The organism is Nocardioides zeae (assembly GCF_010686755.1).
Lineage (GTDB): Bacteria > Actinomycetota > Actinomycetes > Propionibacteriales > Nocardioidaceae > Nocardioides > Nocardioides zeae.
The window spans coordinates 1-55,140 of the sequence record NZ_JAAGXA010000007.1; the positions used below are offsets into that span (position 1 = coordinate 1).

At 72.8% G+C, this 55,140-nt stretch carries 61 protein-coding genes (1 of these 61 only partly in view); 48 read left to right on the plus strand and 13 right to left on the minus strand.

The annotated features are described in order from the left end of the window. On the plus strand, positions 1–827 hold an 827-nt coding region (locus tag G3T38_RS10990; protein ID WP_174267887.1), incomplete at its 5' end, for a S8 family peptidase. Between the two features lie 258 nt (positions 828–1,085). Next, positions 1,086–2,744, plus strand: a complete 1,659-nt coding sequence (locus tag G3T38_RS10995) for a S8 family serine peptidase (RefSeq protein WP_163772363.1) — start codon at positions 1,086–1,088, stop codon at positions 2,742–2,744. A 21-nt stretch (positions 2,745–2,765) separates the two neighbouring features. Here the strand turns inward: G3T38_RS10995 and G3T38_RS11000 are convergent, their stop codons facing one another. Continuing rightward, entirely contained in the window at positions 2,766–3,659 is an 894-nt protein-coding gene (locus G3T38_RS11000) for an RDD family protein (protein WP_163772364.1), read from the minus strand. A gap of 25 nt (positions 3,660–3,684) precedes the next feature. Between G3T38_RS11000 and G3T38_RS11005 the strand changes: the two genes are divergently transcribed. Next, entirely contained in the window at positions 3,685–4,680 is a 996-nt protein-coding gene (locus G3T38_RS11005) for a stage II sporulation protein M (protein ID WP_163772365.1), read from the plus strand. A 4-nt stretch (positions 4,681–4,684) separates the two neighbouring features. Here the strand turns inward: G3T38_RS11005 and G3T38_RS11010 are convergent, their stop codons facing one another. Genes G3T38_RS11010 through G3T38_RS11030 form a run of 5 tightly spaced genes read right to left on the minus strand, consistent with a single transcriptional unit; the run spans position 4,685 to position 9,845 of the window. After that, on the minus strand, positions 4,685–5,977 hold the full coding sequence (locus tag G3T38_RS11010; RefSeq protein ID WP_163772366.1) for a DUF58 domain-containing protein: 1,293 nt from the start codon (positions 5,975–5,977) through the stop codon (positions 4,685–4,687). A 7-nt stretch (positions 5,978–5,984) separates the two neighbouring features. Continuing rightward, complete coding sequence (locus tag G3T38_RS11015) at positions 5,985–6,980, minus strand: AAA family ATPase (RefSeq protein WP_163772367.1); 996 nt, start codon at positions 6,978–6,980, stop codon at positions 5,985–5,987. Further along, complete coding sequence (locus G3T38_RS11020) at positions 6,977–8,161, minus strand: DUF4350 domain-containing protein (RefSeq protein ID WP_163772368.1); 1,185 nt, start codon at positions 8,159–8,161, stop codon at positions 6,977–6,979. The genes G3T38_RS11015 and G3T38_RS11020 overlap by 4 nt, the downstream gene beginning before the upstream one ends. Next, positions 8,158–8,781 carry a DUF4129 domain-containing protein gene (locus tag G3T38_RS11025; protein WP_163772369.1) on the minus strand — a complete coding sequence of 208 codons (624 nt, stop codon included), beginning with the start codon at positions 8,779–8,781 and terminating at the stop codon, positions 8,158–8,160. Before G3T38_RS11025 ends, G3T38_RS11020 begins: the two co-directional genes overlap by 4 nt. Further along, complete coding sequence (locus tag G3T38_RS11030) at positions 8,778–9,845, minus strand: hypothetical protein (RefSeq protein ID WP_163772370.1); 1,068 nt, start codon at positions 9,843–9,845, stop codon at positions 8,778–8,780. Before G3T38_RS11030 ends, G3T38_RS11025 begins: the two co-directional genes overlap by 4 nt. Before the next feature lie 494 nt (positions 9,846–10,339). Between G3T38_RS11030 and rpsJ the strand changes: the two genes are divergently transcribed. From rpsJ to G3T38_RS11165, 27 genes are all read left to right on the plus strand, one after another. Continuing rightward, entirely contained in the window at positions 10,340–10,648 is a 309-nt protein-coding gene (gene rpsJ / locus G3T38_RS11035; protein WP_008360994.1) for a 30S ribosomal protein S10, read from the plus strand. A gap of 28 nt (positions 10,649–10,676) precedes the next feature. Next, positions 10,677–11,342 (plus strand): 50S ribosomal protein L3, encoded by a 666-nt coding sequence (gene rplC / locus G3T38_RS11040; protein ID WP_163772371.1) that lies wholly within the window; start codon positions 10,677–10,679, stop codon positions 11,340–11,342. Then, the gene (gene rplD, locus G3T38_RS11045) at positions 11,339–11,962 is read left to right on the plus strand and encodes a 50S ribosomal protein L4 (RefSeq protein ID WP_163772372.1); all 624 of its coding nucleotides are present in this window, start codon (positions 11,339–11,341) and stop codon (positions 11,960–11,962) included. Before rplC ends, rplD begins: the two co-directional genes overlap by 4 nt. After that, positions 11,959–12,264 (plus strand): 50S ribosomal protein L23, encoded by a 306-nt coding sequence (gene rplW, locus G3T38_RS11050; RefSeq protein WP_163772373.1) that lies wholly within the window; start codon positions 11,959–11,961, stop codon positions 12,262–12,264. The genes rplD and rplW overlap by 4 nt, the downstream gene beginning before the upstream one ends. Positions 12,265–12,294: 30 nt before the next feature. Further along, positions 12,295–13,128, plus strand: coding sequence for a 50S ribosomal protein L2 (gene rplB, locus G3T38_RS11055; RefSeq protein ID WP_163772374.1), 834 nt, complete (start codon positions 12,295–12,297; stop codon positions 13,126–13,128). Between the two features lie 15 nt (positions 13,129–13,143). Beyond that, entirely contained in the window at positions 13,144–13,425 is a 282-nt protein-coding gene (gene rpsS, locus G3T38_RS11060) for a 30S ribosomal protein S19 (RefSeq protein ID WP_028472775.1), read from the plus strand. Further along, positions 13,422–13,853 carry a 50S ribosomal protein L22 gene (rplV, locus tag G3T38_RS11065; RefSeq protein WP_163772375.1) on the plus strand — a complete coding sequence of 144 codons (432 nt, stop codon included), beginning with the start codon at positions 13,422–13,424 and terminating at the stop codon, positions 13,851–13,853. Before rpsS ends, rplV begins: the two co-directional genes overlap by 4 nt. Further along, positions 13,853–14,695 (plus strand): 30S ribosomal protein S3, encoded by an 843-nt coding sequence (gene rpsC / locus G3T38_RS11070; RefSeq protein WP_163772376.1) that lies wholly within the window; start codon positions 13,853–13,855, stop codon positions 14,693–14,695. The genes rplV and rpsC overlap by 1 nt, the downstream gene beginning before the upstream one ends. 5 nt (positions 14,696–14,700) lie before the next feature. Continuing rightward, the gene (rplP, locus tag G3T38_RS11075; RefSeq protein ID WP_163772377.1) at positions 14,701–15,120 is read left to right on the plus strand and encodes a 50S ribosomal protein L16; all 420 of its coding nucleotides are present in this window, start codon (positions 14,701–14,703) and stop codon (positions 15,118–15,120) included. Next, on the plus strand, positions 15,120–15,374 hold the full coding sequence (rpmC, locus tag G3T38_RS11080; protein ID WP_163772378.1) for a 50S ribosomal protein L29: 255 nt from the start codon (positions 15,120–15,122) through the stop codon (positions 15,372–15,374). The genes rplP and rpmC overlap by 1 nt, the downstream gene beginning before the upstream one ends. Continuing rightward, a complete protein-coding gene (rpsQ, locus tag G3T38_RS11085) occupies positions 15,371–15,652 on the plus strand; it encodes a 30S ribosomal protein S17 (RefSeq protein ID WP_163772379.1) in 282 nt (93 codons plus the stop codon). Before rpmC ends, rpsQ begins: the two co-directional genes overlap by 4 nt. A 94-nt stretch (positions 15,653–15,746) precedes the next feature. Continuing rightward, positions 15,747–16,115, plus strand: coding sequence for a 50S ribosomal protein L14 (gene rplN / locus G3T38_RS11090; RefSeq protein ID WP_011757324.1), 369 nt, complete (start codon positions 15,747–15,749; stop codon positions 16,113–16,115). A 1-nt stretch (position 16,116) separates the two neighbouring features. Next, the gene (gene rplX / locus G3T38_RS11095) at positions 16,117–16,470 is read left to right on the plus strand and encodes a 50S ribosomal protein L24 (protein WP_163772380.1); all 354 of its coding nucleotides are present in this window, start codon (positions 16,117–16,119) and stop codon (positions 16,468–16,470) included. Between the two features lies 1 nt (position 16,471). Further along, positions 16,472–17,041: a 50S ribosomal protein L5 gene (gene rplE, locus G3T38_RS11100; RefSeq protein ID WP_163772381.1), complete on the plus strand. Its 570-nt coding sequence runs from the start codon at positions 16,472–16,474 to the stop codon at positions 17,039–17,041. Position 17,042: 1 nt separating this feature from the next. Continuing rightward, the gene (locus tag G3T38_RS11105; protein WP_010831721.1) at positions 17,043–17,228 is read left to right on the plus strand and encodes a type Z 30S ribosomal protein S14; all 186 of its coding nucleotides are present in this window, start codon (positions 17,043–17,045) and stop codon (positions 17,226–17,228) included. Between the two features lie 104 nt (positions 17,229–17,332). Further along, positions 17,333–17,755, plus strand: a complete 423-nt coding sequence (gene rpsH, locus G3T38_RS11110) for a 30S ribosomal protein S8 (protein ID WP_163772382.1) — start codon at positions 17,333–17,335, stop codon at positions 17,753–17,755. 28 nt (positions 17,756–17,783) lie between these two features. Next, on the plus strand, positions 17,784–18,323 hold the full coding sequence (rplF, locus tag G3T38_RS11115; protein WP_163772383.1) for a 50S ribosomal protein L6: 540 nt from the start codon (positions 17,784–17,786) through the stop codon (positions 18,321–18,323). A gap of 2 nt (positions 18,324–18,325) precedes the next feature. Next, on the plus strand, positions 18,326–18,709 hold the full coding sequence (gene rplR / locus G3T38_RS11120) for a 50S ribosomal protein L18 (RefSeq protein ID WP_163772384.1): 384 nt from the start codon (positions 18,326–18,328) through the stop codon (positions 18,707–18,709). Between the two features lie 37 nt (positions 18,710–18,746). Then, complete coding sequence (gene rpsE, locus G3T38_RS11125) at positions 18,747–19,370, plus strand: 30S ribosomal protein S5 (RefSeq protein WP_163772385.1); 624 nt, start codon at positions 18,747–18,749, stop codon at positions 19,368–19,370. Next, complete coding sequence (gene rpmD, locus G3T38_RS11130) at positions 19,370–19,552, plus strand: 50S ribosomal protein L30 (protein ID WP_163772386.1); 183 nt, start codon at positions 19,370–19,372, stop codon at positions 19,550–19,552. Before rpsE ends, rpmD begins: the two co-directional genes overlap by 1 nt. 1 nt (position 19,553) lies before the next feature. Next, the gene (gene rplO / locus G3T38_RS11135) at positions 19,554–20,000 is read left to right on the plus strand and encodes a 50S ribosomal protein L15 (RefSeq protein WP_163772387.1); all 447 of its coding nucleotides are present in this window, start codon (positions 19,554–19,556) and stop codon (positions 19,998–20,000) included. 169 nt (positions 20,001–20,169) lie between these two features. Then, positions 20,170–21,468, plus strand: coding sequence for a preprotein translocase subunit SecY (secY, locus tag G3T38_RS11140; protein ID WP_163772388.1), 1,299 nt, complete (start codon positions 20,170–20,172; stop codon positions 21,466–21,468). Beyond that, positions 21,468–22,040: an adenylate kinase gene (locus G3T38_RS11145; protein ID WP_163772389.1), complete on the plus strand. Its 573-nt coding sequence runs from the start codon at positions 21,468–21,470 to the stop codon at positions 22,038–22,040. The genes secY and G3T38_RS11145 overlap by 1 nt, the downstream gene beginning before the upstream one ends. Before the next feature lie 18 nt (positions 22,041–22,058). Further along, positions 22,059–22,877, plus strand: a complete 819-nt coding sequence (gene map / locus G3T38_RS11150) for a type I methionyl aminopeptidase (protein ID WP_163772390.1) — start codon at positions 22,059–22,061, stop codon at positions 22,875–22,877. Positions 22,878–22,940: 63 nt separating this feature from the next. Then, positions 22,941–24,080, plus strand: coding sequence for a DUF475 domain-containing protein (locus G3T38_RS11155; RefSeq protein WP_163772391.1), 1,140 nt, complete (start codon positions 22,941–22,943; stop codon positions 24,078–24,080). A 65-nt stretch (positions 24,081–24,145) separates the two neighbouring features. After that, positions 24,146–24,727, plus strand: a complete 582-nt coding sequence (locus G3T38_RS11160) for a TerD family protein (RefSeq protein WP_163772392.1) — start codon at positions 24,146–24,148, stop codon at positions 24,725–24,727. Between the two features lie 43 nt (positions 24,728–24,770). Continuing rightward, the gene (locus tag G3T38_RS11165) at positions 24,771–26,015 is read left to right on the plus strand and encodes a coiled-coil domain-containing protein (RefSeq protein WP_163772393.1); all 1,245 of its coding nucleotides are present in this window, start codon (positions 24,771–24,773) and stop codon (positions 26,013–26,015) included. Positions 26,016–26,036: 21 nt separating this feature from the next. Here the strand turns inward: G3T38_RS11165 and G3T38_RS11170 are convergent, their stop codons facing one another. After that, positions 26,037–26,612, minus strand: coding sequence for a TerD family protein (locus tag G3T38_RS11170; RefSeq protein WP_163772394.1), 576 nt, complete (start codon positions 26,610–26,612; stop codon positions 26,037–26,039). 133 nt (positions 26,613–26,745) lie between these two features. On the opposite strand from G3T38_RS11170, the gene G3T38_RS11175 reads away from it, so the two are divergent. The 5 genes from G3T38_RS11175 (at position 26,746) to G3T38_RS11195 (ending at position 34,919) form a co-directional block, all read left to right on the plus strand. After that, positions 26,746–27,903 carry an HpcH/HpaI aldolase/citrate lyase family protein gene (locus G3T38_RS11175; protein ID WP_163772395.1) on the plus strand — a complete coding sequence of 386 codons (1,158 nt, stop codon included), beginning with the start codon at positions 26,746–26,748 and terminating at the stop codon, positions 27,901–27,903. Then, entirely contained in the window at positions 27,900–30,443 is a 2,544-nt protein-coding gene (locus G3T38_RS11180; protein ID WP_163772396.1) for a phosphoribosyltransferase domain-containing protein, read from the plus strand. The genes G3T38_RS11175 and G3T38_RS11180 overlap by 4 nt, the downstream gene beginning before the upstream one ends. Next, positions 30,440–31,291, plus strand: coding sequence for an HAD family hydrolase (locus tag G3T38_RS11185; RefSeq protein ID WP_163772397.1), 852 nt, complete (start codon positions 30,440–30,442; stop codon positions 31,289–31,291). The genes G3T38_RS11180 and G3T38_RS11185 overlap by 4 nt, the downstream gene beginning before the upstream one ends. Positions 31,292–31,364: 73 nt before the next feature. Next, entirely contained in the window at positions 31,365–33,971 is a 2,607-nt protein-coding gene (locus G3T38_RS11190) for an FHA domain-containing protein (RefSeq protein WP_163772398.1), read from the plus strand. A gap of 87 nt (positions 33,972–34,058) precedes the next feature. Then, positions 34,059–34,919: a Bax inhibitor-1/YccA family protein gene (locus G3T38_RS11195; protein ID WP_163772399.1), complete on the plus strand. Its 861-nt coding sequence runs from the start codon at positions 34,059–34,061 to the stop codon at positions 34,917–34,919. A gap of 567 nt (positions 34,920–35,486) precedes the next feature. Here the strand turns inward: G3T38_RS11195 and G3T38_RS11200 are convergent. Next, positions 35,487–36,530, minus strand: coding sequence for a GDSL-type esterase/lipase family protein (locus G3T38_RS11200; RefSeq protein ID WP_163772400.1), 1,044 nt, complete (start codon positions 36,528–36,530; stop codon positions 35,487–35,489). A 39-nt stretch (positions 36,531–36,569) separates the two neighbouring features. Here G3T38_RS11200 and G3T38_RS11205 point away from each other — a divergent pair, with 39 nt between their 5' ends. From G3T38_RS11205 to G3T38_RS22660, 5 genes are read left to right on the plus strand one after another with little or no spacing between them, the layout of a single operon-like run. Then, the gene (locus tag G3T38_RS11205; RefSeq protein WP_163772401.1) at positions 36,570–37,964 is read left to right on the plus strand and encodes a cystathionine beta-synthase; all 1,395 of its coding nucleotides are present in this window, start codon (positions 36,570–36,572) and stop codon (positions 37,962–37,964) included. Next, positions 37,964–38,623, plus strand: a complete 660-nt coding sequence (locus G3T38_RS11210; protein ID WP_241728775.1) for a response regulator transcription factor — start codon at positions 37,964–37,966, stop codon at positions 38,621–38,623. The genes G3T38_RS11205 and G3T38_RS11210 overlap by 1 nt, the downstream gene beginning before the upstream one ends. Then, entirely contained in the window at positions 38,620–39,408 is a 789-nt protein-coding gene (locus G3T38_RS11215; RefSeq protein ID WP_163772402.1) for a TSUP family transporter, read from the plus strand. The genes G3T38_RS11210 and G3T38_RS11215 overlap by 4 nt, the downstream gene beginning before the upstream one ends. A gap of 29 nt (positions 39,409–39,437) precedes the next feature. Next, positions 39,438–40,472, plus strand: a complete 1,035-nt coding sequence (locus G3T38_RS21025) for a YihY/virulence factor BrkB family protein (RefSeq protein WP_338037596.1) — start codon at positions 39,438–39,440, stop codon at positions 40,470–40,472. Continuing rightward, positions 40,469–41,101 carry a YigZ family protein gene (locus G3T38_RS22660; RefSeq protein ID WP_163772403.1) on the plus strand — a complete coding sequence of 211 codons (633 nt, stop codon included), beginning with the start codon at positions 40,469–40,471 and terminating at the stop codon, positions 41,099–41,101. Before G3T38_RS21025 ends, G3T38_RS22660 begins: the two co-directional genes overlap by 4 nt. Before the next feature lie 48 nt (positions 41,102–41,149). On the opposite strand, the gene G3T38_RS11230 is transcribed toward G3T38_RS22660, so the two are convergent. Further along, positions 41,150–41,551 (minus strand): YchJ family metal-binding protein, encoded by a 402-nt coding sequence (locus G3T38_RS11230; RefSeq protein WP_163772404.1) that lies wholly within the window; start codon positions 41,549–41,551, stop codon positions 41,150–41,152. 62 nt (positions 41,552–41,613) lie between these two features. Between G3T38_RS11230 and G3T38_RS11235 the strand changes: the two genes are divergently transcribed. From G3T38_RS11235 to G3T38_RS11245, 3 genes are read left to right on the plus strand one after another with little or no spacing between them, the layout of a single operon-like run. Further along, positions 41,614–43,179 (plus strand): MFS transporter, encoded by a 1,566-nt coding sequence (locus G3T38_RS11235; protein WP_163772405.1) that lies wholly within the window; start codon positions 41,614–41,616, stop codon positions 43,177–43,179. A gap of 2 nt (positions 43,180–43,181) precedes the next feature. Continuing rightward, on the plus strand, positions 43,182–44,603 hold the full coding sequence (locus tag G3T38_RS11240) for a sigma 54-interacting transcriptional regulator (RefSeq protein WP_163772406.1): 1,422 nt from the start codon (positions 43,182–43,184) through the stop codon (positions 44,601–44,603). Further along, complete coding sequence (locus G3T38_RS11245) at positions 44,603–46,660, plus strand: vWA domain-containing protein (RefSeq protein ID WP_163772407.1); 2,058 nt, start codon at positions 44,603–44,605, stop codon at positions 46,658–46,660. Before G3T38_RS11240 ends, G3T38_RS11245 begins: the two co-directional genes overlap by 1 nt. Before the next feature lie 47 nt (positions 46,661–46,707). Here the strand turns inward: G3T38_RS11245 and G3T38_RS11250 are convergent, their stop codons facing one another. Then, on the minus strand, positions 46,708–47,616 hold the full coding sequence (locus tag G3T38_RS11250) for an ABC transporter substrate-binding protein (protein WP_163772408.1): 909 nt from the start codon (positions 47,614–47,616) through the stop codon (positions 46,708–46,710). Positions 47,617–47,639: 23 nt separating this feature from the next. Here G3T38_RS11250 and G3T38_RS11255 point away from each other — a divergent pair, with 23 nt between their 5' ends. Next, complete coding sequence (locus tag G3T38_RS11255; protein ID WP_163772409.1) at positions 47,640–49,724, plus strand: prolyl oligopeptidase family serine peptidase; 2,085 nt, start codon at positions 47,640–47,642, stop codon at positions 49,722–49,724. A gap of 12 nt (positions 49,725–49,736) precedes the next feature. On the opposite strand, the gene G3T38_RS11260 is transcribed toward G3T38_RS11255, so the two are convergent. Together G3T38_RS11260 and G3T38_RS11265 are read right to left on the minus strand one after the other, a co-directional pair. Beyond that, the gene (locus tag G3T38_RS11260) at positions 49,737–50,138 is read right to left on the minus strand and encodes a DUF4259 domain-containing protein (protein ID WP_163772410.1); all 402 of its coding nucleotides are present in this window, start codon (positions 50,136–50,138) and stop codon (positions 49,737–49,739) included. A 38-nt stretch (positions 50,139–50,176) separates the two neighbouring features. Further along, positions 50,177–51,562, minus strand: coding sequence for an AarF/UbiB family protein (locus G3T38_RS11265; protein ID WP_163772411.1), 1,386 nt, complete (start codon positions 51,560–51,562; stop codon positions 50,177–50,179). 152 nt (positions 51,563–51,714) lie between these two features. Here G3T38_RS11265 and G3T38_RS11270 point away from each other — a divergent pair, with 152 nt between their 5' ends. Beyond that, entirely contained in the window at positions 51,715–52,503 is a 789-nt protein-coding gene (locus G3T38_RS11270; RefSeq protein WP_163772412.1) for a CDP-alcohol phosphatidyltransferase family protein, read from the plus strand. A gap of 26 nt (positions 52,504–52,529) precedes the next feature. Then, positions 52,530–53,114, plus strand: coding sequence for a phosphatidylserine decarboxylase (locus tag G3T38_RS11275; protein ID WP_163772413.1), 585 nt, complete (start codon positions 52,530–52,532; stop codon positions 53,112–53,114). Between the two features lie 30 nt (positions 53,115–53,144). Here G3T38_RS11275 and msrA read toward each other — a convergent pair whose 3' ends face one another. Further along, a complete protein-coding gene (msrA, locus tag G3T38_RS11280) occupies positions 53,145–53,786 on the minus strand; it encodes a peptide-methionine (S)-S-oxide reductase MsrA (RefSeq protein ID WP_420846798.1) in 642 nt (213 codons plus the stop codon). An 88-nt stretch (positions 53,787–53,874) separates the two neighbouring features. Between msrA and G3T38_RS11285 the strand changes: the two genes are divergently transcribed. Together G3T38_RS11285 and G3T38_RS11290 are read left to right on the plus strand one after the other, a co-directional pair. Next, the gene (locus tag G3T38_RS11285) at positions 53,875–55,047 is read left to right on the plus strand and encodes a cystathionine gamma-synthase (protein WP_163772415.1); all 1,173 of its coding nucleotides are present in this window, start codon (positions 53,875–53,877) and stop codon (positions 55,045–55,047) included. Next, a protein-coding gene (locus G3T38_RS11290; RefSeq protein ID WP_338037597.1) for a glutamate mutase L crosses the window boundary here: on the plus strand, positions 55,044–55,140 show its 5' end (the start). 1,316 nt of this gene lie beyond the right edge of the window; 97 of the gene's 1,413 nt are visible here — the first part of the coding sequence; its start codon is at positions 55,044–55,046; its stop codon lies beyond the right edge, outside the window. The genes G3T38_RS11285 and G3T38_RS11290 overlap by 4 nt, the downstream gene beginning before the upstream one ends.

Here is a 55,140-nt window from a genome sequence, read left to right on the forward strand (position 1 = left end):
CGGCGACGCAGACCGGTGCGACCTGGGGTCTGGACCGGATCGACCAGCCGGACCTGCCGTTGGACGGGAGCTACACCTACGACGCGACGGGTGCCGGGGTGACGGCGTACGTCATCGACACCGGTATCGACTCCGACCACCCGGAGCTCGGTGGTCGGGTGACGTCGGGCTTCACCTCGATCAACGACGGTCGGGGCACGGAGGACTGCCAGGGTCACGGCACGCACGTGGCGGGCACCGTGGGTGGCACGACGTACGGCGTGGCGAAGGACGTCGACCTCGTGGCCGTGCGGGTGCTGAACTGCCAGGGCTCGGGCTCCAACAGCGGCGTCATCGCCGGCATGGACTGGGTCGCGGAGAACGCTCCGGCGGGCAGCGTCGCCAACATGAGCCTCGGCGGTCCGGCCGACTCCGCGACCGACGAGGCCGTGACCCGGCTCGTCGACGCCGGCGTCACGACCGTCGTGGCGGCGGGCAACGAGTCCACCGATGCCTGCAGCAGCTCCCCGGCCGCCGCCCCCGAGGCCATCACGGTCGCCGCGAGCACGATCGACGACGAGCTGGCCTACTTCTCCAACTTCGGCAGCTGCGTCGACATCATCGCCCCGGGCGAGGACATCACCTCGGCCTGGACCGGTGGCGGCACCCGCACCATCAGCGGCACCTCGATGGCCTCCCCGCACGTGGCGGGCGCCGCGGCGCTCTACCTCGAGGGCAACCCGGGCGCGAGCCCGGCGAGCGTGACCAGCGGCCTGCTCGGCTCGGCCGCCTCCGGCAAGATCGCCGACCCGGCCGGCTCCCCGAACCTGCTCCTGCAGGTGCCGTGACCCGGTGACCGCCTGACGGCGCTCGCGAGCGCCGACGCACCTCCGGCGCCGTCGCCCGTCCGGTCCTCGTGACCGGGCGGGTGACGGCGCCGTTTCGCTGCGTCAAATGTCAACGCCACGACGGCGTTCCCGCGGCGACATCGCCTGGCTAGCCTCCTCGCACCGCGGTCCGAGCAGTGACCGGCGGTGGCTGTCCGTTCTCGGGACGGTCTGGCTCGCGCGCCCCACGGGCGCGTCGCAGAGGATCGAGGAACCTTCATGCGCTCCATCACGCGCACGGGTCTCGCGGGTGCCGTCGTGGCCTCCGTCGGGCTCAGCACCGCGGCGCTCGCCGCCACACCGTCGGCCAGCGCGGCCGCGGACGACACCGCCCCGCTCTACACCGCGCAGGACGCGGTGGGGGGCCGCTACATCGTGTTCCTCGACGACGGTGCCACCGCCGCGTCGGCGGGCAGCCGTGCGCAGGCGGCCGGCGGCGACCTGGTGGCACGGTACGACGCCCTCGGCGGGTACGTCGCGGACCTGACCGCGACGGAGCTGGCGGCCGTGCGCAGCGACCCGTCGGTGGCGTTCGTGCAGCAGGACTCCGTGGTCACGACCGCGGAGGTCGAGGCCACGGCGACGCAGACCGGTGCGACCTGGGGTCTGGACCGGATCGACCAGCCGGACCTGCCGTTGGACGGGAGCTACACCTACGACGCGACGGGTGCCGGGGTGACGGCGTACGTCATCGACACCGGTATCGACTCCGACCACCCGGAGCTCGGTGGTCGGGTGACGTCGGGCTTCACCTCGATCAACGACGGTCGGGGCACGGAGGACTGCCAGGGTCACGGCACGCACGTGGCGGGCACCGTGGGTGGCACGACGTACGGCGTGGCGAAGGACGTCGACCTCGTGGCCGTGCGGGTGCTGAACTGCCAGGGCTCGGGCTCCAACAGCGGCGTCATCGCCGGCATGGACTGGGTGGCGCAGAACGCTCCGGCGGGCAGCGTGGCCAACATGAGCCTCGGCGGCGGCGCGGACTCCGCGTCCGACGCCGCCGTGAACCGGATGGTCGCCGCGGGCGTGACGACGGTCGTGGCGGCGGGCAACGAGACCCAGGACGCCTGCAACGTCTCGCCGGCGCGGGCGGCCTCGGCGATCACCGTCGCGGCGAGCGACCGCTCCGACCGCATCGCGTCGTTCTCCAACTTCGGCAGCTGCGTCGACGTCTTCGCCCCGGGCGTCGACATCACCTCGGCCTGGACCGGTGGCGGCACCCGCACCATCAGCGGCACCTCGATGGCGTCCCCGCACGTGGCCGGCGCCGCGGCGCTGTACCTGGAGGACCACCCGGGAGCGACCCCGGCCACCGTGACCAGCGGCCTCCTCGGTGCGGCGGTGCCGGGCAAGATCGCCGACCCGAAGGGCTCGCCCAACCTGCTCCTGCAGACCGGCGCCAGCGGTGGCGGCACCGACCCCGAGCCGGAGCCCGAGCCGGAGCCGGGCGGCGAGCTCGTCACCAACGGAGGCTTCGAGTCGGGCCCGTCCGGCTGGTCCGGTGACACCGACGTCGTCACGACCTCGGGCTCCGCTGCCGCGACCGGCAGCTGGAAGGCCTGGTTCGGCGGGTACGGCGCGACCTCGACGGAGGCGCTGACCCAGTCCGTCACGATCCCGTCGGGGCGCACCGCGACGCTGACCTTCAAGCTGCGGGTCACGACGCAGGAGGGCCGCACGCCGTACGACTACCTGCGCGTCTCCGTGGGCGGGACCCGGGTGGCCAGCTTCAGCAACGCCGACGCCTCCTCGGGCTACGTCACGCGGACGGTGACGCTGAGCGGGGTGTCCGGCACCGTGCCGCTGACGTTCACCGCGACGGAGGACTCGTCGCTGGCGACGTCGTTCCTCGTGGACGACGTCTCGGTCCGCTGAACCACGCGCTCCTCGGAGACGTCAGGCCCGCCTGCGCTGCAGCAACCGCAGCCGCAGGCGGGTCTCGCGCTGCAGGCGCTCGAGGTCCCGCTCGCGTCGTGCGGCCAGCACGCCGCAGAGGAACGCCTCGGCCGGGGTGCCCGGCGGGGGCGGGGGAGCGACGTACGCGTGGAGCTGGTCGGCGAGCTGCAGCGCCAGGACGTGGCGCGAGCGCGGCTCGAGGGTGTGGGCCCGTGCGAGGAACTGCCGCGTGGCCAGCGTGAGGTGCGCGGGGGGCGGGGCGATGTCCGCGGTCGCGGCCCACGGGGCGAGCGGCGGCGGCATGGGCGCGGGCAGGGCCAGGCGCAGGCTCGCCCGGTCGGAGATGACGTAGGTGCCGGCGGCCAGGTCGCCGAGGCGCTTGCCGCGGGGGTGCAGGAGCGCGGTCAGGAAGGCCGGCGCCGCCAGCGTCCCGTAGAGCTCGACGACACCGATGAGCGACCGGGTGAACGCATGGTGGAAGACGATGGGGCCACCGTCGTCCCGCACGACGCGCAGGCCGAGGGCGACCTTGCCGACGGACAGGCCCCGGGTGAGCGTCTCGACGACCGCCGGCAGCACGATGAACGACAGGATCAACGAGAGGATCGTCGCGGCCTCGAAGAGCGCCGGGTCGGTGGTGATCGTCGCCAGCGCGAGGACCGTCGAGATCGCCACGTAGGCGACCGCCACGCAGGCCACGTCGATGAAGCCCGCGAGCACGCGGGAGCCGATGGTCGCGGGACGCAGCTGCAGGGCGACCGCCTCGCCGGTGACGAGGTCGTCGTCGCCGAGGGCGGAGAGCGCCCCGGCGTCCCCGATCCGCCCCGATCGGGGCCACGGGCGCACAGCCGCCCGGCGGGGGGAGGTCGAGGGGCTCGTGGTGGGTGCGCTCATCGCGTCCCAGCATAGGGTGGGCGCCGTGGACCTGGACGCCTATGCCGTGATGCATGCGGGGGAGTGGCACCGCCTCGACCAGCTGTCGCGGGCCGGGCGGCTCTCGGGTGCCGAGGTCGACGAGCTCATGGAGCTCTACGACCGGGTCAGCACCCAGCTGAGCGTCGTGCGCGCGGCCGCTCCGGACGCCGAGGTCGTCGGGTTCCTCTCCACGCTCCTCGCCCGCTCGCGCAACCGCGCCGTCGGCACGCGCACCACCACGTGGCAGGCGCTCGCCGGGTTCTTCACCCACCGCTTCCCGGCCGCGCTCTACCGCCTGCGCTGGTGGTGGGGCGGCACGATCGCCGCCAACGTCGTCCTCTTCCTCGTCTGCTTCCTGTGGCTGCTCGCCAACCCCGAGGTGGAGCGCTCCCTGCTCGGCCCCGACGAGATCCAGCAGTACGTGGACGAGGACTTCGCCGGCTACTACAGCGAGCACGCCCCCACGAGCTTCGGCAGCCTGGTGTGGATCAACAACTCCTGGGTGGCGGGCCTGTGCCTCGCGCTCGGCGTGCTGGGCGTGCCCGTGGTGCTCCTGCTGTTCCTCAACGTCGCCAACGTGGCGCTCGCCGCGGCGCTGATGACCCGGTACGACGCGGGCACGGAGTTCTGGGGACTCATCCTGCCGCACGGGCTCCTCGAGCTGACCGCGATCTTCGTCGCCGGGGGCGTGGGCCTGCGGCTCTTCTGGTCGTGGGTCGAGCCGGGGCCGCGCACGCGGGGCCAGTCGATGGCGCGGGAGGGGCGCACGGCGATGACGGTGGCCCTCGGGCTCGTCGTCGTCCTGCTGGTCTCGGGCGTGCTCGAGGCGGCCGTGACGCCGTCGCCGCTGCCGACGCCGGTCCGCGTGGGCATCGGTGTGCTCGCGGAGCTGACGTTCCTGGCGTACGTCTTCGTGCTCGGCCGCCGCGCGGCCGCCCAGGGCCACGACGGGGACGTCGCGGCGAGCATGGCGGGCGACCGCGTGGCCACGGCGGCCTGACGGCTCAGAGCTGGCCGCGGGCCTTGAGCGCGAGGTAGTGGTCGGCCAGCACCGGGGGGAGACGCTCCGCGTCGGTGTCGAGCACGTCCGCGCCGAGCGCGCGGAGCAGGTCGGCGGTGGCCTGGCGGCGCGCAGCAGCCTGCTCGGCCGCCACCGCGGCGTACACGGCGTCGACGTCGGAGCGGTCCGCGGCGAGCGCGTCGAGCGCGGGGTCGCGCACCGAGGCGACGACGACCCGGTGGTGGCGGGTCAGCGTCGGCAGCACGGGCAGCAGCCCCTCCTCGATGGAGGCGGGCTCGAGCGGCGTGAGCAGCACGACCAGCGCGCGGCGGCGGCCGAGCTCCTGCACCCCGCCGGCGAGCGTGCGCCAGTCCGCCTCGGCGATGACGGGGGAGAGGTCGGCCATGGCCTCGGAGAGCGGGTGCACGACGCTGGTGCCGCCGCCCGTGCGCAGGCGGCGCCGCACGACGCGGTCACCCGCCACGAAGTCGATGCGGTCACCCGCGCGCGAGGCGAGGGCGGCGAGCAGCAGCGCGGCGTCCATGGCCGAGTCGAGGCGCGGCACGTCCGCGACGCGCCCGGCCGAGGTGCGCGAGGTGTCGAGCACGAGGACGACCCGCCGGTCCCGCTCGGGTTGCCAGGTGCGGACCACGACGTTGCGGGTGCGCGCGCTGGCCCGCCAGTCGATGGAGCGCACGTCGTCTCCCCGCACGTACTCCCGCAGCGAGTCGAACTCCGTCCCCTGGCCGCGCACGCGCAGCGCGGAGCGGCCGTCCAGCTCGCGCAGCCGCGCCAGCCGGCTGGGCAGGTGCTTGCGGGAGTCGAAGGCCGGCAGGGCGCGGACGGAGCCGGGCACGTCGAGCGTGCGCTGGCGGACGCCCAGGCCGAGGGGACCGCGGACGCGCAGCGTCACACCGGCGGCCCGGAGGTCGCCGCGGCGGTGGGGGAGCAGGGGCGTCGCGGCGCGCGCGCCACCTCCGGCGGCCAGCCGCAGGTGGTGGCGGTTCTCGGTCGCGCCCGCGGTGGGCTGCCACGCGTCCCGCAGCACGAGCCGCACGGCGCGGCTCCCCCGGTTGCGGACGAGCAGGCGGCTCGTCGCCCCGGTGCCGAGACGGATGCTGCCGACGGGGGAGCGCGTGACCTCGAGGTCCCGCAGGGACGGGGCGAGCGCCACGTCCACGGCCACCACGACCGCGACCACCAGCGCCCAGGCCCACGGCGTCAGGGCGTCCGGCTGCAGCACCACGGGCACGATGCCCAGGGCGAGCAGGACGAGGACGCGGCCGGTGATCGTCACGGGAGCCTCAGCGGGGGACGGGCACGCTGGCGAGTGCCGTCGCCAGCACCTGACCGACCTGCACGCCCTCGAGCTCCGCCTCGGGACGCAGGGTGAGCCGGTGGGCGAGGGTCGCGTGGGCCAGCGCCTTGACGTCGTCGGGCGTCACGTAGTCGCGGCCCTGGAGCCACGCCCACGCCCGCGAGGTGCGCAGCAGCGCGGTGGCGCCGCGCGGGCTCACGCCGAGGTCGAGCGACGGGGACTCGCGGGTGGCGCGCGCGATGTCGACGACGTACCCGAGCACCTCGTCCCGCACCTGCACCGAGCGCACGGCCGCCTGGCCGGCGACGATGTCGGCCGGGCCGGCGACCGCGGTCACGCCCGCGCCGGCGACGTCGCGCGGGTCGAACCCGCCCGCGTGGCGCCGCAGCACCTCGATCTCGGCGCCGCGGTCCGGCACCGGGAGCACCACCTTGAGGAGGAAGCGGTCGAGCTGCGCCTCGGGCAAGGGGTAGGTGCCCTCGTACTCCACCGGGTTCTGCGTGGCCGCGACGAGGAACGGGGCGGGCAGCCGGCGTGACACGCCGTCGACGGAGACCTGCCCCTCCTCCATCGCCTCGAGGAGCGCCGACTGCGTCTTCGGGGGCGTGCGGTTGATCTCGTCGGCGAGCAGGAGGTTGGTGAAGACCGGGCCCTCGCGGAAGACCAGCTCCCCGCCGCCCGACTCGATGACCATGGAGCCGGTGATGTCGCCCGGCATGAGGTCCGGCGTGAACTGCACGCGACGGGTGTCCACCTCGAGCGAGGCGGCCAGGGTGCGCACCAGCAGGGTCTTCGCCACGCCGGGCACGCCCTCCATGAGGACGTGGCCCCCGCACAGCAGGGCGACCAGGAGGCCGGAGACGGCCGCGTCCTGTCCGACCACGGTCTTGGCGACCTCGCGCCGCACGGCGGCGAGCCGCTCGCGGGCGTCGCCGCCGGGCTTGCCGAGGGTGAAGGGCGGGGGCGGGGGCGTCTCGCTCATGCGCGACGTACCTCTCTCTCCAGGTCTCTGAGCTGGTGGGCGAACTGCAGGAGCTGCTGGTCGTCGGTGGGCACGGGGGCCGCGGGGTCGAGCAGGAGGCCGACGAGCCCGACGGGCCAGCCGGAACGGCGGGCCACCTCGTGCACGACGGCGGCGGCCGGGGCTCCACGGGTGGTGCCGACCTGCTGCGCGAGCCGCTCGCGGGTCGCGTCGCGCAGGGCGCGGGCGGCGTGCTGGCGGTCCCCGCTGCGGCGGTAGAGCCGACCGCGGCTCTCGGTGGTCTCGATGGCGCGCACGACCACCGGCAGCGGCTCGGTGGCGAGGGGGCCGAAGCGGCGCCCGCGCCACAGCATGGCGGCCACGACGGTCAGGGCCGCGAGCCACACGGCGGGCACGACCCAGTCGGGCACGAAGGAACCGAGGGAGGCTCCCTCCTCGCCGGAGATGTCGGCGGGGTCGGGGACGTACCAGACCAGCCGGTCCTCCGCGCCGAGCAGCCGGAGGGCGAGGGCCGCGTTGTCGCCCTCGAGCACCTGGCCGTTGGTCAGGACCTCGTCGACGCCGAGCAGCGCGACGTCGCCGTCGACGGCGAGGAGCACCCCGTCCTCGGTGGGGAAGCAGCCGGACGCGCCGTCGAAGGCGACGGGCGCGTCGACGGCGACCTCGAGCCCGTCGAGGTCGACCCCGGCGGCGTCGTCGCAGCCCGCCGCGACGCCGTCCACGGCGCCGAGGCGGCGACCGTCCTCGAACCCGAACAGCTCCGGTACGCCGCGGCGGGGGTCGGCGACGACGAGCCGCGCCGCGCCGTGATCGGTCGCGAGGTCCTCGGCGGCGTCGCGTCCCAGGGCCGCCGGGTCGCTCACGAGGAGGGTGGTGTCCTCGTCGACCCGGGCGTCCTCCAGCGCGTCGGCGTCGCGCACCACCTCGACGTCCACGCCCTGGTCGGCGAGCACCCGGGCCACGGCCCGCGCCCCGTCGGCGCCGGTCTCGTCCGGGTCCAGGCGACCCGCGCCGGGCTCCTGGGTGCCGACGAGCAGACCGCCCACGACGAGGGTGACGAGGGCCAGCAGCACGACGACCGTCGTGAGCCGCGGCCGTCGGAACCGGCGTCCGGACGACCCGCCGGACGCCCCGGAGGCACCGCCCGTGGCGGTGGGCGCGGTGGGCGCGGTCGTGGTCATCGGACTCCTGCCAGGACGTCGTCGAGCGCCAGCACGCCGCGCGCCCGGTCCGCGTCGGTCGGACGCTCGCCGTACATCACCTCGTCGAAGTGGTGGGCGACGCCCAGCACCTCGGCGCCCCGCGCCGGGAGCTCCGCCGCGAGGGCACGGGCCACCTCGCCGGCGGTGGCGCCGGGGACGTCCTCGATCACGCCCACCTCGATCTGGCGCAGCGCCAGGGCGCGGTAGCCGTCCACGACCGCGTCCCCGTGCCGACCCTCCGCGAGGGCGCGCTCGGCCCGACGGCGCAGGTCGGCCGCGGAGACGACCTCCTCGCCGAACAGGGCACGACGGCGGGCCGCCTGCTCCGAGCGGGACCAGCGGGCGCGGCTGAGCAGCCACGCCAGCACGAGGACCAGCACGATGAGCACGACCCAGGACGCGATGGACTGCGCGACGGCGAAGCCACCGGCGTCCGGGGTGCGGGTGGGACCGGTGAGCCGTTCCGCGAGCCAGTCCCGGATCCGCTGGAGGAGGTCGCTCTCGCGGTACTCCGGACGCAGCAGCTCGTCCTGCAGCAGGTCGCGTGCCTCCGCGGGCGTCGGCTCCAGCGGCGGGTCCCACCGCGGGGCGCCGGTCACCGGGCGCCCTCGGCGCGGAGCGTCACGTCGTAGCCCTCGGTGCGGATGCGCCGGTCGAGGTAGAGCACCGCGATCACGGCGGCCAGGTAGGGCGTGGCGAGCGCGGGCGGGACGACGGTCGCCACGACGAGCGCGACCGTGGCGACGACCTCGCCGGCGCCGCCGCCGGCGCCGGGCGCCAGCTCCGCCACGAGGAAGGGCGGGACCGCGAGCAGCGTGGTCGCGACGCCCGCGACGAGGCCGGCGAGCACCAGGACGCCCCAGGTGCGGAGGAAGCCGCCCCGACTGAGGCGGAAGCCGCGACGCACGCCCGCGACGAGCCCCGTCCGCTCCACCACGATCGCCGGCACCACGTAGACGGTCAGCCGCACGGTGAACCAGGAGGCGGCGACGAGCACGAGGGGAGCGCCCAGCAGGCACAGCAGGAGGAACAGCCCGACGTCGACGGCCGCTCCCACCGCGACGGCGAGCGCGACGACCGCGGCGAGCAGCACGCCGAGGAGGAGGGTCAGGCCGACGGAGGCACCCACCATCGCCCAGCGCCGCCCGCGGGTGCGTCGCCAGGCCTCCTCGAGGCTGAGCAGGTGACCCGTCGCGGCGGCGTGCACGACGTGCACGACGACACCGGTGAGCAGCACGGTGCCGACGAAGGACAGCGCGCCGTTGGCGACGACCACGACGCCGGACTCCAGCAGGGCGGCGAGGGAGGCGGAGGCCCCGTCGCCGCGGGGGAGACGACCGCCGAGGCCGTCGACCAGGGCCACGACCGCCGCCGGCACCAGCAGGGCCAGCGCGGCGACGACGAACCCGGGGCCGATGGTGGGGCCCGGCGCGCGACGGACGACGGTGAGCGCCGCGTCGAGCACGTCGCCGAGACCGAGCGGGCGCAGGGGGATCGGACCGGGCTGCGGATCGACCACGGGTCGACGGTCGGGGGACCCGGCCCGCCCGGGGGCCTCGGGCCCCAGCAGGTGGGCCAGCTCCGCGGCGTACGGCGAGGGACGCCGCGACTCGGGACCGGTGCTGCCGGGCGCGACGCCGGGCGCGTCCTGGGTCCCCGTCATCGTGCCCCCGTCGCTCGGTGCAGGCAGCGCCGTCTGGCCCTCCCCGTGGTCGTCCGGCATGCTACCGGGTGGCTCCGGGACGGCCCCCGCACGCGGTGACGGACCCGATTTGGCGTCGCCCGCAGGTGTCTGCCAAGATAGCCCGGTTGCTTCGACGGGTAGTCGGGCACGTGTGGCTCCACCTTGATCACTGAATCGCGTCTCCTGCCGGGCTCGCCCTGGCGTGCGTCCGGTGCTCGAGCGTGAAGCCGCACCGCACCTGGAGACCCGATCATCCCGACGAACCGGTCGGGTGCCGACAACGACATCGCAGGACCCCGGTCCTGTCGCGCCTGGCGCAGAGTTCTGTGCCGAGGCCGCGACACGCCCGACCGCGTGGGTCGGAGATGTCACGGTGAGCGACCGGCGGTGCGGCCCCACCCGGGGCGGCGTCGTGACAGGACAGCACGCGGTGCCCCAGCGCGGGTACGAACGAGTAAGGACGAGAGAGACCTATGGCGGGACAGAAGATCCGCATCAGGCTCAAGGCCTACGACCACGAGGTCATCGACACCTCGGCGCGCAAGATCGTGGACACGGTCACCCGCACGGGCGCGAAGGTCGCCGGCCCGGTGCCGCTGCCGACGGAGAAGAACGTCTACTGCGTCATCCGTTCGCCCCACAAGTACAAGGACAGCCGCGAGCACTTCGAGATGCGCACCCACAAGCGCCTCATCGACATCATCGACCCGACCCCGAAGACGGTGGACTCGCTCATGCGACTCGACCTCCCCGCGGGTGTCGACATCGAGATCAAGCTCTGAGTTCGGGCAGGACGGAGACAACAGAGCCATGACCATCGAACGCAACGTCAAGGGCCTGCTGGGCACGAAGCTCGGCATGACCCAGACCTGGGACGAGAACAACCGCATCGTCCCCATCACGGTGATCGCCGCGTCGACCAACGTCGTCGCCGGCATCCGCACCCCCGACGTGGACGGCTACAACGCCATCCAGGTCGGCTTCGGCGAGATCGAGGGCCGCAAGGTCAACAAGCCCGAGGCCGGTCAGTTCGCGAAGGCGGGCGTCACGCCCCGCCGCCACGTCGTCGAGATCCGCACCGCCGACGCCACGACCTACTCGGTCGGCCAGGAGCTCAGCCCCGCCGATGTCTTCACCCCCGGTGACGAGATCGACGTGACGGGCACGAGCAAGGGCAAGGGCTTCGCGGGCACGATGAAGCGCCACGGCTTCTCGGGTGTGGGCGCGTCGCACGGTGCGCACCGCAACCACCGCAAGCCGGGCTCCATCGGCGCCTGCGCCACGCCGGGTCGTGTCTTCAAGGGCACGCGCATGTCGGGCCGGATGGGCGGCGCGACCGTCACCACGCAGAACATCACCGTCCACGCGGTGGACGCCGAGAAGGGCCTCGTGCTCCTGAAGGGTGCCGTCCCCGGCCCCAAGGGCAGCGTCGTCGTGCTCCGCTCGGCCGCCAAGAAGCAGGAGGCGAGCAAGTGAGCGACGTCAAGAAGGTCGCCGTTGACCTGCCCGCCGAGGTCTTCGGCGTCGCGGTCAACATCCCGCTGATCCACCAGGTCGTCGTGGCGCAGCAGGCCGCGGCCCGCCAGGGCACGCACGCCACCAAGACGCGGGCCGAGGTCCGCGGCGGTGGCCGCAAGCCCTACAAGCAGAAGGGCACCGGTCGCGCCCGCCAGGGCTCGACCCGCGCGCCGCAGTTCGTCGGCGGTGGCGTCGTCCACGGCCCGCAGCCGCGCAGCTACGACCAGCGGACGCCCAAGAAGATGAAGGCCGCGGCCCTCAAGGGTGCGCTGTCCGACCGGGCTGCCAACGGTCGCGTGCACGTGGTCGAGAGCCTCGTCACCGGCGAGACCCCCTCGACGAAGGCGGCCAAGACGGCGCTCGCGTCGCTCTCGGACCGTCGCCGCGTCCTCGTGGTGCTGGACCGTGACGACACCGTCACGTGGCTCTCGCTCCGCAACCTGCCCGCCGTGCACGTGGTGGCCCAGGACCAGATCAACACGTACGACGTGCTCGTGTCCGACGACGTGGTCTTCACGTCGGCGGCCTACGACCTGCTCGTCGCGCGCCTCGCCGGTCAGAAGGAGGATGCCAAGTGAGCGCCCTGAACAAGGACCCGCGCGACATCCTGCTCGCGCCCGTCGTCTCCGAGAAGAGCTACGGCCTGCTCGACGCGAACAAGTACACGTTCCTCGTGCACCCGGACGCGAACAAGACCGAGATCAAGATCGCGGTGCAGAAGGTCTTCGGCGTCACGGTGACCTCGGTCAACACGCTGAACCGTGCGGGCAAGACGCGGCGCACGCGCAACGGCATCGGCAAGCGGAAGAGCACCAAGCGGGCCATCGTGAGCCTCGCCGAGGGTGACTCCATCGACATCTTCGGGGGCTCGGTCTCCTGACCGGGGCTGCCTAAGACAAGGACAGACACTATGGCTATCCGTAAGTACAAGCCGACCACGCCCGGTCGTCGCGGTTCGTCGGTCGCCGACTTCGTCGAGATCACCCGCACGACGCCCGAGAAGTCGCTGACGCGCCCGCTGCCCAAGAAGGGCGGCCGCAACAACCAGGGCCGGATCACCACCCGGCACCAGGGTGGCGGTCACAAGCGCGCCTACCGGCTGATCGACTTCCGTCGCTACGACAAGGACGGCGTGCCCGCCAAGGTCGCGCACATCGAGTACGACCCCAACCGCACCGCGCGCATCGCGCTGCTGCACTACGTCGACGGCGAGAAGCGCTACATCGTGGCGCCGAAGGGCCTGACGCAGGGCACGGTCGTGGAGTCGGGTCCCAACTCCGACATCAAGACCGGCAACAACCTGCCGCTGCGCAACATCCCGGTCGGCACGACGATCCACTGCATCGAGCTCCGGCCCGGCGGCGGCGCCAAGATCGCCCGCTCGGCGGGCAACTCGGCCCAGCTGGTCGCCCGTGAGGGTTCGCGCGCCACGCTGCGTCTGCCCTCGGGCGAGATGCGCTTCGTCGACGTGCGCTGCCGCGCCACGGTCGGCGAGGTCGGCAACGCCGAGCAGTCGAACATCAACTGGGGCAAGGCCGGCCGCATGCGCTGGAAGGGCCGTCGCCCCACCGTCCGTGGTGTCGTCATGAACCCGGTCGACCACCCGCACGGTGGTGGTGAGGGCAAGACGTCCGGTGGTCGCCACCCCGTCTCGCCCTGGGGCAAGCCCGAGGGCCGCACGCGCAAGCGCAAGGCCAGCGACGCCCAGATCATCCGTCGTCGCAAGTCCGGCAAGAAGCGCTGATAGGGAAGTAACGAGATGCCTCGCAGCCTGAAGAAGGGCCCCTTCGTCGACGGCCACCTCACCAAGAAGGTGGACGCCGAGAACGAGAAGGGCACCCACAACGTCATCAAGACGTGGTCGCGCCGCTCGATGATCGTGCCGGACATGATCGGTCACACGATCGCCGTGCACGACGGTCGCAAGCACGTCCCCGTGTTCGTCACCGACTCGATGGTCGGTCACAAGCTGGGCGAGTTCGCCCCGACCCGCACCTACCGCGGGCACGTGAAGGAAGACCGGAAGGGGCGTCGCCGATGAGCACCACCGAGCGTCAGCGCACGAGCGCCCGCCGGGAGTCCCTCCTCGGCGACCAGCCGGGTGCGTTCGCCAGCGCCCGCTTCGTCCGCATCACCCCGCTGAAGGCGCGTCGCGTCGTCGACATGGTGCGCGGTCTTCCCGTCGCCGAGGCGCAGGCCATCCTGGCCTTCGCCCCGCAGGCGGCTTCCGAGACCGTCGCCAAGGTGCTCGAGTCGGCCATCGCGAACGCCGAGACCACGGAGGGCCTCAAGGCCGCCGACCTGGTCATCTCGGTCGCGCTGGTCGACGAGGGCCCCACGATGAAGCGGTGGCGGCCGCGGGCCCAGGGTCGGGCCACGCGCATCAACAAGCGCACCAGCCACATCACCCTCGCCGTTCAGCCCGCCGACGTGGTGGCCGGCACGAAGAAGAAGGGACGGTCCGCCTGATGGGTCAGAAGATCAACCCGAACGGCTTCCGCCTCGGCGTCTCGACCGACCACCGGAGCCGTTGGTACGCCGACAAGCTCTACAAGTCGTACGTCGGCGAGGACGTCGCCATCCGCAAGCTGCTCAGCAAGGGCATGGAGCGGGCCGGCATCTCGAAGGTGGAGATCGAGCGCACGCGTGACCGCGTCCGCGTCGACATCCACACCGCGCGTCCGGGCATCGTCATCGGTCGCCGTGGCGCCGAGGCCGACCGCATCCGTGGCGAGCTCGAGAAGCTCACGGGCAAGCAGGTGCAGCTGAACATCCTCGAGGTCAAGAACCCCGAGATCGACGCGCAGCTGGTCGCCCAGGGCGTCGCCGAGCAGCTCTCCGGTCGCGTGCAGTTCCGTCGCGCCATGAAGAAGGCGATCCAGACGTCGATGCGCTCCGGTGCCAAGGGCATCCGGATCCAGTGCTCGGGCCGCCTCAACGGCGCCGAGATGTCGCGCACGGAGTTCTACCGCGAGGGTCGCGTGCCCCTGCACACGCTCCGCGCCGACATCGACTACGGCTTCTACGAGGCCCGCACGACCTTCGGCCGCATCGGCGTGAAGGTCTGGATCTACAAGGGCGAGGTCGCGGGCACCCGCGCCGAGCGTGAGGCGCAGGCTGCGGCCCGTGCCGGTGCGCCCGGCCGCGGTGGCCGTCCGGCGCGTGGCGGAGAGCGCCCGGGCCGTGGCTCGCGTGGCGACCGCCCGACGCGTGCGGGCCGCGACGCCGGCACCGCCGAGGCTGCGGCGACCGAGGCTCCGGCCCCGGCTGCCGCCGAGACCGCTGCCGCTCCGGCAGCCACGGAGGGCTGATCCCCATGCTGATGCCCCGTCGCGTCAAGCACCGCAAGCAGCACCACCCGAAGCGGACCGGTGCCGCCAAGGGCGGTACGTCGCTGAACTTCGGCGACTTCGGTATCCAGGCGATCGAGTCGCACTACGTGACCAACCGCCAGATCGAGTCGGCCCGTATCGCGATGACCCGTCACATCAAGCGTGGCGGCAAGGTCTGGATCAACATCTACCCGGACCGTCCCCTCACGAAGAAGCCCGCCGAGACCCGCATGGGTTCCGGCAAGGGCTCGCCCGAGTGGTGGGTGGCCAACGTCAAGGCTGGTCGTGTCATGTTCGAACTCTCCGGTGTTTCGGAGGAAGTTGCCCGCGAGGCCATGCGCCGCGCGATCCACAAGCTCCCGATGAAGTGCCGCTTCGTCTCCCGCGAGGCAGGTGAATTCTGATGTCGCAGAAGGTCAGCAAGGCGTTCGAGCTCGACGAGCTCGAGGGCGCCGATCTCGCGGAGAAGCTGCGTGAGGCCAAGGAGGAGCTGTTCAACCTCCGGTTCCAGGCGGCCACCGGCCAGCTCGAGAACAACAGCCGTCTCCGCACGGTGAAGAAGGACATCGCCCGGATCTACACGGTGCTCCGTGAGCGCGAGCTCGGGATCCGCACCGCGCCGGGCTCCGACGAGATCACGAAGGACGGCGCTGCATGAGCACCGAGACGAACCAGGACGTTCCCGCTCGGGGCGCGCGCAAGGTCCGCGAGGGCATCGTGGTCAGCGACAAGATGGACAAGACCGTCGTGGTCGAGGTCGAGGACCGCGTCAAGCACGCGCTCTACGGCAAGGTCATGCGGCGCACGAGCAAGCTCAAGGCTCACGACGAGCCCAACGAGTGCGGCACCGGCGACCGCGTCCTGATCATGGAGACCCGTCCGCTGTCCGCCACCAAGCGGTGGCGCGTGGTCGAGGTCCTCGAGAAGGCGAAGTGACCTCTCGCCTCACGGCGAGCCAGAAACCCCACTAGTTCGGCCAGGCTCCCCCTCCGCGTGAGGGGGAGAACCGGCACGACATCCAGGAGAGAAGATGATCCAGCAGGAGTCGCGACTCAAGGTCGCCGACAACACGGGTGCGAAGGAGATCCTCTGCATCCGCGTTCTCGGTGGCTCGGGTCGGCGCTACGCCGGAATCGGCGATGTCATCGTCGCCACCGTGAAGGACGCGATCCCCGGTGGCAACGTGAAGAAGGGTGACGTCGTCAAGGCGGTCGTCGTGCGCACCGTCAAGGAGCGCCGTCGTCCGGACGGTTCGTACATCCGTTTCGACGAGAACGCCGCCGTGATCCTCAAGAACGACGGCGAGCCGCGTGGCACGCGCATCTTCGGCCCCGTGGGCCGCGAGCTGCGCGAGAAGAAGTTCATGAAGATCATCTCGCTCGCGCCGGAGGTGCTCTGACATGGCGAAGCTCAAGATCAAGAAGGGCGACACCGTCAAGGTGATCGCCGGCAAGGACAAGGGAGCCCAGGGCAAGGTCATCAACGTCCTCCGCGAGGAGGACCGGGTGATCGTCGAGGGCGTCAACCGCGTCAAGAAGCACACCAAGGCGGCGCCGCAGGGCGGCGAGGCCACCGGCGGGATCATCACGACCGAGGCCCCGATCCACATCTCGAACGTGATGCTGGTCGAGGGTGACGGCGTGACCCGCGCGGGCTTCAAGCGCGTCGAGGCGACCAAGCGTCGCGCCGACGGCTCGGAGTACGCCGCGGGCCGCAGCGTGCGCGTGTCGCGCAAGACCGGCGAGGAGATCTGACATGACCGAGACCACCGTCGCCGTCCCGACCCCGCGTCTCAAGACGCGGTACCGCGAGGAGATCCTCCCCGCGCTCAAGTCGGAGTTCGACATCGCCAACGTCATGCAGGTGCCCGGCCTGACCAAGATCGTGGTCAACATGGGTGTCGGCGAGGCTGCTCGCGACTCGAAGCTGATCGAGGGCGCCATCCGCGACCTCACCGCGATCACGGGCCAGAAGCCGCAGGTCACGAAGGCCCGCAAGTCCATCGCGCAGTTCAAGCTGCGCGAGGGCATGCCGATCGGTGCGCACGTCACGCTGCGCGGCGACCGCATGTGGGAGTTCCTCGACCGGCTGCTGTCGCTCGCCCTCCCGCGCATCCGCGACTTCCGGGGCCTCTCGCCCAAGCAGTTCGACGGTCGTGGCAACTACACGTTCGGTCTGACCGAGCAGGTCATGTTCCACGAGATCGACCAGGACAAGGTCGACCGCTCGCGCGGCATGGACATCACCGTGGTGACGACCGCCACGAACGACGAGCAGGGTCGGGCGCTGCTGAAGCAGCTCGGCTTCCCCTTCAAGGAGAACTGACATGGCGAAGACGTCGCTGAAGGTCAAGGCCGCGCGCAAGCCGAAGTTCGCGGTTCGTGGCTACACCCGCTGCCAGCGCTGCGGCCGGCCCAAGGCGGTCTACCGCAAGTTCGGTCTGTGCCGCATCTGCCTGCGCGAGATGGCGCACCGGGGCGAGCTGCCCGGCGTGACCAAGTCGAGCTGGTGACCCAGCCCCTCCCGCACCAGCCGTTTCCGTTCCAGCACGAGTCGCTGTAGGTCCCACCGCCGTGACGGCGGTGGGAAACCACGGTGGAGAAAGGCCTTGTGGCCATGACGATGACTGACCCGATCGCAGACATGCTCACGCGTCTGCGCAACGCCAACCAGGCGTACCACGATGCTGTCGAGATGCCGTACAGCAAGCTGAAGGAGGGCGTCGCCGCCATCCTGAAGCAGGAGGGCTACGTGACCTCCTTCGAGGTGACCGACAACCTCGACCCGAAGACCGGCGAGCCGGCCGTCGGCAAGACGCTCCGCATCACGCTCAAGTACGGCCGCAACCGCGAGCGCTCGATCGCCGGTGTCCGGCGCATCAGCAAGCCCGGTCTGCGGGTGTACGCCAAGCACACCAACCTGCCGAAGGTCCTCGGTGGCCTGGGCGTCGCGATCATCTCGACGAGCCAGGGCCTCCTGACCGACCGTCAGGCCAACAAGAAGGGCGTGGGTGGGGAAGTCCTCGCCTACGTCTGGTGACGAGAGACCGAGAGAGGAGACACGAAGCATGTCGCGCATTGGCAAGCTCCCCATCCCGGTCCCGTCCGGAGTCGACGTCGCGATCGACGCGAGCCTGGTGACGGTCAAGGGCCCCAAGGGCACCCTGACCCACACGGTTCCGGCGCCGATCACCGTCGAGAAGGCCGACGGCACGCTGGAGGTGAAGCGCCCGAACGACGAGCGCGAGAGCCGCTCGCTGCACGGCCTCACCCGCACGCTGGTCGCCAACATGGTGACGGGTGTGACGGAGGGCTACGAGAAGAAGCTCGAGATCGTCGGCGTGGGTTACCGCGTCCTGTCGAAGGGCCCGACGCAGCTGGAGTTCCAGCTCGGCTACAGCCACTCGATCACGGTCAACGCCCCCGAGGGCATCACGTTCGCGGTCGAGGGCCCGACGAAGCTCGGTGTCCAGGGCATCGACAAGCAGCTCGTCGGTGAGACCGCGGCCAAGATCCGCAAGCTCCGCAAGCCCGAGCCCTACAAGGGCAAGGGCGTTCGCTACGCGGGCGAGCAGGTCCGCCGCAAGGTCGGAAAGGCAGGTAAGTGACGATGGCCATCTCCCTTGCCAACAACAAGCACACCGCGGCGCGCGTCAAGGCGCGCCTGCGTCGCCAGGTCCGTGGACGCAAGCGCGTCTCGGGCACGGCGGAGCGTCCTCGTCTGGTCGTGACCCGCAGCGCCAAGCACATCTCGGTGCAGGTCGTCGACGACGTGGTCGGCAAGACCCTCGTCTCCGCGTCGTCCCTCGAGACCGAGCTCCGCTCGCTCGACGGCGACAAGACGGCGAAGGCCAAGCGGGTCGGCGAGCTCGTCGCCGAGCGCGCGAAGTCGAACGGTGTCGACGTGGTCGTCTTCGACCGTGCCGGCAACAAGTACCACGGTCGCGTCGCGGCCCTCGCGGACGGTGCCCGCGAGGGTGGCCTGACCTTCTGATCGCGAAGACAAGCCAGAGAGAGAAGAGGAAAGTCTCATGAGCGGACCCCAGCGCGGACGCGCCGGCGGCGAGCGCCAGGGCGGTGACCGTCGCGGCCGCGACGATCGTCGTGGTGGCGGCGCCGACAAGACCGCCTACATCGAGCGCGTCGTCGCGATCAACCGTGTCGCCAAGGTCGTGAAGGGTGGTCGTCGCTTCAGCTTCACCGCCCTCGTGATCGTCGGTGACGGCGACGGCCTGGTCGGCGTCGGCTACGGCAAGGCCAAGGAGGTGCCCGCCGCGATCGCGAAGGGCGTCGAGGAGGCGAAGAAGAGCTTCTTCCGCGTCCCCCGAGTGCAGGGCACGATCCCTCACCCGGTCCAGGGCGAGAAGGCGGCTGGCGTCGTCTTCCTGCGCCCGGCGGCCCCCGGTACCGGTGTCATCGCCGGTGGCCCGGTGCGCGCGGTTCTCGAGTGCGCGGGCATCCACGACGTGCTGAGCAAGTCGCTCGGCTCGTCCAACCAGATCAACATCGTGCACGCCACGGTGGAGGCGCTGCGTCTCCTCGAGGAGCCCGAGTCGGTCGCCGCGCGTCGCGGCCTCCCGGTCGAGCACGTCGCTCCGGCGGCGCTGCTCAAGGCCCGCGCCGAGGCGCCGGCCACCGCGGGGGTGTCCGACTGATGGCGCACCTCAAGGTCGAGCAGAAGAAGTCGGGGATCGGCCGCAAGCAGAACCAGCGCGACACCCTGCGCTCGCTGGGTCTGAAGCGGATCGGCGACGTCGTCGTCAAGGAGGACCGTCCCGAGATCCGCGGGATGGTCAACGCGGTGCGTCACCTCGTGACCGTCGAGGAGGTCGACTGACATGACGCTGAAGATCCACAACCTGCGTCCCGCCAAGGGTGCCAAGACCGCGAAGACCCGTGTCGGTCGCGGTGAGGGCTCCAAGGGCAAGACCGCGGGCCGCGGCACCAAGGGCACCAAGGCTCGCTACCAGGTTCCGGTCGCCTTCGAGGGTGGCCAGATGCCGATCCACATGCGGCTCCCGAAGCTCAAGGGCTTCAAGAACCCGTTCAAGGTGGAGTTCCAGGTCGTCAACCTCGACCGCATCGGCGAGCTGTTCCCCGAGGGGGGCGAGGTGTCCAAGGACGCGCTGGTCGCCAAGGGTGCGGTGCGCAAGAACCAGCCCGTGAAGGTGCTGGGCACGGGGGACATCTCCGTGGCGGTCCAGGTCTCCGCGGACGCCGTCTCGGCGTCCGCCAAGGAGAAGATCGAGGCGGCCGGCGGTAGCGTCACCGTCGTCGGTGCGTGACCACGAAGGACTGATCGACGAGGGCGTCGTCGGGCGAACCAGCCCGACGGCGCCCTCTCGTCGTACTCCAACCTGACTGCAACAAACAGCCTGTTAGGCTCAGCCGCGGCTCTCCTGAGGGGGGAGGCTGGCCAGCGGCTGCGTGCCGCCCCTGAAGAAAGAGGACCCTGTGCTCGGCGCCTTCGCCAACGCCTTCCGGACGCCGGATCTGCGACGCAAGCTGCTCTTCGTCCTGGGCGTCGTCGTGATCTTCCGGCTCGGCTCGCAGATCCCGTCGCCCGGTGTGCACGTCGACAACGTGCAGACCTGCCTCAACCGTGTCGAGGACGACGGGCTCTACACCCTGATCAACCTCTTCTCGGGTGGAGCGCTGCTGCAGCTGACCATCTTCGCGCTGGGGATCATGCCGTACATCACGGCGAGCATCATCCTGCAGCTGCTGGTGGTGGTGATCCCGCGGCTCGAGGCCCTCAAGAAGGAGGGCCAGTCGGGCCAGGCCAAGATCACGCAGTACACGCGCTACCTGACGCTGGCCCTCGCGGTCCTGCAGGCCACGGGCATCGTGGCGCTGGCGCGGAGCCAGCAGCTGCTGCAGGGCTGCACGGAGCCGCTGCTCCACAACCAGGACAGCAAGCTGACCTTCCTCGTCATGGTCGTGACCATGACGGCCGGCACCGCCGTCATCATGTGGCTGGGTGAGCTCATCACCGACCGCGGCATCGGCAACGGCATGTCGATCCTCATCTTCTGCCAGGTCGTCGCCACCTTCCCCGGCTCGCTGTGGGCCGTCCGCCAGTCGCAGGGCTGGGGCACCTTCGCGATCGTGATGGTGGTGGGGCTCGCGCTCGTCGCGGCGGTCATCTTCATCGAGCAGGCGCAGCGCCGCATCCCGGTGCAGTACGCGCGCCGCATGGTGGGTCGCCGGATGTTCGGCGGCAGCTCGACCTACATCCCGCTCAAGGTGAACCAGGCCGGCATCATCCCGGTCATCTTCGCCAGCTCGTTGCTCTACCTGCCGGCCATGGCCGCCCAGTTCAACCAGACGTCCGACTCGGGCTGGGTGCAGTGGATCAACGACCACTTCGTCCGCGGAGACCACCCGCTCTACATGGCGGTCTACTTCGCGCTCATCATCTTCTTCACGTACTTCTACGTCTCGATCACCTTCAACCCGAAGGAAGTCGCGGACAACATGAAGAAGTACGGCGGCTTCATCCCCGGGATCCGGGCGGGCAAGCCGACCGAGGACTACCTGTCCTACGTCCTGTCCCGCATCACGCTGCCGGGAGCGCTCTACCTCGGCCTCATCTCGCTCGTGCCGCTCATGGCCTTCGCCGCCATCGGGGCGAACCAGAACTTCCCGTTCGGCGGCACGTCCATCCTCATCATGGTGGGCGTCGCGCTCGACACGGTGAAGCAGATCGAGAGCCAGCTCCAGCAGCGCAACTACGAAGGATTCCTCCGCTGATGCGTCTCATCATCATGGGCCCCCCCGGGGCCGGCAAGGGCACCCAGGCCGCCGGGATCGCCGCCCGCTACGAGATCCCCGCGATCTCCACGGGCGACATCTTCCGCGCCAACGTCTCCCAGGGCACCCCCCTCGGCCTCGAGGCGAAGCGCTACATGGATGCCGGCGACTACGTGCCGGACTCGGTCACCAACAACATGGTGCGTGACCGGCTCGCCGAGGCCGACGCCACCGACGGCTTCCTGCTCGACGGCTACCCGCGCACCCTGGCCCAGGTGGGCGAGCTCGACGGCATGCTCGAGGCGGCCGGCGTGTCCCTCGACGCGGTGCTCGTGCTGACCGTGGACGACGAGGAGCTGGTGCAGCGCCTCGTCCGGCGCGCGCAGACCGACGGCCGCACCGACGACACCGAGGACGTCATCCGGCACCGGCAGGACGTCTACAACGAGCAGACCGCTCCGCTCATCAAGGTCTACGCCGACCGCGGTCTCCTCCGCACGGTCGACGGCATGGGCGAGGTCGACGACGTGGCGAAGCGCATCGCCGCCGAGCTCGACGACGTCCGCGCCTGACCCGCGGGTCCCGACGTCGTGGGTCTGCTGCGCCGCGGTGCGGAGCTGAAGACGCCGGAACAGCTCGACCTCATGCGTCGGGCCGGCCTCGTGGTCGGCCTGACGCTCGAGCTGCTCGCCGAGCGTGTCGCGCCCGGCATGACGACCCGCGACCTCGACCGGATCGCCGAGGACCACATCCGCGGTCACGGTGCCACGCCCTCCTTCCTGGGCTACCACGGCTTTCCCGGCACCCTCTGCGTGTCGGTGAACGACGAGGTGGTGCACGGGATCCCCGGCGATCGGGTGCTGCGTGAGGGCGACGTGGTCTCCATCGACTGCGGCGCGATCGTGGAGGGCTACCACGGCGACGCGGCGATCACCGTCGCCCTCGGCGAGGTGCCGGCGCCCGTCGCCGACCTCCTGGAGGTGACCGAGGGTGCGTTGTGGGCCGGGATCGCGGCGTACCGGCTCGGTGGGCGGGTCGGCGACATCTCCCACGCGGTCGAGTCCCACGTCCGGGGGCGCAGCGACTTCGGCATCGTGGAGGACTTCACCGGCCACGGCATCGGTACGGCGCTGCACCAGCCCCCCGACGTGCCGAACCTCGGGCGGCCCGGCCGGGGCCTGCGCCTCACGGAGGGCCTCGTGCTGGCCATCGAGCCCATGGTGACGCTGGGCGACCAGGCGAACGACACCCTCGACGACGACTGGACGGTCGTGACGCGGGACCACCAGGTCGCGGCGCACTTCGAGCACACCGTGACGGCGACGCCGGACGGGCTGTGGGTGCTCACGGCCGTCGACGGCGGGCGCGCCGCGCTGGCCGATGCCGGGGTTGCGTACGGCGGGAGGTAGCGTGTCGCCGCTCGGGTGGCGCACGGCCTCCGGGCTGCCGTTACCTCAGCAAAGGCGCGACCCGTGATCCTCAAGACCTTCGGGTGGTCGTTCGCGATCACCGTCGCCGGCCTCGCCGGCGCGTTCCTCTACGGCTGGAAGGACGGCTCGTCGGCCGCCCTGTCCGCCATGACGGTGGCCGCGATCCTCATCGTGCTCGAGGTGTCGCTGTCGTTCGACAACGCCGTGGTCAACGCCAAGGTGCTGAGCCGGATGTCGCCCTTCTGGCAGAAGATGTTCCTCACCGTCGGCATCCTCATCGCCGTCTTCGGCATGCGCCTGGTGTTCCCGTTCATCGTCGTGTGGGCCTCGGCCGGGCTCGATCCCGTCCACGCGTGGGACCTGGCGATGCAGGGCAACGACGTGCCCGCCGGCCAGGAGACCTACGCCCACATCCTCCACGACGCGCACCCGATCATCGCGGCCTTCGGCGGCATGTTCCTCATGATGATCTTCCTCGACTTCTTCATCGACGACGAGAAGGAGCACCACTGGCTCGGCCCGATCGAGCGGCCGTTCCAGCGGCTCAGCGCCGTCGGTGGCGTCTCCGTGGCCATCGCGCTCGGCTCGCTGGTGCTGGTGGCGGAGCTGTTCCGCAACATCGCCCCGGACAAGCTGCCCGACGACAAGTTCGGCTCGGTGCTGCTGGCCGGCATCCTCGGCCTGCTGACCTACCTCGTGGTGGGTGGCCTGGGGGAGGCCTTCGAGGGCTCCTCGGGCCTGGCGGACGACGAGGACATGGGCCCGCAGCGCGAGGTGGGCACCGGGCAGGTCGTGCTCGCGACGGGCAAGGCCGCGTTCTTCATGTTCCTCTACCTCGAGGTGCTCGACGCCAGCTTCTCGTTCGACGGCGTCATCGGTGCCTTCGCCATCACCACGGATCCCATCGTCATCGCGATCGGCCTCGGCGTGGGCGCGCTGTACGTCCGCTCGATCACGGTCTACCTCGTGCGCAAGGGCACGCTGTCGGAGTACCGCTACCTCGAGCACGGCGCCCACTGGGCGATCGGCGCGCTGGCGATCCTGCTGTTCGTGACGATGGGCGTCGAGATCCCCGAGGTCGTCACCGGCCTCATCGGTGTCGTCATCATCCTGTCCGCCGTCGGGTGGAGCGTGCGCGAGAACCGGCTGCACCCGGAGCAGAAGCACGACGTCCTCGTCTGAGTGCTTCGTCGCCCCACTAGGCTCGACGACGGACCAGGTCGACGAGGAGAGGGGCGACGAGCACGATGGGGATCACGCTGCAGAAGGGCGGGAACGTCTCGCTGGCGAAGGCCGCGGGTGCGCCGCTGACGAAGCTGAGCATCGGCCTGGGCTGGGACGTGCGGTCGACGACCGGTGCGGACTTCGACCTCGACGCATCGGCGCTGCTGCTCGGGGAGACCGGCAAGGTGCTGAGCGACCAGCACTTCGTCTTCTACAACAACCTGACGTCCCCCGACGGCTCGGTGCACCACACCGGCGACAACCTGACCGGTGAGGGCGACGGCGACGACGAGGCCATCGAGGTGGACCTGACGCTCGTGCCCGCCCAGGTGCAGCGCATCGTCTTCCCGGTCTCCATCCACGACGCCCACGCGCGGGGCCAGAGCTTCGGGCAGGTGACGAACGCCTTCATCCGCGTCGTCGACGCCGTGCGGGGCAGCGAGGTCGCCCGCTTCGACCTCACGGAGGACGCGAGCACCGAGACCGCGATGGTGTTCGGCGAGCTCTACCTCCGGGACGGCGACTGGAAGTTCCGCGCGATCGGGCAGGGCTACGCCTCGGGCCTGCTCGGCATCGTGCAGGACTTCGGGGTGAACGCGAGCTGACGCCCGTCCCCCTCCGTGCGGGTGCGACTCCTACGATGAGCGCATGAGCTCCTCGCGTCCCGATCGCCGTCGACGGCGCGGGGACGGCGGGGCGCTCGAGCGTGCGCTCGACGTCCGCGGCCAGCTGCAGGAGCAGTTCTTCCGGGTCGACCAGCTGCAGCGCGACGTGGGGGAGACGGTCGCGTCGTACGCGGCCCTCCTGCCCGACCGCGCCCGCTCGACCGGGGTGGTGCCGTCGTGGCGGCACCTCGACGAGCGTGCGCAGGCGGCGGTGCTCGACTACCTGGGGCTCCTCGACCAGCACGACCCCGTCGAGGAGCTCGACCCCTACCAGGTGGCCGCCGCGACGGCCGCCTTCGAGCAGGGCGTGCCCGCGCTGCGCACGCTGGCCGACGACATGGAGCGCTTCACCTCGTCGTACGGCGCGGAGCTGGGCCGCGTCGGCGAGGTGCGGGCACGCGTCGCCCGGCGTCTGGAGCAGGCCCAGGCGGCGGTCGCCGCCGCCGAGGCGGCCTGGCGCGCGATGACCGCCGACGGCGGCTCGTTCCCCGCCGCCGACGAGGCCGTCGTGCGGGCCCGCGTCGCCGGGCGGAAGCTCGCCGAGGTGGGGGACCGGCTCGGTCCCGACGACGTGGACGAGCCGGCCGCGGTCGTCGAGCGACTGGCGGAGGAGGCCCGCGAGCTGGCGCTGGAGCTGCCGCGCCGGGCGGCCGCCGTGGGCAACCGCATCCCGTCGCTCGCCACCCGCATCGACGCGGTGGTGACGCGCTCGGAGCGCACCGCCGAGTTCATGTCCGGGTTGCGGCGCGAGTTCTCCTACGAGAGCTGGAAGGACATCGCGGACGCCGAGGGGCAGCTGAAGGCCCACGTCGCGGAGGCGCGGAGCGCGCTCGACCGGCTCCGGGCCCTGCACGCGGCCGGCGACCAGCCCGCCGCACTGGCCGCGCTGGAGGAGGTCGAGACCGCGGTCGAGGCTGCCTCGGACCTCGTCGACGCACCCCGTCGCAGGCTGGAGCGGCTGCGCGACGTCAAGCGCGACCCGGCGGCGCTCTTCGACCGGGCGAGGTTCGTGCTGCGCGACACGCGTCTGCTCCTGCGCTCCGGCCCGCCCCAGCCGTGGGGCGGGCGTCTCGACGCCTTCGCGCGTGAGCTCATCGCGCTCGAGGGGCTGCTCGAGGCCACGCACCCGGACTACTGGGCGTTTCTGACGAGGATCGACCGCCTGCACGAGGGGGTCGACCGTCTGGTGGCCGACTTCCGCGCGAGCCGCGCGGGCGCCGGCGGCTGAGCCGCGCCGCCCGCCGACCCGTCAGACGTGGGGCTTGATCGCCGGCAGCAGGTCGCGGAAGGTGCGACCGGTCGCCGTCGCCCCGATCGCGGTCATCGACCAACCGGCGCCGTCGCGGGTCACCTTGGCCATGATCTGCGCCGTGTGCGTGCCCGATCCGGTCAGGTCGTAGCGCGCGAGCTCCTCGCCGTTGGTCTCGTCGACGAGGCGGCAGAAGGCGTTCTCGATCTGGGTGAAGTCCTGCCCGGTGAACGAGTTGACGACGAAGACCATGGACGTGACCGGGGCGGGCAGCTGGCCGAGCTCGACCACGATGGACTCGTCGTCCCCGTCGCCGGCCCCGGTGCGGTTGTCGCCGGTGTGCACGACGGAGCCGTCCTTGCTCCGCAGCTGCTGGAACCAGACCTGGTCGACGACGGCGCCACGCGCGTCGTACAGCACCGCGGTGGCGTCGAGGTCGATCTCGGCCTGCTTGGAGCGGAAGAAGCCCTTCTTGACCACGGCGTCCCACCCGAGCCCCATCCGCACGCGCGTGAGGCTGCCGCCCCCGCGCTTCGCGAGGGAGACCGTCTGACCCTTCTGCAACGAGATCGTCATGCGCCCGAGCGTAGAGAGCGCGTCCTGACGCCCCCGATGGTCATCCGGACGCCGCCGGGCGTTTCCGCGCCACCCGTATCCTGCCCTGCACGCCGCTGGGGGAGCGTTTCCTCTCGCGCACCAGGGAGGGCAAGTGCGGCACTTCGACCACCTCGAGCCGAGCCTGCGGGAGGGGTTGTTCAGCGTCGAGCCGGAGTCGTTCGACCGCTCGGCCGACCGCGACCTGCTCGCGGTCGCGCTCGGCGCGACGCTGTACACGCCGGCCACCCGTCCCGCCATCGACGCCGACCTGCGGAAGGCGCGTGAGCGCGGGGTGGTCTGCTCGGTGCTCTGCCTGGAGGACGCGATCGCCGACGCGGACGTCGCGTTCGCCGAGAAGAACCTCGTGCACCAGCTGACGGCGTCGGTGGAGGCGGGGGCGCCGCGCCCGCTCGTGTTCGTGCGGGTGCGCGAGCCGGAGCAGGTGGGGCGGCTCGTCGACGGTCTCGGTGACCTGGCACGCCACCTCGACGGCTTCGTGGTCCCGAAGTTCACCGCCGCGTCGGAGCCGTTCCTCGACGCGGTCGTGGCCGCCTCCGTGCGGCTCGACCACCGTCTCTGGGTCATGCCCGTCATCGAGTCGCCCGAGGTCTTCCGCCTCGAGACGCGGCTCGAGGCGCTGACGGCGGCTCGGGACCTGCTGCACCGGAGCGAGGCGCCGATCCTGGCCGTGCGGATCGGGGCCACGGACCTGTCGTCGATGCTGGGGCTGCGCCGACCGGCGGACATCACGGTGTACGACGTCGCGCCGCTCGCCTCGGTGATCGGCGACATCGTCAACGTCCTGGGCCGCCGTGACGGCACCGGGTTCGTCGTCACGGGCCCGGTGTGGGAGCACTTCGAGAACGGTGAGCGCATGTTCAAGCCGCAGCTCCGGGAGACGCCGTTCACGGCGCCGGCGGAGCGGGTGCTCCGCCGCAGGCTGATCCGCCGCGGTCTCGACGGCCTCATCCGCGAGATCGCCCTCGACCACGCGAACGGCCTGCTCGGCAAGACCGTCATCCACCCGACCCACGTCGCGGCGGTGCACGCGCTGAGCGTCGTGACGAAGGAGGACCACACCGACGCGCTCGACATCGTCCGGGCGCAGCGGGGAGGGGGCGTGGCCGCCTCGCAGTACGGCAACAAGATGAACGAGGCGACCCCCCACCTCGCCTGGGCCGAGGCGACCCTGCTGCGTGCCCGCGCCTTCGGCGTCGCGGCGGAGGACGTCACCTTCGTCGACCTGCTCGAGGCCGGGTTGTGCCTGTGAGCGGCTGGAGCGGCACCTGGGTTGCGCAGCGGCTGGGCATCGAGCTCGAGGACGCGGGGGACCGCGCGCCGCTGGCGCTCACCGACCTGGTCGGCCTCGCGCTCCGCGTGAACCCCAAGCGCCCGCACCTGCTGGTCTCCACCGTGCTGGCCAAGCACGTGCCCACCGACCCGCGCCTCGTCCACGCGGCGGGGCACCTGCTCGGGCTCCGGGTGGCGGAGCACCTCGGTCGTCTCGGCACCGGCGGCAGCGCCGACGTGGCCACCCGCCTGCGGACGGCGCTGACGACGTCGGACGCGTCTGCGGCCGACCTCGACGGCCTCGCCGCCGCGACGGGCGCCGCCCTCGCGGCCGTCGAGGAGGGCGACGGGCTCGTGCTCGGCTACGCCGAGACCGCGACCGCCCTCGGCCACCTCGTCGGTCGGGCCCTCGGGCTGCCCTCGGTGCACTCGACGCGCCGCGCCGTACCGGGGGTGGTGAGCGTGCTGGGGTTCGAGGAGTCCCACTCCCACGCCACCACCCACCTCGTGCTGGCGGAGGACCCGGCGCTGCTGCTCGCGACGCCCGGGCCCGCCGTGCTGGTCGACGACGAGCTGAGCACGGGGCGCACGGCGCTCGCCACGATCCGCGCGCTGCACGCGCACGCCCCGCGGGCGGAGTACGTCGTCGCCGCGCTCGTCGACGCGCGGCGCGCGGTCGACCGTCGCCACATCGAGCAGGTCGCCGCCGACCTCGGCACGCGGATCTCCGTCGTCGCGCTGGCGGAGGGCGAGGTGCGAGTGCCGGAGGGTGCCGTCGCGCCGGAGCCGGAGACACCCCTCACCGCGGAGGAGTCCCGACGCTCGGGCGCGCTCGTGCCGGGCGCGGACCCGGGCGACGCCTGGCCCGTCGCGGTGCGCACGTCGGGTCGCCACGGGTTCGCGCCCGCCGACGAGGCCCCGCTCGCCGACGCCGCCGCCGCTGTGGCCGCCCGGGTGGGGGAGCGCCTCGAGGCAGCGGGCGTGGACGCCGCCGGGGACGTCCTGGTGCTCGGCACCGAGGAGCTGATGTACGCACCGCTCGCCGTGGCCGAGGCGCTGCGGCGGGCCGGACGCGCGACGTACTTCTCCACCACGACCCGCAGCCCCGTCCAGGTGCGCGACGTCGAGGGCTACGCGGTGCGCTCCGGCGTGCGGTTCCTCGCGCACGACCGCGACGCGGACGGGTACGGCGCGGCCGACCGCTTCGCCTACAACGTGGCCGCACGGGACTGGGCCGCGATCGTCGTCGTGCTGGACCGGCCCACGGCGACCGCGGCGCTCGCCGGTCCCGGCGGGTTGCTCGCCGCCCTGGCGCCCCACGCCCCGCATGTGCTCCCCGTCGTGCTCCCGGTGGACCCGCCCGGGGCGCGCCCGCTGCGCGGCCCGGAGTTCGGCTCCTACGCCGCCGACGAGGTCGCCTGGCTGCTGCAGGACCTCTCCCACGTGCGGCTCGAGGGCGACCGCGAGGAGCGCGAGCGGCGCATCCAGTCCGGCGAGGCGCACTACGCGGAGTCGCTGCCGACGGAGTACCGGCCGGACGCGGCGTACCGGGAGCTCTACGACGAGCAGGTCGTCGCGGTCGCCGACCGGGTCGCGGCGGCGGTCGTGACGGTGAGCGAGCTCGCGCGTCGGGAGCGGGGGCGCGACGACCTCGTGCTCGTCTCCCTGGCGCGTGCGGGCACCCCGATCGGCATCCTCATGCGGCGCTGGGCGGCGCGGCAGGGCTGGGACTGGCCGCACCACGCCGTGTCGATCGTGCGCGACCGCGGCATCGACCTCGTCGCGCTGCGCTGGATCGCGGACCGGTACGACCCGGCCCGGGTGCTCGTCGTCGACGGGTGGACCGGGAAGGGCGCGATCGCCCGCGAGCTCGTCGCCGCCGTCGAGGGCGACGGCGGTGCCAACGACGCGCTGCGGCTGGGGGCGGCGGGATCGGGCGTGGGCGCCGGGTTCTCGGCCGACCTCGCGGTGCTCGCCGACCCGGGGGAGTGCGTGCCGCTGCACGGCACCCGTGACGACTTCCTCATCCCGTCGGCGTGCCTCAACAGCACCGTCTCGGGCCTCGTCTCCCGCACGGTGCTCAACGACGAGCTGATCGGCCCGCACCAGCTGCACGGGGCCAAGTTCTACGCCGAGCTGGCCGACGAGGACGTCTCCGCGGCGTACCTCGACGCCGTCAGCGCCCGCTTCGACGACGTCGAGGCGGCGGCGGTCGCCGATGCCGAGCGCCTGCAGCGCACGGACCGCACCCCGGCGTGGTCGGGCTGGGCCTCCGCCGAGAAGCTGCAGGTCGAGCTCGGGCTCCCCAGCGTCAACCTGGTGAAGCCGGGCGTGGGGGAGACGACCCGCGTGCTCCTGCGCCGGGTGCCGTGGCGCGTGGTGGTGGCGCCCGGGCGCGAGCAGGACCTCCGCCACGTGCGGCTGCTGGCGGCGGACCGCGGCGTACCGGTGGTGGAGGACCCGTCCCTGCCCTACAGCTGTGTCGGGATCATCCGGCCGACCGAGCAGGACGGCTCGTGACCGCCCCGCTGCTCGTCGCCTCCGACCTCGACCGGACGCTCATCTACTCCGCCGCGGCCATGCGGCTGGGACGAGCGGTGACGGACCCGGTCTGCGTGGAGGTCTACGCCGACGCCCCGACCAGCTTCATCGACCCCGCTGCGCTGACGGCGCTCGCCGAGCTCGCGGCGGAGGTGCCCTTCGTGCCGGTGACGACGCGCACGCAGGAGCAGTACGGCCGGATCGTGCTGCCGGGTGTGCGGGTCGAGCACGCCGTCACCACCAACGGCGCGGTCGTGCTCGTCGACGGCCGGCCCTGCGGCGACTGGGACGCCGAGGTGCGCCGGCGCTGCGCCGACGGGGCATCGTTCGCGGAGGCGCTGCGCGTGCTCGCGCCGGTCTGGGACCAGCCGTGGGTGCGCAAGGTGCGCGACGCGGAGGAGCGCTTCTGCTACGCCGTGGTGGAGCCGGCGGAGGCTCCGGCCGCGTGGTACGACGAGGTGCACGGCGCCGCCCGGGACCTGGGATGGGTCGTCTCGGTGCAGGGCCGCAAGGTCTACGTCATCCCGCCGGGCCTCACGAAGGAGGCGGCCGTCGCCGAGGTCGCCCGTCGGGTCGGCGCGGCCGCGGTCGCGGCGGCGGGCGACTCGTGGCTCGACGCGGGCATGCTGGCCGCAGCCGACCACGCGGTGCGGCCGGCGCACGGCGAGCTCGACGAGCAGGGCTGGACGACCGCGGACCTCGTGGTGACCGCGTCCGCGGGGGGACGCGCAGCGGCGGAGATCGTGGCCACCTTCCACGGGTGGGCGCGTGCGCGCGCCCGCGCCGGTGCGGCGTGGACTACCGTGTCGTCCGACACCGCCCCCTGAGCCGCGGCGAGGCAGTCCGACCTGCCCCGAGCCGGCTCGTCGGGGCTCCGGCGCTCAGAGGGGACTGGTCACGTTGACGGCTGGACCAGGTGGTCCGACCCTGCGGCTCGGGGTCGGGGGTGAGTTCCGCTCCTTCGCCCCCGGGACCGTGGTGACGATCGGGCGCGACCAGGCCTCCAGCCTCGTGCTCGCGCACGGCGACATCTCGCGCCACCACTGCGAGCTGCACCACGACGGCGCCTCCTGGTGGTTGACCGACCTCGGCAGCACCAACGGCACGCTCGTCGACGGGCAGCGCATCGCTTCGATCCCGCTGGCCCCCGGTGAGCCGCTGCAGGTGATGGTGGGCGGCAACCGCGGCGTGGCCGTGCAGGTGCAGGTGGCCGCGGCTCCCGGCGCGACGCCCCGTCCCGGGGGGCCTGCGGGGCCGCCGCCGATGACGGCTCGCACGGCGCCCCCGACGGCAGCCCCGACGGGAGCCCCGACGGGTCCGCCCCCGATGGCGCCCCCGACGGGTCCTCCGGCCACGCAGCGGCCGGGCGGGCCTCCGCGACCGGCGGGTCCGGCAGGACCTGGTGGTCCGCCTCGTCCCGGGCCCGACCTCCCGCCGCCGGCCGACCGCACGATGGCCGCACACGCACCCGCGCCCGGCGGGGGACGGGCAGCCCGCACGGCGCCGGGCCAGCTGGCCCACGGCCAGGTGCTGCTGCCCCACGGCCCCCGGGTGGGCCAGCCGCTCGTGATCGGCCGCAACCACGCCTGCGACATCGTCGTCGACGACCCCCTGGTCTCCCGCCGCCACGTCCAGGTCGAGGTGGCCCCCGCCGGGATCGTGCTCCGCGACCTCGGGGCGTTCAACGGCACCTTCGTCAACGGCCGACGCCTCGAGGGCGGCGTGCTGCTCCACCCCGGTGACGAGGTCATCCTCGGCAACCAGACCTTCACCTTCACCGGTGACAACCTCCTCGCCCGCAACTCGACCTCGGACCGCACGCTCGTCGTCGAGAACCTGACGACGGTGGTCAAGGGCGGTCGGCGGCTCCTCGACAACGTCTCGATCGAGCTCGGCCCCGCCTCGCTGACGGCGGTCATCGGGCCGTCGGGCTCCGGCAAGTCGACGACGCTCGGTGCGCTGACGGGCACCCGCCCCGCGACGTACGGCAACGTGATCTGGCAGGGGCACGACCTCTACACCCACTACGACCAGCTGCGCCACCAGATCGGGCTGGTCCCGCAGCAGGACATCCAGCACCCGCAGCTGACGGTGCGGCAGGGGCTGAACTACGCGGCCCGGCTGCGGCTGCCGCCCGACACCACGAAGGAGGAGCGGGCCCAGCGGGTCGACCAGGTGGTCGCGCAGATGCAGCTGCAGCGCCAGGTCGACAACCGCATCGGCACGCAGCTCTCGGGCGGGCAGAAGAAGCGCGTCTCGATCGCCACCGAGCTGCTGACGGCGCCTCCGCTGCTCTTCCTCGACGAGCCGACCTCGGGCCTCGACCCCGGCCTGGACCGCGACGTCATGCACCTGCTGCGCGGCCTCGCCGACGAGGGACGCGTCGTCGTGGTGGTGACGCACTCGGTGCTCGCGCTCGACGTCTGCGACAACGTGCTGGTGCTCGCGCCCGGCGGCCGGGTGGCCTACTTCGGCCCGCCGAGCGGGGTGCTGGCCCACTTCGGCTGCGCCGACTACCCGCAGGTGTTCGACCTCCTCGACGAGCCCGACCTGTGGCGTCGGATCCCGCCGCCGCCCGGTGGGCGCGCCGAGACGGGTGCGCTGCCCGTGCTCGCGAACGCACCTCTGCCGGCGCCGCCGCGCCAGTCGTTCGCGCGGCAGTTCGCCACCCTGGTCAAGCGCACGCTCTCGGTCATCGCCTCCGACAAGATGCTCCTGGCGATGCTGCTCCTGACGCCGCCCGTCATCGGTGCGCTGAGCCGCCTCGCGGTGGGCGACGCCGGCTTCGGCCTCGACGCCACGGCGGACGCCGACCGCGGCGTGTACGTGCCCGCCGAGGTGACGCAACGCCTGACGGTGCTCATCGTGGCGGCCGCGCTCATCGGGGCGGTGATGACCATCTGGGCGTTGGTCAACGAGAAGGCGGTCTTCCAACGGGAGTACGCCGTCGGGCTGTCACCCGGGACGTACCTGCTCAGCAAGGTGAGCGTCTACGGCGTGCTCTGCTTCGGCCAGGGCGTCATCACGGCGTTCGTCGGCACGGTCGGGCTGCCCGGACCCGACGACGGAGGTGTGGTCGGCCTGGGGTGGTTCGAGATCGCCATCGCCGTCGGCATGACGTGTGCCTCGGTGGCCATCCTCGGCCTCGCGATCTCCGGGCTCCTGTCGAGCTCCGAGCAGGGCATGCCCGCCGTGATCGGCGTGGTCATGACGCAGCTGGTCTTCTCCGGCGCGATCATCGCGGTCAACGGTCGCGCGGTCCTCGAGCAGCTGTCGTGGCTCGCGCCCGCCCGCTGGGGGTACGCCGCGGCGGCGTCCACGGTCGACCTCAACCGCGCGAAGGAGACGACCGAGGGCACCCTGCTCGACGGTGAGTCGCGTGACGCGCTCTGGGCCGGCGACGTCGACCAGTGGGTGCTCGACCTGTTCGTCCTGGGCGGCCTCACCGCCGTCTTCGTCCTCCTCGGCTACCTGAGCGTGCGACGCAGCGCGAAATCGGGTGGGTGAGGACCTGACCGTCCGTCGTTCTCGGGAACGTCGGAGACGACTCGTGCGTTGATGAAGGCACGAGCCCCTATGAAGGAGTGACTCCCCATGCAGAGCAACAACCCGGTGTTCAGGCGTTCGGCCGAGTTCAACGGGTCGGCCGCCAACGCCCACGGACAGCAGACCTACGCCGGCGGTGCCGGCTACGGCCAGGGGCAGTACGGCAACGGTGACCCGTCGACGTGGGACATGTCCCGCGCCACGGGCCCTGGTTCGACGCCCGCGCGCCGCATGACCATCGACTCCGTCGTGCAGAGCGCCGCGATCACGCTCGGCGTGGTCATCCTCAGCGCCCTCGCGACCTGGATCGTGATCGGTGACGTGGCGACCAACGTCGGCGCCTCCCGCGCGATGATGCTCGCCTTCGTCGGCGGCATCGCGGCGTTCGGCCTGTCGCTGGTCAACTCGTTCAAGCGCACGGTCAGCCCCGCGCTGGTCCTCGTCTTCGCGGTCGCCGAGGGCGTCGCGATGGGCGCGATCAGCAAGGTGTTCGACAGCTTCGCGGGTGGCGGCGTCGTCACCGGCGCGGTCATCGGCACCTTCGCGGCCTTCGCGGGCACGCTGACGGCCTACAAGGTGCTCAACATCCAGGTCGGCGACAAGTTCCGCAAGTTCGTCGTCGCGGCCATGTTCGGCATGCTCGGCCTCGGCCTCATGGAGCTGCTGCTCTCCGCCTTCGGCGCGGAGCTCGGCCTGTTCGGCTTCGGTGGCCTCGGCATCCTGTTCGCCGTCGCCGGCCTCGTGCTCGGTGTCTTCATGCTGATCCTCGACTTCGACTACGTCGAGCAGGGCATCCGCTTCGGCATCGACGAGCGCGAGTCGTGGCGTGCGGCGTTCGCCATGACGGTGAGCCTGGTCTGGATCTACACCAACCTGCTCCGCCTCCTGGCCATCTTCAGCCAGGACTGACCCACCCGCAGCACCACGACGGCGCCGACCCCGCGGGGTCGGCGCCGTCGTCGCGTTCGTGGGCGTCCGTCGCGTCGCATGGGGATGGACGGCGGGGGCGAGGTCACGGGAGACGCCGGAACTGTGCGGTTGGTGCGCTCCGGATCGCGCGGCACCGGTCCCAGCCGCACACTCGCGCACCCGTGTGGGGCGGGCCGGGGTCCGCGCGTGGGGCCGGACCGAGCGGCTCTCGGGTGGGGCCGATGGGGTTCGGGTACGCCGCGGGCGACACGGCGCCGTACCCGCGACGTCATGCGGACCGGTGCCCGGGGCGACCGCGGCGCATGACGTCCGAGGGGCGAGGGCACGGGAGACGCCGGAACGGTGCAGTTGGTGCGCCTCGGATCGCGCGGCACCGGTCCCAGCCGCACATTGCCCGGCCCTCGGGCGGGCCCAGCCTGCGACGGTCGGCGAGAAAGAACGCGCGGACTCCGAGGCCGCGACACGCCGGCGTCGGGCTCGTCCGGTCCGCGTTTTCCTTCCGAGAGCCGCGCGCCCGACCGAGCATCCCGGCTCGACGGCGAACCCCTACGCACCCGCAGCCGTCTCCTGGGCCGGTACGGCGTCGTGCTCGCGCTCGTCGGGGCCGTCGGAGGGCCCGTCGGCGCGACGCCGGCGGTGGCGCAGCTCGACCCAGCGCCCGCGGGTGCCGCGCCGGTTGCCGGCGACCTCCGTGCCGCCCAGCTCGGTGCCGGGGGTGCGGACGGCCTCGATCGCGGCCTGCGCGATCGGGAGCACGCGCTCGCCGCGGAAGGCCTCGGGCAGGCGTTCGTCGTCGGGCTCCTGGCCGAGGCTGGCGAGCAGCGAGGGCAGCATGAGCGCCGCCATCTGCTGGTAGCCGTCGGCCGACGGGTGGAACTGGTCGGGGCCGAACAGGAGCGCCGGCGCGGAGGCGAACTCCGGCCCCAGCACGGAGCCCAGCGAGACGGACCGGCCCTCCTCCTCGACGGTCGCGATCGTCTGGGCGGCCGCGAGCCGGCGCGACCAGGAGCGCGCGATCTGCTTGAGCGGCGGGGGGATCGGCTTGATGGTGCCGAGGTCGGGGCAGGTGCCGACGACGACCTCGCAGCCCGCGGCCCGGAAGCGGCGCACGGCCTCGGCGAGGTGCTGCACCGAGTCGGACGGCTTGACCGTGTGGGTCACGTCGTTGCCGCCGATCACGATGACCGCGACGTCGGGCTCGATGGGCAGCGCCCGGTCCACCTGCGGCGCGAGCCCGCTCGACTGCGCGCCGACGACGGCGAGCGTGCGCAGGTAGACCCGTCGGTCGGCGTGCTGCGCGAGCCCCGAGGCGAGCAGGGCGCCCGGGGTCTGCTCGACCCGCTCCACGCCGTACCCCGCCGCGAGCGAGTCGCCGAGCAGCACCACCTTGAAGGCGGGTCCGGGCCGTCCGCGGCCGTACCACCCGGTCGCGTCGGGAGGGGGGTCCTGGCGTGGCTCCCCGATGGTCTTGCGCGCGATCGTCGCCTCGGCGCGGAGGAGCCCGTAGAGCCCCGCGCCCACCACGGAGAGCCCGCCGCCCCCGTAGGCAGCGGCGGCCGCGAGCTTCCTGGCTGCTGCTGCTTTCCCCACCCCGCCACTCTACGGACCCGACGACAGTAGATTGCACCCATGGAGTTCGTGACCTCTGTCCTCGACCTCGTGGGCGACACCCCGCTGGTGCAGCTCTCCCGGGTGCTGGACCGCCCCCCGGCGGTTCCCGGCGAGGGCCCGGTGGTGCTCGCGAAGGTCGAGTACCTCAACCCCGGCGGGTCCGTGAAGGACCGCATCGCGACGCGCATGATCGACGCGGCCGAGGCGTCGGGGGAGCTGCAGCCCGGCGGCACGATCGTGGAGCCGACGTCGGGCAACACCGGGGTCGGCCTGGCGATGGTCGCCCAGCAGCGCGGCTACAAGTGCGTGTTCGTCTGCCCCGACAAGGTGAGCGAGGACAAGCGGAACGTGCTGCGGGCGTACGGCGCGGAGGTCGTCGTCTGCCCCACCGCGATCGCGCCGGAGCACCCGGACTCCTACTACAACGTCTCCGACCGCCTCTCCTCGCAGCCGGGCGCCTGGAAGCCGAACCAGTACGCGAACCAGCACAACCCGCGGTCGCACTACGAGACAACCGGTCCCGAGATCTGGCGGCAGACCGAGGGCCGGATCACGCACTTCGTGACCGGCATGGGCACCGGCGGCACGATCTCGGGCGTGGGGCGCTACCTCAAGGAGCAGAACCCCGACGTCCAGGTCATCGGCGCCGATCCGGCCGGCTCGGTCTACTCGGGCGGCACGGGTCGGCCGTACCTGGTGGAGGGCGTGGGGGAGGACTTCTGGCCGGAGACCTACGACCGCTCGGTCGCCGACCGCGTCATCGAGGTGTCCGACGCCGACTCCTTCGCCTTCACCCGCCGCATGGCGCGCGAGGAGGCGCTCCTCGTGGGCGGCTCGAGCGGCATGGCCGCCTTCGCGGCCGCCCAGGTGGCGGCCGAGCTCGAGGGCACGCCGGAGGGACGCGACGCCGTCATCGTCGTGCTGCTACCGGACTCGGGTCGTGGGTACCTCACCAAGGTGTTCAACGACGAGTGGCTCGGCCAGTACGGCTTCCTCGCCCCCAGCTCGGACCGGACCGTGGGGGACGTGCTGCGCGGCAAGAGCGGACAGCTGCCCGACCTGGTGCACACGCACCCCAGCGAGACCATCGCCGAGGCGGTCCACATCCTCCAGGAGTACGGCGTGAGCCAGATGCCGGTCGTGCGTGCCGAGCCGCCCGTGGTGGCGGCCGAGGTGGCCGGCTCGGTCTCCGAGCGCGACCTGCTCGACGCCCTCTTCACGGGTCGGGCGCGCCTGACGGACCGGGTGGAGGACCACATGTCGCCGGCGCTCCCCACCATCGGCTCGTCCGCCGCCGCGAGCGACGCCGTGACGCTGCTCGAGGACGCGGACGCCCTGCTCGTGCACGAGGACGGCAAGCCCGTCGGGGTCGTGACCAGGCAGGACCTCCTCGCCCAGCTGGCGGGTGCCTGATGCGCGGCCCGCTCCGCCTCGCGGTCGTCAACGACTACGAGGTCGTGGTCGCCGGCCTGACGCGCATGCTCGCGCCGTACGCCGCGCAGGTGCGCGTCGTCGAGATCGCCGCCAACATCCCGGTCAGCGACCACGCCGACCTCGTCCTGTTCGACACCTTCGCTCAGTCGATGGACAACGTGTCGGTCGAGGACGTGGCACCGGTCGGCATCCCGGTCGTGGCCTACACGTGGGAGAGCGAGCCCGACGTGTGGCAGCGCGCCCTCGACTGGGGCGCCGTGGCCTGCCTGTCGAAGACGCTGTCCGCCGCCCGGCTCGTGGCGGCGCTCGAGAGCATCCACCGCGGCGACACCCCCGACCCCGGCCACACGGCCGCCCCGACGGTGGACAACGCCTCCGGCGGCGAGGGCGCACGGGACTGGCCCGGTCGGGCGGAGGGCCTCACGGAGCGGGAGTCCGAGGTGATGGCCCTCCTCGCCGTCGGTCACAGCAACCAGGAGATCGCCGAGCTCCTCCACGTCAGCATCAACTCGGTGAAGACCTACCTGCGTCACGCCTACCGCAAGGCGGAGGTGAACCGTCGCAGCCAGGCGGTGCTCTGGGCGCTCGACAAGGGCTTCTCGCCCGACGTGCTGCACCGCCGCGTGCGCGGCCGGTGATCGACCTCGGCGTCTCCGGTCAGGTCCTCGCCCTGCTGGTCGTCGCCGGGTTCGCGGCCGGGTACGTCGACGCGGTGGTCGGCGGCGGCGGGCTCGTGCAGCTGCCGAGCCTGCTCCTCGCCCTGCCCGGCGCCACGCCCGTGCAGGTGCTGGCGACGAACAAGCTGGCCTCCGCGCTCGGGGTGACGGTCAGCGCGACGACGTACTTCCGGCGGGTGCGGCCCGACCCGGCGACGTTCGGTCCGCTCATGCTCATGGCGTTCCTCGGGTCGATGGGCGGCGCGGCCGTCGCGTCGTTCATCCCCCGGGCGGCCTTCCAGCCGATCATCCTGGTGGTGCTCGTCGGGGTGGGCGCCTACGTGCTGTTCCGCCCGGACCTCGGCTCGGAGACGCGGCTGCGCTGGGAGCGCCGCGGCCAGCTCGTCGCGGCCGTGGTCACCGGCCTGCTCGTGGGCTTCTACGACGGGGCGCTCGGGCCGGGCACCGGCTCGTTCTTCGTGCTCGCCCTCGTCGGGCTGGTCGGCTACGACTTCCTCACCGCGTCGGCGAACGCGCGCCTGGCGAACTGGGCGACGAACGTCGCGGCGCTCGTCGTCTTCATCCCGCAGGGCGCGGTGCTGTGGGGGGTCGGCCTGGCCGTGGGCGCGGCCAACATCGCCGGCAGCTACCTCGGCGCCCGGACGGCGGTGAGCAGGGGCGCGGGCTTCGTGCGGGTCTTCTTCATCGTGATCGTCAGCGGCTTCGTCGTCCGCATCGGCGGCGAGGTGCTCGGGTTCTGGGGCTGAGCGCTGGTGGCGTGCCCTAGGGTCGCGGCGTGAGCATCGTGGGGGGTATCGACCGCTTCCAGCGGCGCTTCCCGCCCGTCTCCATGCCGCTGGCGACGATCTACAAGTACGGCGACGACCAGGGCGCGTACCTGGCCGCGATCATCTCGTTCTACGCCTTCATCGGGATCTTCCCCCTCCTGCTCCTCGCGACGTCGATCCTCGGCTTCGTGCTGCAGGGCCAGCCCGACCTGCGGGCCGAGGTGCTCAACTCGGCGCTGAGCAACTTCCCGATCGTCGGCGACCAGCTCGGGCGGCCCGAGGGCATCCAGGGCTCGGTGTCGGCCATCGTGGTCGGCTCGGTCGCCGCGCTCTACGGCTCGATGGGTCTCGGCCTCGCGCTGCAGAACGCGATGAACATCGCCTGGGCCGTGCCGCGCAACAGCCGCCCCAACCCGTTCCTGCTCCGCTTCAAGAGCCTGGTGCTGCTGGCGGCCGGCGGCATCTCGGTGCTCGCCGTGACGGCGGTGTCCGTGATCGGCAACAACACCGAGGTGTTCGGCGCGCTCGGGCTGGTGGGCCGCCTGCTCATCAGCCTGGCCACCATCCTCGCCACCGGGCTCGTGCTCAGCGTGCTCTTCCGACTGTCCGCGGCGCGGAGCCACAGCCTCCTCGCCGCCCTGCCCGGCGGGCTGTTCGCCGCGGCGACGTGGCACGGGCTGCAGTACGCCGGCGCCGCCTACGTCACCCACGTGCTGGGTCGCACCTCGCAGATGAACCAGACCTTCGGGCTGGTGCTCGGGCTCATGGGCCTCATCTACGTGGCCTCGATCGTCGTGGTGCTCGCGATCGAGGTGAACGTCGTGCTCGCCCGCAAGCTCTACCCCCGCGCGCTCCTGACCCCCTTCACCGACGACGTCGACCTCACCGACGCCGACAAGCGTGCCTACACGGCCTACGCGCGGGCGCAGCGGCACAAGGGGTTCGAGGAGGTCACCGTCACCTTCAAGCCGGTCGAGCGGGACGACGCCGACACGGTGGCGATGACGACGGTGCGGGCCGAGGACGCGCCGGGGGAGCGGTGACCCGCTACCTCGTGCCGGCCGCCGACGGCGCCGCCGAGATCGAGGTGCGACGCTCGCGGTTCCTCGCCACCGTGCGACGCGTCGAGGACGAGACCGCGGCGCGGGCCGTCGTCGACGAGCTGCGCCGACGGCACTGGGACGCGCGGCACCACTGCTCCGCGTTCGCGCTCGGTCCGTGGGGCGGTCCCGGCGCCGTGCAGCGCTCGAGCGACGACGGCGAGCCGTCGGGCACGGCCGGCGCCCCGATGCTCGAGGTGCTCCGCGGCCGTGAGGTGGCGGACGTCGTGGTCGTGGTGACCCGGTGGTTCGGGGGTGTCCTGCTGGGCGCCGGCGGCCTGGTGCGCGCCTACGGCGACGCGACGCGGGCCGGTCTCGACGCCGTCGGGCTGCGCGAGCGGACGCGGGTGGCGGAGCTGGTGCTCGACGTCGCCCACGCCGACGCCGGACGCGTCGAGAGCGAGCTGCGCGCGCGGGGCGTCGTGGTGCGCGGCGCGGAGTACGGCGCGGAGGTGACGCTGCGCCTCGTCGTACCGCCGGCGGAGGTCGCCGCGCTCGAGGCGGGGGTCGCGGCCCTGACGGGCGGTACGGCGCGGCCGGTCGTCGTCGGCGAGGCGTGGGCCGACGCGTGACCGGGGCCCCGGCGGCGACGCGGCGCGGGCGGGTCGTCAGGCGTCTCGTCAGGCGTCGACGTCCCCGTCGACGTACACCCACCGCCCCGCGCGTCGGGTGAACCGGCTGCGCTCGCGCAGCGCGCCCGGCTCCCCGGCCGCATCGCTGTAGCGCGCAGTGAACGTGACGACGCCGGTGGTGTCGGCCTCGCCGCCGGCCTCGGTGGCCTCGACGGTGAGCCCCGTCCACGTGAGGCCGTCGTCGGGCGTCGGGTCGTCGGGGCGCGTCCGGGGGTGCCAGGTGCGGAACAGGTGGTCGGCGCCCACCAGACCCCCGACCGCGTACGCCGCGTAGCGCGACCGCATCAGCTCCTCGGCCGTGGCCGCGGGCGCGGCACCGCGGTGGAGGCGGCCGCAGCACGCGTCGTACGTCGCGGGGAGCCCGCAGGGACAGGGGCGCTCGAGCTGCACGGGGCCGACGGTACCGGCGTGCGCCGCAGCACCGGAGGGGCGACGGCGTACCGCCCACCGGTATGCATCGTGGGCCGGCCGCCGTCGGGTGGAATATGGTGGAACCTGCAATGGTTGAAACTCGCAACTATCTCGGCGGCGGAGGGACGAACCAGGTGGAGCAGCAGGAGGGGACGCGACGCGGCCACTGGGCGGTCACCTTTGCGGTGCTCACGGTCGCGGTGTCGGCGTTCACCCTGCTCCAGTCCATGGTCATCCCCGTGCTCGGCTTGATCGCGGTCGAGATGGACACGGACATGTCGACGGCCACGTGGGTCCTGACGGCCTACCTGTTGTCGGCGTCGATCTTCACCCCCCTGCTCGGTCGCATCGGCGACATCGTGGGCAAGAAGAAGGTGCTCGTCGCCACGATGGTGGCCCTGACCGTGGGGTCGCTGGTCGCAGCACTGGCGACGGAGGTCAGTGTGTTGATCGTCGCGCGGGTGCTCCAGGGGGCCGGCGGTGGGGTGCTGCCGCTGGCCTTCGGCATCATCCGCGACGAGTTCCCCCGGCGCCATCGCGACTCTGCGCTGAGCATCATCGCCGCACTCGGCGGGGTCGGCTTCGCGGTCGGCATCGTGGTGGCGGGCCCGATCGTCGAGACGCTCAGCTACCACTGGCTCTTCTGGCTGCCGATGATCGCGACTGCCGTCGGTGCCCTCGCCACTGCTGTCCTCGTGCCCGAGTCGCCCGTCACGGAACGCGGGCGTCTGCCGTTGCTTCCGGCCGTGCTCCTGGCGGGCTGGCTCGTGCCCCTGCTCCTCGGTGTCAGTCGCGGAAACGAGTGGGGGTGGACGTCACCGCTGGTGCTGGGCCTGCTCTGCGGGTCGTTCGTCCTGACCGCGGCGTGGATCGCGACCGAGCGCCGCGTGGCAGTCCCTCTGATCGACATGGGGATGATGCGCCGACGGGGGGTGTGGACGACCAATCTCGTGTCGGGATTCGTCGGCTTCGGCATGTTCTCGAGCCTCGGTTTCCTCCCTCAGCTGCTTCAGACCCCGGAGTCCTCTGGCTACGGTTTCGGGTCGACGGTGGCGGAATCAGGCCTCATCCTGTTGCCCTCGGCGGTGATGTCCTTCCTGATCGGGTTCGTGGCCGCCGCGCTCGTCAAGCGCCTCGGCGCACGCCTCGTGATCGTCACGGGGTCCCTCATGACCGCCGTGGCCTTCGGCTCCGTCGCTCTCTGGCACGACTCCGTCGGTCAGATCCTGGCCGCGACGAGCCTGCAGGGAGTCGGGAACGGCCTCGTCTTCGGCTCTCTTGCCGGGGTCGTGATCGCATCCGTCCCGGCCTCGCAGACGGGCGTCGCCTCGGGCATGAACGCCAACATCCGCACGATCGGCGGCTCGATCGGCTCGGCTGTGATGGCCGGAGTGGTGACGGCCCATGTCGGGCTCGGCGGGCTACCAGCGGAGGACGGCTACGTCATCGGGTTCGCCCTCATCTCCGGGGGCATGGTGTTGGCGGCGTTGGCGGCGTTGGCGATACCGGAGACGCGGGGTCCTCGGGAGCCCGAGTCATGGCAGGTGGCCGCTCCGCGGCACCCTGCTGCCACCCCCACCGCGTTTGCTCCCGGGACTAGCGTGTGACCGTGACCCGACCGACCTCCGCCCCGCCCACCGCCGCGACCCTCGGGGAGCTCCGGGCGACCGGCTACCAGCCGCGCTCGGTCAAGGCGGAGATCCGCGCCAACCTGCTGGCCCTGCTGGCCGCGGGGGAGAACCCGTGGCCCGGTCTGCACGGCCTCGACGACACGGTGCTGCCGCAGCTGGAGCGGGCCCTCATCGCCGGGCACGACATCGTGCTGCTCGGCGAGCGCGGGCAGGGCAAGACCCGCCTGCTGCGCACGCTCGTCGGGCTGCTCGACGAGTGGGTCCCGGTCATCGCCGGCTCCGAGCTGGGCGAGGACCCGCTGGCCCCGGTCACCGCGGCGTCCGTCCGCCTCGTCGAGGCGCACGGGGACGCGCTGCCGGTCACCTGGGTGCACCGGAGCGAGCGGTACGCCGAGAAGCTCGCCACCCCCGACACCTCGGTCGCCGACCTCATCGGTGACGTCGACCCGATGAAGGTCGCCGAGGGTCGCCTGCTGGGCGACCCGGAGACGATCCACTACGGCCTCATCCCGCGCAGCCACCGCGGCATCGTCGCGATCAACGAGCTGCCCGACCTCGCCGAGCGCATCCAGGTCGCGATGCTCAACGTGATGGAGGAGCGCGACGTCCAGATCCGCGGCTACGTCGTGCGCCTCGACCTCGACGTGCTCGTCGTCGCCTCCGCCAACCCGGAGGACTACACCAACCGCGGCCGCATCATCACGCCGCTCAAGGACCGCTTCGGCGCCGAGATCCGCACGCACTACCCGACCGAGCTCGACGACGAGATCGCCGTCGTCCGCCAGGAGGCGGAGCTCGTCGCGGAGGTGCCGGAGTACCTGCTCGAGGTGCTCGCCCGCTTCACCCGCGCGCTGCGCGAGTCGTCGTCGGTCGACCAGCGCTCGGGCGTCTCCGCCCGTTTCGCGATCGCGGGCGCCGAGACCATCGCCGCCGCCGCGCTGCACCGGGCCACGCGACAGGGCGAGGACGAGGCGGTGGCGCGCGTCGTCGACCTCGAGACCGCCGTCGACGTCCTGGGCGGCAAGGTCGAGTTCGAGTCGGGCGAGGAGGGCCGCGAGCGTGCCGTGCTCGAGCACCTCCTGCGCACCTCGACCGCGGAGACCGTGCGGCGCCACCTCCGCGGGCTCGACCTGGCGCCGCTCGTCGCGGCGCTCGAGGAGGGCGGCTCGGTGACGACGGGCGAGCAGGTGAGCGCGGCCGAGCTGCTCGACGGGCTCCCGGCGCTGCCGCCCGACCAGGCCGGCGAGGGCGACCTCTACGACGCGATCGCCGCCCGGCTGGGCGCGACCTCGCCGGGCACGCGGGCGGCCGCCGTCGAGCTGGCGCTCGAAGGGCTCTTCCTGGCCCGCAAGGTGGGCAAGGACAGCGCGACCGGCGTCACGACGTACGGCATCGACTGATGGCCCGCGGATCCCGGTACCAGCGCTACGAGGGCGGGGATCCGCTGGCCCCGCCCGTCGACCTCGCCGAGGCGCTCGACGCGATCGGCGAGGACGTCATGGCGGGCTACTCGCCGGAGCGCGCCATGCGGGAGTACCTGCGGCGCGGTGACGCCGACCGCCGCGGCCTCGACGACCTGGCCCGTCGGATCGCCGAGCGGCGCCGCGACCTGCTCGACCGCCACGACCTCGACGGCACGCTGCGCGAGGTGCAGGAGCTGTTGGAGAAGGCCGTGCTGGCCGAGCGGGGGCAGCTCGCGCGCGACGTCGAGATGGACGACGGCGACCGCGCCCTCCGGGAGATGCAGCTCGACAACCTGCCGCCCTCGCCCGCCGCGGCGGTGAGCGAGCTGTCGTCCTACGAGTGGTCGTCGTCGGAGGCCCGGGAGACGTTCGAGCAGATCAAGGACCTGCTCGGCCGGGAGCTGCTCGAGCAGCGGTTCGCGGGCATGAAGCAGGCGCTCGAGGGCGCGACGGAGGAGGACCGGGCGGCGATCGCCGCGATGCTGGCCGACCTCAACGAGCTGCTGGAGAAGCACGCCCGCGGGGAGGACACGCCCGAGGACTTCGCCGACTTCATGGCGGAGCACGGCGACTTCTTCCCGGAGGGGCCCCGCGACGTCGACGAGCTCATCGACGCGCTCGCCCAGCGGGCGGCCGCGGCCCAGCGGATGATGAACTCGATGACGCCGGAGCAGCGGGCCGAGCTCATGGAGCTCTCCCAGCAGGCCTTCGGCTCCCCGGCGCTCATGGACCAGCTGTCGCGCCTCGACGGCAACCTCCAGGGCCTGCGGCCCGGCGAGGACTGGGCGGGCTCCGAGCAGTTCGGCGACGGCGAGGGCCTGGGGCTCGGCGACGGCACCGGGGTGCTCCAGGACATCGCGGAGCTCGACGCGCTGGCCGAGCAGCTGCAGCAGTCCTACAACGGCGCGCGCCTCGACGACGTCGACCTCGACGCCCTGGCCCGCCAGCTCGGCGACGAGGCTGCGGTCGACGCGCGCACCCTGGCGGAGATCGAGCGCGCGCTGCGCTCGTCGGGCTACCTGCAGCGCGGCTCCGACGGCCAGCTCCGGCTGTCGCCGAAGGCCATGCGCCAGCTCGGCCGTGCCCTCCTCCGCGACGCCGCCGAACGGCTCTCGGGCCGGCAGGGAGCCCGGGAGCTGCAGGCGGGCGGCGGCTCCGCCGACGCGACCGGCGGCACCCGCGAGTGGGCCTTCGGCGACGCCGAGCCGTGGGACCTGCCCCGCACGGTCCTCAACGCCGTACGCCGCGAGGTCGCGTCCGGCGGCCGCGCCCCGGGCGCGCGGGGCGTGCGCCTAGAGATCGCCGACGTCGAGGTCGTCGAGTCGGAGCAGCGCACGCAGGCCGCGGTCGCCCTGCTCGTCGACACCTCGTTCTCGATGGCGATGGACGGCCGGTGGGTGCCGATGAAGCGGACGGCGCTCGCCCTGCACCAGCTCATCTCGACGCGCTTCCGCGGCGACCGCCTCGAGCTCATCGGGTTCGGACGCCTCGCGGAGACGCTGGCCATCGAGGAGCTGACCGGCCTCGACGCGATCTGGCAGAAGGGCACGAACCTCCACCACGGGCTCCTGCTCGCGCAGCGGCACTTCCGCCGCCACCCGGGCATGCAGCCGGTGCTCCTCGTCGTCACCGACGGCGAGCCCACGGCCCACCTCGAGACGAGCGGCGACGTGTGGTTCGAGTACCCGCCCCACCCCGTCACCCTCGCCCGCACCGTCAGCGAGCTCGACGGGGCCACCCGCATGGGTGCGCAGACGACGTTCTTCCGGCTGGGGGAGGACCCCGGGCTGGCCCGGTTCCTCGACGCCCTGGCGAAGCGCGCGGGCGGACGCGTCATCGCGCCCGAGCTGGACGACCTCGGCGCCGCGGTCGTCGGGTCCTACCTCGGCGACCGGGCGTCACGCTCGCCGTACGGCGGGTCGGGCTCCGGCGGTGCCGGGGAGACCTTCGGTCGCTGGGGCGGCGGCTGGGGTCGCGGCGGCTGGGTCGGCTGACCGCTCTCTCTCGGATCGTGGTGTGAGGCCTGCGGAAACCGGTGGTCTCACACCACGACCGGGGTTTGAGGGGTGACCGGGGGCGGGCCGGGAAGGGCAGCCAGGACTGCCGCCAGCTCTTCGATCCCCTCGACGATCCGTGGCCCGGGGCGGGCCCAGTGCGCGTCGGCGTCGACCGCGTGCACGAGCACGCCGGGCGGGAGCGTCCCGGCCGCGACCAACGCGTCCGCCTGCGCCTGCGCCCCCGCGCGGTCGTAGCCGCACGGGGCCACCACCACGACGTCCGGTCGGGCCGCGTGCACGTCCTCCCACCGCACCCGCACGGATCTCTCGCCGGCCGTGCCGAGGACGCACGCACCCCCGGCGAGCTCGACCATCTCGGGGATCCAGTGGCCGGGGGCGAAGGGCGGGTCGGTCCACTCGAGCACGACCACGCGCGGCCGGGGGCCGGACCGGGCGGCGACCCCGGCCGCGACCCCGGTCGCCACCGCTGCCAACCGGGCCTCGAGCGCCGCGACGAGCGCGTCGGCCTCGGCGACGCGACCCACCGCCGTACCGATGGAGCGGACGGAGTCGAGCACCTCCGCGACGGTGTGCGGGTCGCAGGTGAGCACGTCGGCGCGGCAGCCGAGGTGGGCGAGCGCGTCGTCGACGACGCTGACGTCGACCGCGCAGACGGCGCACAGGTCCTGCGTCACCACGAGGTCGGCATCGAGGTCGGCCAGGGCACCGGCGTCGAGCCGGTAGAGGTCCTCGCCCCGGGCGAGCGCCGCCGCGACGAAGGCGTCGATCTCTGCGGGCGCGAGCCCGGACGGCATCGCCGAGGTCGACACGATCCGCTTGGAGCGGGCCGCGGCCGGGTGGTCGCACTCGAACGTCACGCCGACCACGTCGGCGCCCGCGCCGAGCGCGAAGAGGATCTCGGTGGTCGACGGGAGCAGGGAGACGATGCGCACGGGCCCGACGGTAGCCTCGCCGCATGGTCGATCCCCACCTCTGGCTCGAGGACGTCACCGGCGACGAGGCCCTGGGGTGGGTGGGGGAGCGGAACGTCGAGGCGGAGGCCGCGATCGGCGCCGTCGACGGCTTCGCCGCCACCGAGCAGGCGATCCTCGAGGTGCTCGACGCCGACGACCGGATCCCGCTGGTGAGCCGGGCCGGCGACTGGGTCTACAACTTCTGGCGCGACGCGACCAACGAGCGCGGCCTGTGGCGGCGCACGACGATGGAGTCCTACCGCTCCGCGACGCCCGCGTGGGACGTGCTGCTCGACGTGGACGCGCTCAGCGCGGCCGACGACACGCTGTGGGTGTGGCACGGCGCGCAGGTGCTCCGCACCGGGCCGCTCGCCTTCCGCCGCGCGCTCGTGTCGCTGTCGCCCGGTGGGTCCGACGCCGACCTGACGCGCGAGTTCGACCTCGAGACCCGCACCTTCGTGGCCCCGGAGGACGGCGGCTTCCTCCGCCCCGAGGGCAAGGGCGGCATGGCGTGGGTCGACGAGGACACGGCGCTCGTCGCGACCGACACCGGCCCTGACTCGCTGACGACGTCCGGCTACCCGCGCACGGCCCGCCGCTGGCGGCGCGGCACCCCGCTGACGGAGTCCGAGGTGCTCGTCGAGGCCGGGGCCGACGACATGGCCGTGGGGGTGGGGTACGACGCCACGCCCGGTCATGAGCGCGGCTACGTCTTCCGGATGATGGGCTTCTACACCTCGGAGACGCTGCTGCTCGACGACGCCCGCACGGGCACGGACCTGCACCGCATCGCGGTCCCCGACTCCGCCGAGCCGGCCGTGTGGCGCGAGCACCTGCTCGTCCACCTCCGCGAGGACTGGACACCCGGGGGCGACGGCACCGCGACGTACCCCGCCGGCTCGCTGCTCGTCACCGACCTCGCGGCGTACGACGCGGGTCGGCCCCGCTTCACGCCGTTGTTCACGCCCTCCGCCAGCACGTCGCTCGCCGGCTGGACCCGCACCCGGCACCGGGTGGTGCTGGTGACGCTCTCCGACGTGGTGCAGCAGGTCGAGGTGCTGACCCCGCCGACGGCGAGCGAGGGCGACTGGGAGCGGCACCCGCTGACCGGGCTGCCGCCGTACGCGACCGTCGGGGTGCGCGCCGTCGACGCGACCGACGACGGCCCCGAGGGCGACCTCGCGTGGCTCGACGTCTCGGGCTACCTGACGTCGCCGAGCCTCGCCCTCGTCGACCTCCACGCGGCGGGGGCTCCCGGCGAGCCGGTCGTGCTCAAGGAGAGCCCGGCGCGGTTCGACGCCTCGACCCACGAGGTCACGCAGCGGTTCGCGATCTCCGACGACGGCACGCAGGTGCCCTACTTCGTGGTGGCGCCACGCGGGCAGGACGGCCCGGTGCCGACGCTGCTCTACGGCTACGGCGGCTTCGAGATCTCCCTGACGCCGTCCTACTCGGGGAGCATCGGGCGGGCCTGGCTCGCGCGGGGCAACGCGTACGTCGTGGCGAACATCCGCGGCGGCGGGGAGTACGGCCCCGCGTGGCACCAGGCGGCGCTCCGGGAGCACCGGCACCGCGCCTACGAGGACTTCGCCGCGGTCGCCCGCGCGCTCGTCACGAGCGGCACGACGACGGTCGGGCAGCTGGGCATCATGGGCGGCTCCAACGGCGGCCTGCTGGTCGGCAACATGCTCGTGCGCTACCCCGAGATCCTCGGGGCCGTCGTGTGCACGGTGCCGCTGCTCGACATGCTGCGCTACCCGCAGCTGCTCGCCGGCGCGTCGTGGATCGCGGAGTACGGCGACCCCGACGACCCCGCGGACCGGCCCTTCGTCGAGGAGATCTCGGCCTACCACCGGGTGGCCGAGGACGTGACGTACCCGCCCGTGCTGCTGACGACCTCGACCCGGGACGACCGGGTGCACCCCGGCCACGCCCGCAAGATGGCGGCCCGGCTCCGCGAGGTGGGCGCCGACGTCACGTACTGGGAGAACGTCGAGGGCGGCCACGGCGGCGCGTCCACGAACGCGCAGGCGGCGCACAAGGCCGCGCTGGAGTGGACGTTCCTCGCGTCGCGCCTGGAGGGGTGAGCGGGGGAGGGCTCAGACCAGCTCGCGCAGCTCGGTGAGGCTGCGCGCGATGGCCATCCGCCACTCCTCGAGCTCGTCCTCGCCCGCCTCGGCCCACAGCTCGTAGACCTCCGACGACTCCTCGGACAGCGCGCGCTCGCCCTGCTGCACCAGCCAGCGCAGCCGATCGGGCGTGAGCGCGGCGCGGAAGTCGTCGAGGTCGAGGTCGGCGACCTCCTCGGAGGGGTCGCGGGCCTCCAGCGCGATGAGCGCGAGCTCGATGAGCGCGCCCGCGAACTCGCCGCCGTCCGTCGTCAGGTGGCCGTCGTCGAACGCCCACTCGACCGCGTCGAACGAGAACGTGCCGTCCTCGATCTCGCCGAGCAGGTCGGCCGCCCCGTCGTTGTCGAAGGGGCCGGTTCCCCAGGTGCCCATGCGCGGAACTCTGGCACAGGCGTGGGCGGCACCGGAAGTCAGTCCGCGGCGAAGCCCGGCAGCGACTCGACGAGGATGGCGCGGAAGGGTGCCGTGGCGCCCAGCTGGCTGAGCACGCCGACCCCGGCGAGCCACGTGCGGTGGATGAGCAGGTACGACGGGGGCAGGTTGAGCCGCAGCCCCACGGCGGCGACGGGGTCGCGGGGGTCGCTGAGGCGGTCGTACTGCTCCCGCATCCACTCCCGCGTGAACGTGAACTCCTCGACCAGCGTGGGCTCGACGAACGGCCCGAGGAAGGTCAGGAGGAGCTGCGGGTCGACGCGCACCTTGTCGCGGATGAACCCCTCGGCCCGCAGCCCGGCCTCGAGCCCGTCGAGGTCGGACTGCCCCGCCACGCGCAGCAGCCGGCCCATCGCCTCGGGGAGCCCGCCCTCGGGGAGCCGCGCGACCGCACCGAAGTCGAGCACCCCGAGCCGCCCGGGCTCGCCGCCGGGTCCGGGGACCGTGCGGAAGTTGCCGGGGTGCGGGTCGGCGTGGAGCATCCCGGTGCGCTCCGGCCCGTCGAAGAGGAACCGCACCAGCAGCTGGCCGTAGTGGTCCCGCTCCTCGGGCGTGCCCGACGCGATCACGGTCGCAAGGGACCCCGTGCTCTCGAGCCACTCCGAGACCAGCACCTTCTCGGTGCCGGCGACGACGTCGGGCACCAGGTACCGCTCGTCGTCGGCGTACGCCGCGGCGAACGCCCGCTGCGCCTCCGCCTCGAGCCGGTAGTCGAGCTCCTCGGCCATCCGGTCCTGCAGCTCCGCCACGAGGGCCCGCACGTCGATCCCCGGGAGGATCGGCGCGAGGGTGCGGGCCAGCCGGCTGAGCTGGCGCAGGTCGGAGGCGATGGCCTCGCCGGCTCCGGGGTACTGCACCTTCACCGCCACGTCCCGCTCCGTCGCCGGGTCGGCGGGGTCGTCGCGCCAGCGTCCGCGGTGCACCTGGCCGATCGAGGCGGCGGCCGTGGGGCCGCCGTCGAAGCTGACGAGGTGCTCCCGCCAGGCGATGCCGGCGCCGCCGAGCTCCTCGTCGAGCACACGGCGCACCTCCGCCGTCGGCATCGGGGGAGCAGCGTCCTGCAGGCGGGTCAGCTCCGCCCGGTAGCCGGCCATCGACTCCTCGGGCAGGGCGGCCTCCAGCACGGAGAGCATCTGCCCGAACTTCATGGCGCCGCCCTTGAGCTGGCCCAGCGTGCGGAACACCTGCTCGGCCGTGCGCTGCTGCACCTCGGCGCTCACCTGCTCGGCGGTGCGGCCGCCGAGCCGCTTGCCGAGACCGAGCGCGCTGCGTCCGGCGTACCCGAGCGGGAGCGCGGCGAGCCGGGCCGTGCGGGCGGCCGTGCGGCGGGGCAGACCTCGGGGGTCGCGGGGCTTCTCGTCCACCCCTCCATGGTGGACCACGGCACCGAACCGCGGGGCCGACACGGGACCCGCGCGGGTGAGATCGCGGCGTGAGAAGGGTCGCGGATCGCGCGCTGGGGGCCGGTTGCGCCTAACGTTGCTCCGATGCACGTGCCACCAGGAGGGGAACGACCATGAGGATGTGGGGGATCACGCGGCCCCGCGTTCCCGATGCCTTCACGCTCGGCAACGCCTCCTGCGGCGCGATCGCGCTGCTGACGCTCGTCTGCGCGGGGTACGCCGAGGACGTCTGGGCGGGTCTCTCGACCCTCCAGCTCGTCTCGCTGCTGCTCGTGCTCGGCACGGTCTTCGACAGCCTCGACGGTGCCACCGCGCGCCTGTTCGGCGGCTCCTCCCTGGGCGGTCAGCTCGACTCCCTGAGCGACGCGATCACCTTCGGGCTCGTGCCCGCCGCCCTGCTCGTGACCATCGCGCTCGCCGGCGGGGGGAGCGGCCTCGCGGTCGCGGTCGCCGTGGCGGGCTTCCTCGTCTACCTGTCCGGTGCGCTCCTCCGCCTGGCGGACTTCTGCGCCGTGCGGGACGAGGACACCGACTTCGTCGGGCTGCCCTCGCCGCTGGCGGCGCTGCTGGCCGTGTCCGCGGCGTACACCACCGTCGACCCGCTCCAGCTCGGCCTGGTGCTGCTGCTGGTCGGCGCCCTCATGGTGTCGCGGCTGCGGTTCCCCCACCAGGGGCGCGACATGCTGCCGCTGGCGATCGGCGGCTGGGTGCTGGCGGCGCTCGCCGCGCTGGACGCCGTGCAGCCCACCCTCGTGGTCGCCGCGACGTGGGTGCTGGTGCTCCTCGTGCTGCCCGTGCTGGCCGCCCGCTCGCGGAGCCGTGCCGACGACGACGAGGACGTCGACGCCGACCGGGAGGACCGCCGGCGGCTCCGGCTGCGGCTGGCCCACCAGCAGCGCTGAGCCCGCCGCCTGGGAGACTGGGCCCCATGGCTCTCGCTCCCGCCCGCGGCACACCCTGGTGGATCGGCCTCTCCTGGCTGCCGCCGCTCGCCCTCAAGGGACTGCCCCGTGTCGGCGCGCTCGCGCTCGCCGCGGGCATGACCGCCTTCTTCCGCGACCCCGAGCGCGCGGCCGAGGGTGAGGGCCTGCTCGCCCCGGCCGACGGCCTCGTCCGCCAGGTCGAGCTGCGGGACGGCCGCTGGTTCGTCTCGACCTACCTGGCGCTCTACAACGTCCACGTCACGCGCATGCCCTGCGACGCGACGGTCGTGACCCAGACCCACGTCGAGGGTCCGCACAAGCTGGCCTTCGCCGACGACGCGCACGTCAACGAGCGCATGGAGTGGACCCTCGACACGCCCCACGGCGAGCTGGGGATGGTGCAGTTCTCGGGGGCGGCCGCGCGCCGGATCGTGCCCTACGTCGGTGCCGGTGCCGAGGTCTCCCGCGGCGACCGCATCGGGCTCATCCGGTTCGGCTCCCGCGTCGACCTGCTGCTGCCCGCGGGCGTCGAGCCGGCCGTCGCGGAGGGCATCCGCGTGCGTGCCGGCGAGACCGTCATCGCACGCTGACGGTCCCGCCTCCGCGCCGACCCAGCAGGCTCAGACCTGCGGGAACCGCACGCCGGTGTTGGCGTGGCAGCGGTAGCCGTGCGGGTTCTTCGCCAGGTACTGCTGGTGCACCGGCTCCGCGTAGTAGTAGTCGCCGGCGGGCTTGATCTCCGTCGTGACGTCGCCGAGCCGCTGACGGCGCAGCTCCGCGGCGTACACCTCGGTGAGCTCGCGCGCCGTGGCCTCCTGCTCGGGGGTCGTCCAGTAGATCGCCGAGCGGTACTGCGTGCCGACGTCGTTGCCCTGGCGCATGCCCTGCGTGGGGTCGTGGACCTCGAAGAAGGCCTTCACGAGGTCGGCGTAGGCGATGCGGTCGGGGTCGAACACGATCCGCACGGCCTCGGTGTGGCCCGTGCGGCCGCTGCAGACCTCCTCGTAGGACGGGTGCGGGGTGTAGCCGCCGGCGTAGCCGACCGACGTGGACCACACGCCGTCCTTCTGCCAGTAGATCTCCTCGGCGCCCCAGAAGCACCCGAGGCCGAACACGGCGACCTCGAGCCCGTCGGGCACGTCGTCGGTCACGACCGGGGTGCCGAGCACGACGTGCTCGCCGAGCGTGAACCACGGCTCGTCCCGACCCGCGAGGGCCTTGTCGGGCGTGGGGAGCGTGGTCTTGGTGCTGGATCCGAACAACAACGGGTCCTCCCGGGTCTCGACGGTGTCGTTCCATGATGCCCAACACCGCGAGGCCCGCGGACCTTCCCGTCGTAGGCTCGGCCGGGTGAGCAGCGAGCAGAGCGGCAAGCACGGCTTCGAGACCCGCGCCATCCACGCCGGTTACCAACCCGACCCGACGACCGGTGCGGTGATCCCGCCCATCTACGCGACGTCGACCTACAAGCAGGACGGCGTGGGCGGGATGCGGAACGGCTACGAGTACAGCCGCTCCGGCAACCCGACCCGCACCGCGCTGGAGGCCAACCTCGCCGCCCTCGAGGAGGGGGAGCGGGGCTTCGCCTTCGCATCCGGGCTGGCGGCGGAGGACACGCTCCTGCGTGCCCTCGCCCGGCCCGGCGACCACGTGGTCATCCCCGACGACGCGTACGGCGGCACCTACCGCCTCGTCGACAAGGTCGCCCGCCCCTGGGGCCTCGAGCACACGCCCGCCCCGGTCTCCGACGTCGACGCCGTCCGCGCTGCCATCCGTCCCGGCGCCACCAAGCTGGTCTGGGTGGAGACGCCCACCAACCCGCTCCTCTCCATCGGCGACATCGAGGCCCTCGCGGGCGTGGCCCACGAGGCCGGCGCGCTCCTCGTCGTCGACAACACCTTCGCGTCGTCCTACCTGCAGCAGCCCCTGACCCTGGGCGCCGACGTGGTCGTGCACTCGACGACGAAGTACGCCGGCGGTCACTCCGACGTCGTCGGCGGCGCCCTCGTCGTGCGCGACCTCGAGGTCGCCGAGCAGCTGGCGTTCTTCCAGAACTCCATCGGCGGCGTCGCCGGGCCGTTCGACTCGTGGCTGGTGCTGCGGGGCCTCCGCACGCTGGCGCTCCGCATGGAGCGGCACTGCGACAACGCCGAGCTCGTCGCCGCGCACCTGGCGGCCCACCCGGCCGTGGCCGAGGTGATCTACCCCGGGCTCGAGTCCCACCCCGGCCACGCCGTGGCCGCCCGCCAGATGAAGCGCTTCGGCGGCATCGTCTCGTTCCGCGTCGCCGCCGGCGAGCAGGCCGCGCTCGACCTCTGCGCAGCCACCGAGCTGTTCACGCTGGGGGAGTCGCTGGGCGGGGTGGAGTCGCTCGTCGAGCACCCGGGCCGCATGACGCACGCCTCGGTGGCCGGGACGGAGCTCGAGGTGCCCGGCGACCTCGTGCGCCTCTCCGTGGGCATCGAGACCGGCGCCGACCTGATCGCCGACCTCGACCAGGCCCTGGAGCGGGTCGCCGGGTGAGCCGGGTGAGCCTGGCGGTCTGCGTCGACCTCGGCTCCACCTTCACCAAGGCCCTGCTCGTCGCGCTCGAGGACGGCGCAGCCGGACCGGCCG

What these genes read in the sequence shown, in the direction of transcription:
- G3T38_RS10995 (WP_163772363.1), top strand. Translation starts at nt 1,086, where the DNA reads ATGCGCTCCATCACGCGCACGGGTCTCGCGGGTGCCGTCGTGGCCTCC.
- G3T38_RS11000 (WP_163772364.1), bottom strand. Translation starts at nt 3,659, where the DNA reads ATGAGCGCACCCACCACGAGCCCCTCGACCTCCCCCCGCCGGGCGGCT.
- G3T38_RS11015 (WP_163772367.1), bottom strand. Translation starts at nt 6,980, where the DNA reads ATGAGCGAGACGCCCCCGCCCCCGCCCTTCACCCTCGGCAAGCCCGGC.
- G3T38_RS11020 (WP_163772368.1), bottom strand. Translation starts at nt 8,161, where the DNA reads ATGACCACGACCGCGCCCACCGCGCCCACCGCCACGGGCGGTGCCTCC.
- G3T38_RS11030 (WP_163772370.1), bottom strand. Translation starts at nt 9,845, where the DNA reads ATGACGGGGACCCAGGACGCGCCCGGCGTCGCGCCCGGCAGCACCGGT.
- rpsJ (WP_008360994.1), top strand. Translation starts at nt 10,340, where the DNA reads ATGGCGGGACAGAAGATCCGCATCAGGCTCAAGGCCTACGACCACGAG.
- rplC (WP_163772371.1), top strand. Translation starts at nt 10,677, where the DNA reads ATGACCATCGAACGCAACGTCAAGGGCCTGCTGGGCACGAAGCTCGGC.
- rplB (WP_163772374.1), top strand. Translation starts at nt 12,295, where the DNA reads ATGGCTATCCGTAAGTACAAGCCGACCACGCCCGGTCGTCGCGGTTCG.
- rpsS (WP_028472775.1), top strand. Translation starts at nt 13,144, where the DNA reads ATGCCTCGCAGCCTGAAGAAGGGCCCCTTCGTCGACGGCCACCTCACC.
- rplV (WP_163772375.1), top strand. Translation starts at nt 13,422, where the DNA reads ATGAGCACCACCGAGCGTCAGCGCACGAGCGCCCGCCGGGAGTCCCTC.
- rpsC (WP_163772376.1), top strand. Translation starts at nt 13,853, where the DNA reads ATGGGTCAGAAGATCAACCCGAACGGCTTCCGCCTCGGCGTCTCGACC.
- rplP (WP_163772377.1), top strand. Translation starts at nt 14,701, where the DNA reads ATGCTGATGCCCCGTCGCGTCAAGCACCGCAAGCAGCACCACCCGAAG.
- rpmC (WP_163772378.1), top strand. Translation starts at nt 15,120, where the DNA reads ATGTCGCAGAAGGTCAGCAAGGCGTTCGAGCTCGACGAGCTCGAGGGC.
- rpsQ (WP_163772379.1), top strand. Translation starts at nt 15,371, where the DNA reads ATGAGCACCGAGACGAACCAGGACGTTCCCGCTCGGGGCGCGCGCAAG.
- rplN (WP_011757324.1), top strand. Translation starts at nt 15,747, where the DNA reads ATGATCCAGCAGGAGTCGCGACTCAAGGTCGCCGACAACACGGGTGCG.
- rplX (WP_163772380.1), top strand. Translation starts at nt 16,117, where the DNA reads ATGGCGAAGCTCAAGATCAAGAAGGGCGACACCGTCAAGGTGATCGCC.
- rplE (WP_163772381.1), top strand. Translation starts at nt 16,472, where the DNA reads ATGACCGAGACCACCGTCGCCGTCCCGACCCCGCGTCTCAAGACGCGG.
- G3T38_RS11105 (WP_010831721.1), top strand. Translation starts at nt 17,043, where the DNA reads ATGGCGAAGACGTCGCTGAAGGTCAAGGCCGCGCGCAAGCCGAAGTTC.
- rpsH (WP_163772382.1), top strand. Translation starts at nt 17,333, where the DNA reads ATGACGATGACTGACCCGATCGCAGACATGCTCACGCGTCTGCGCAAC.
- rplF (WP_163772383.1), top strand. Translation starts at nt 17,784, where the DNA reads ATGTCGCGCATTGGCAAGCTCCCCATCCCGGTCCCGTCCGGAGTCGAC.
- rplR (WP_163772384.1), top strand. Translation starts at nt 18,326, where the DNA reads ATGGCCATCTCCCTTGCCAACAACAAGCACACCGCGGCGCGCGTCAAG.
- rpsE (WP_163772385.1), top strand. Translation starts at nt 18,747, where the DNA reads ATGAGCGGACCCCAGCGCGGACGCGCCGGCGGCGAGCGCCAGGGCGGT.
- rpmD (WP_163772386.1), top strand. Translation starts at nt 19,370, where the DNA reads ATGGCGCACCTCAAGGTCGAGCAGAAGAAGTCGGGGATCGGCCGCAAG.
- rplO (WP_163772387.1), top strand. Translation starts at nt 19,554, where the DNA reads ATGACGCTGAAGATCCACAACCTGCGTCCCGCCAAGGGTGCCAAGACC.
- G3T38_RS11145 (WP_163772389.1), top strand. Translation starts at nt 21,468, where the DNA reads ATGCGTCTCATCATCATGGGCCCCCCCGGGGCCGGCAAGGGCACCCAG.
- G3T38_RS11160 (WP_163772392.1), top strand. Translation starts at nt 24,146, where the DNA reads ATGGGGATCACGCTGCAGAAGGGCGGGAACGTCTCGCTGGCGAAGGCC.
- G3T38_RS11165 (WP_163772393.1), top strand. Translation starts at nt 24,771, where the DNA reads ATGAGCTCCTCGCGTCCCGATCGCCGTCGACGGCGCGGGGACGGCGGG.
- G3T38_RS11170 (WP_163772394.1), bottom strand. Translation starts at nt 26,612, where the DNA reads ATGACGATCTCGTTGCAGAAGGGTCAGACGGTCTCCCTCGCGAAGCGC.
- G3T38_RS11195 (WP_163772399.1), top strand. Translation starts at nt 34,059, where the DNA reads ATGCAGAGCAACAACCCGGTGTTCAGGCGTTCGGCCGAGTTCAACGGG.
- G3T38_RS11205 (WP_163772401.1), top strand. Translation starts at nt 36,570, where the DNA reads ATGGAGTTCGTGACCTCTGTCCTCGACCTCGTGGGCGACACCCCGCTG.
- G3T38_RS11210 (WP_241728775.1), top strand. Translation starts at nt 37,964, where the DNA reads ATGCGCGGCCCGCTCCGCCTCGCGGTCGTCAACGACTACGAGGTCGTG.
- G3T38_RS11235 (WP_163772405.1), top strand. Translation starts at nt 41,614, where the DNA reads ATGCATCGTGGGCCGGCCGCCGTCGGGTGGAATATGGTGGAACCTGCA.
- G3T38_RS11245 (WP_163772407.1), top strand. Translation starts at nt 44,603, where the DNA reads ATGGCCCGCGGATCCCGGTACCAGCGCTACGAGGGCGGGGATCCGCTG.
- G3T38_RS11255 (WP_163772409.1), top strand. Translation starts at nt 47,640, where the DNA reads ATGGTCGATCCCCACCTCTGGCTCGAGGACGTCACCGGCGACGAGGCC.
- G3T38_RS11260 (WP_163772410.1), bottom strand. Translation starts at nt 50,138, where the DNA reads ATGGGCACCTGGGGAACCGGCCCCTTCGACAACGACGGGGCGGCCGAC.
- G3T38_RS11270 (WP_163772412.1), top strand. Translation starts at nt 51,715, where the DNA reads ATGAGGATGTGGGGGATCACGCGGCCCCGCGTTCCCGATGCCTTCACG.
- G3T38_RS11275 (WP_163772413.1), top strand. Translation starts at nt 52,530, where the DNA reads ATGGCTCTCGCTCCCGCCCGCGGCACACCCTGGTGGATCGGCCTCTCC.